General features: G+C 65.4%; 38 protein-coding genes, 2 tRNA genes and 1 pseudogene. 18 read left to right on the forward strand and 23 right to left on the reverse strand.

The window, feature by feature from the left end; translation table 11 throughout:
* From ACCC94_RS08045 to ACCC94_RS08055, 3 genes are all read right to left on the reverse strand, one after another.
* Positions 1-76: transfer RNA gene (locus tag ACCC94_RS08045), tRNA-Ala, on the reverse strand.
* Between the two features lie 281 nt (positions 77-357).
* Positions 358-1,842, reverse strand: coding sequence for a glutamate--tRNA ligase (gene gltX, locus ACCC94_RS08050; RefSeq protein ID WP_045211929.1), 1,485 nt, complete (start codon positions 1,840-1,842; stop codon positions 358-360).
* A gap of 61 nt (positions 1,843-1,903) precedes the next feature.
* The gene (locus tag ACCC94_RS08055) at positions 1,904-2,824 is read right to left on the reverse strand and encodes a LysR family transcriptional regulator (RefSeq protein ID WP_413348784.1); all 921 of its coding nucleotides are present in this window, start codon (positions 2,822-2,824) and stop codon (positions 1,904-1,906) included.
* A gap of 109 nt (positions 2,825-2,933) precedes the next feature.
* On the opposite strand from ACCC94_RS08055, the gene ACCC94_RS08060 reads away from it, so the two are divergent.
* Both ACCC94_RS08060 and ACCC94_RS08065 read left to right on the forward strand, forming a co-directional pair.
* Positions 2,934-3,968 (forward strand): HlyD family secretion protein, encoded by a 1,035-nt coding sequence (locus ACCC94_RS08060; RefSeq protein ID WP_413348785.1) that lies wholly within the window; start codon positions 2,934-2,936, stop codon positions 3,966-3,968.
* Between the two features lie 49 nt (positions 3,969-4,017).
* Complete coding sequence (locus ACCC94_RS08065; RefSeq protein ID WP_413348821.1) at positions 4,018-5,517, forward strand: MDR family MFS transporter; 1,500 nt, start codon at positions 4,018-4,020, stop codon at positions 5,515-5,517.
* A 140-nt stretch (positions 5,518-5,657) separates the two neighbouring features.
* Here ACCC94_RS08065 and uvrB read toward each other — a convergent pair whose 3' ends face one another.
* Entirely contained in the window at positions 5,658-7,673 is a 2,016-nt protein-coding gene (gene uvrB, locus ACCC94_RS08070) for an excinuclease ABC subunit UvrB (RefSeq protein ID WP_413348786.1), read from the reverse strand.
* Positions 7,674-7,857: 184 nt separating this feature from the next.
* On the opposite strand from uvrB, the gene ACCC94_RS08075 reads away from it, so the two are divergent.
* Together ACCC94_RS08075 and ACCC94_RS08080 are read left to right on the forward strand one after the other, a co-directional pair.
* Entirely contained in the window at positions 7,858-9,054 is a 1,197-nt protein-coding gene (locus tag ACCC94_RS08075) for an amino acid aminotransferase (RefSeq protein ID WP_413348787.1), read from the forward strand.
* A 68-nt stretch (positions 9,055-9,122) separates the two neighbouring features.
* Positions 9,123-9,198, forward strand: a tRNA-Asn gene (locus ACCC94_RS08080).
* A gap of 250 nt (positions 9,199-9,448) precedes the next feature.
* On the opposite strand, the gene ACCC94_RS08085 is transcribed toward ACCC94_RS08080, so the two are convergent.
* The 9 genes from ACCC94_RS08085 to ACCC94_RS08125 all read right to left on the reverse strand — a co-directional run bounded on the left by ACCC94_RS08085 (position 9,449) and on the right by ACCC94_RS08125 (position 17,107).
* On the reverse strand, positions 9,449-9,796 hold the full coding sequence (locus tag ACCC94_RS08085) for a ComEA family DNA-binding protein (protein ID WP_413348788.1): 348 nt from the start codon (positions 9,794-9,796) through the stop codon (positions 9,449-9,451).
* Between the two features lie 193 nt (positions 9,797-9,989).
* Complete coding sequence (locus ACCC94_RS08090) at positions 9,990-11,978, reverse strand: polysaccharide biosynthesis protein (protein ID WP_413348789.1); 1,989 nt, start codon at positions 11,976-11,978, stop codon at positions 9,990-9,992.
* Between the two features lie 67 nt (positions 11,979-12,045).
* Positions 12,046-13,071, reverse strand: coding sequence for an MraY family glycosyltransferase (locus ACCC94_RS08095; protein WP_413348790.1), 1,026 nt, complete (start codon positions 13,069-13,071; stop codon positions 12,046-12,048).
* Positions 13,068-14,030, reverse strand: a complete 963-nt coding sequence (locus ACCC94_RS08100) for a UDP-glucose 4-epimerase family protein (RefSeq protein ID WP_413348791.1) — start codon at positions 14,028-14,030, stop codon at positions 13,068-13,070. Before ACCC94_RS08100 ends, ACCC94_RS08095 begins: the two co-directional genes overlap by 4 nt.
* A gap of 56 nt (positions 14,031-14,086) precedes the next feature.
* Positions 14,087-15,238, reverse strand: a complete 1,152-nt coding sequence (locus tag ACCC94_RS08105) for a hypothetical protein (protein ID WP_413348792.1) — start codon at positions 15,236-15,238, stop codon at positions 14,087-14,089.
* On the reverse strand, positions 15,231-15,536 hold the full coding sequence (locus tag ACCC94_RS08110; protein ID WP_413348793.1) for a lipopolysaccharide assembly protein LapA domain-containing protein: 306 nt from the start codon (positions 15,534-15,536) through the stop codon (positions 15,231-15,233). The genes ACCC94_RS08105 and ACCC94_RS08110 overlap by 8 nt, the downstream gene beginning before the upstream one ends.
* A 33-nt stretch (positions 15,537-15,569) precedes the next feature.
* Complete coding sequence (gene ihfB, locus ACCC94_RS08115) at positions 15,570-15,854, reverse strand: integration host factor subunit beta (RefSeq protein WP_015478091.1); 285 nt, start codon at positions 15,852-15,854, stop codon at positions 15,570-15,572.
* 197 nt (positions 15,855-16,051) lie between these two features.
* Entirely contained in the window at positions 16,052-16,651 is a 600-nt protein-coding gene (locus ACCC94_RS08120; RefSeq protein WP_413348794.1) for an FMN-dependent NADH-azoreductase, read from the reverse strand.
* Positions 16,652-16,792: 141 nt separating this feature from the next.
* Entirely contained in the window at positions 16,793-17,107 is a 315-nt protein-coding gene (locus ACCC94_RS08125) for a 3-phosphoglycerate kinase (RefSeq protein WP_413348795.1), read from the reverse strand.
* A 55-nt stretch (positions 17,108-17,162) separates the two neighbouring features.
* Here ACCC94_RS08125 and ACCC94_RS08130 point away from each other — a divergent pair, with 55 nt between their 5' ends.
* The 4 genes from ACCC94_RS08130 to ACCC94_RS08145 all read left to right on the forward strand — a co-directional run bounded on the left by ACCC94_RS08130 (position 17,163) and on the right by ACCC94_RS08145 (position 21,410).
* Positions 17,163-18,089, forward strand: coding sequence for a LysR family transcriptional regulator (locus ACCC94_RS08130; RefSeq protein ID WP_413348796.1), 927 nt, complete (start codon positions 17,163-17,165; stop codon positions 18,087-18,089).
* A 31-nt stretch (positions 18,090-18,120) separates the two neighbouring features.
* Positions 18,121-18,912, forward strand: a complete 792-nt coding sequence (locus ACCC94_RS08135; protein WP_413348797.1) for an alpha/beta fold hydrolase — start codon at positions 18,121-18,123, stop codon at positions 18,910-18,912.
* A gap of 28 nt (positions 18,913-18,940) precedes the next feature.
* The gene (locus tag ACCC94_RS08140; RefSeq protein ID WP_413348822.1) at positions 18,941-19,501 is read left to right on the forward strand and encodes a peptidylprolyl isomerase; all 561 of its coding nucleotides are present in this window, start codon (positions 18,941-18,943) and stop codon (positions 19,499-19,501) included.
* Positions 19,502-19,577: 76 nt separating this feature from the next.
* Positions 19,578-21,410, forward strand: coding sequence for an ABC transporter ATP-binding protein (locus ACCC94_RS08145; RefSeq protein WP_413348798.1), 1,833 nt, complete (start codon positions 19,578-19,580; stop codon positions 21,408-21,410).
* A gap of 167 nt (positions 21,411-21,577) precedes the next feature.
* Here ACCC94_RS08145 and ACCC94_RS08150 read toward each other — a convergent pair whose 3' ends face one another.
* From ACCC94_RS08150 to zwf, 3 genes are read right to left on the reverse strand one after another with little or no spacing between them, the layout of a single operon-like run.
* Complete coding sequence (locus ACCC94_RS08150) at positions 21,578-22,225, reverse strand: bifunctional 4-hydroxy-2-oxoglutarate aldolase/2-dehydro-3-deoxy-phosphogluconate aldolase (RefSeq protein ID WP_413348799.1); 648 nt, start codon at positions 22,223-22,225, stop codon at positions 21,578-21,580.
* A gap of 17 nt (positions 22,226-22,242) precedes the next feature.
* A complete protein-coding gene (pgl, locus tag ACCC94_RS08155) occupies positions 22,243-22,959 on the reverse strand; it encodes a 6-phosphogluconolactonase (protein WP_413348800.1) in 717 nt (238 codons plus the stop codon).
* The gene (gene zwf / locus ACCC94_RS08160) at positions 22,946-24,415 is read right to left on the reverse strand and encodes a glucose-6-phosphate dehydrogenase (protein ID WP_413348801.1); all 1,470 of its coding nucleotides are present in this window, start codon (positions 24,413-24,415) and stop codon (positions 22,946-22,948) included. The genes pgl and zwf overlap by 14 nt, the downstream gene beginning before the upstream one ends.
* Positions 24,416-24,601: 186 nt before the next feature.
* On the opposite strand from zwf, the gene ACCC94_RS08165 reads away from it, so the two are divergent.
* Positions 24,602-25,459 carry a MurR/RpiR family transcriptional regulator gene (locus ACCC94_RS08165; protein ID WP_413348802.1) on the forward strand — a complete coding sequence of 286 codons (858 nt, stop codon included), beginning with the start codon at positions 24,602-24,604 and terminating at the stop codon, positions 25,457-25,459.
* Between the two features lie 363 nt (positions 25,460-25,822).
* Here the strand turns inward: ACCC94_RS08165 and def are convergent, their stop codons facing one another.
* Complete coding sequence (def, locus tag ACCC94_RS08170) at positions 25,823-26,362, reverse strand: peptide deformylase (protein WP_413348803.1); 540 nt, start codon at positions 26,360-26,362, stop codon at positions 25,823-25,825.
* A gap of 238 nt (positions 26,363-26,600) precedes the next feature.
* On the opposite strand from def, the gene ACCC94_RS08175 reads away from it, so the two are divergent.
* The 3 genes from ACCC94_RS08175 to ACCC94_RS08185 all read left to right on the forward strand — a co-directional run bounded on the left by ACCC94_RS08175 (position 26,601) and on the right by ACCC94_RS08185 (position 29,277).
* Entirely contained in the window at positions 26,601-27,155 is a 555-nt protein-coding gene (locus ACCC94_RS08175; protein WP_413348804.1) for a magnesium transporter, read from the forward strand.
* A 220-nt stretch (positions 27,156-27,375) separates the two neighbouring features.
* On the forward strand, positions 27,376-28,806 hold the full coding sequence (gene arcD, locus ACCC94_RS08180; protein WP_413348805.1) for an arginine-ornithine antiporter: 1,431 nt from the start codon (positions 27,376-27,378) through the stop codon (positions 28,804-28,806).
* A 57-nt stretch (positions 28,807-28,863) separates the two neighbouring features.
* Positions 28,864-29,277, forward strand: a complete 414-nt coding sequence (locus tag ACCC94_RS08185) for a DUF5064 family protein (protein ID WP_413348806.1) — start codon at positions 28,864-28,866, stop codon at positions 29,275-29,277.
* Positions 29,278-29,296: 19 nt separating this feature from the next.
* Here the strand turns inward: ACCC94_RS08185 and ACCC94_RS08190 are convergent, their stop codons facing one another.
* Complete coding sequence (locus ACCC94_RS08190) at positions 29,297-30,133, reverse strand: S1 RNA-binding domain-containing protein (protein ID WP_413348807.1); 837 nt, start codon at positions 30,131-30,133, stop codon at positions 29,297-29,299.
* A 253-nt stretch (positions 30,134-30,386) separates the two neighbouring features.
* The gene (locus tag ACCC94_RS08195) at positions 30,387-32,156 is read right to left on the reverse strand and encodes an ABC transporter transmembrane domain-containing protein (RefSeq protein ID WP_413348808.1); all 1,770 of its coding nucleotides are present in this window, start codon (positions 32,154-32,156) and stop codon (positions 30,387-30,389) included.
* A 157-nt stretch (positions 32,157-32,313) separates the two neighbouring features.
* Here ACCC94_RS08195 and ACCC94_RS08200 point away from each other — a divergent pair, with 157 nt between their 5' ends.
* The 3 genes from ACCC94_RS08200 (at position 32,314) to ACCC94_RS08210 (ending at position 34,525) form a co-directional block, all read left to right on the forward strand.
* Entirely contained in the window at positions 32,314-32,514 is a 201-nt protein-coding gene (locus ACCC94_RS08200; protein WP_024765957.1) for a hypothetical protein, read from the forward strand.
* A 238-nt stretch (positions 32,515-32,752) separates the two neighbouring features.
* A complete protein-coding gene (locus ACCC94_RS08205; protein ID WP_413348809.1) occupies positions 32,753-33,862 on the forward strand; it encodes an AI-2E family transporter in 1,110 nt (369 codons plus the stop codon).
* 54 nt (positions 33,863-33,916) lie between these two features.
* Positions 33,917-34,525 (forward strand): DUF4893 domain-containing protein, encoded by a 609-nt coding sequence (locus tag ACCC94_RS08210; RefSeq protein WP_413348811.1) that lies wholly within the window; start codon positions 33,917-33,919, stop codon positions 34,523-34,525.
* A gap of 22 nt (positions 34,526-34,547) precedes the next feature.
* On the opposite strand, the gene ACCC94_RS08215 is transcribed toward ACCC94_RS08210, so the two are convergent.
* Entirely contained in the window at positions 34,548-35,171 is a 624-nt protein-coding gene (locus ACCC94_RS08215; protein WP_413348812.1) for a hypothetical protein, read from the reverse strand.
* A gap of 105 nt (positions 35,172-35,276) precedes the next feature.
* Here ACCC94_RS08215 and ACCC94_RS08220 point away from each other — a divergent pair, with 105 nt between their 5' ends.
* Together ACCC94_RS08220 and ACCC94_RS08225 are read left to right on the forward strand one after the other, a co-directional pair.
* Positions 35,277-35,999, forward strand: a complete 723-nt coding sequence (locus ACCC94_RS08220; RefSeq protein ID WP_239741885.1) for an RNA pseudouridine synthase — start codon at positions 35,277-35,279, stop codon at positions 35,997-35,999.
* 564 nt (positions 36,000-36,563) lie between these two features.
* A complete protein-coding gene (locus tag ACCC94_RS08225) occupies positions 36,564-36,830 on the forward strand; it encodes a hypothetical protein (RefSeq protein WP_413348814.1) in 267 nt (88 codons plus the stop codon).
* A gap of 102 nt (positions 36,831-36,932) precedes the next feature.
* On the opposite strand, the gene ACCC94_RS08230 is transcribed toward ACCC94_RS08225, so the two are convergent.
* Complete coding sequence (locus tag ACCC94_RS08230; protein WP_413348816.1) at positions 36,933-38,747, reverse strand: monovalent cation:proton antiporter-2 (CPA2) family protein; 1,815 nt, start codon at positions 38,745-38,747, stop codon at positions 36,933-36,935.
* A 58-nt stretch (positions 38,748-38,805) separates the two neighbouring features.
* Positions 38,806-39,519: a biotin/lipoate A/B protein ligase family protein gene (locus ACCC94_RS08235; protein ID WP_413348818.1), complete on the reverse strand. Its 714-nt coding sequence runs from the start codon at positions 39,517-39,519 to the stop codon at positions 38,806-38,808.
* Positions 39,520-39,738: 219 nt separating this feature from the next.
* Here ACCC94_RS08235 and ACCC94_RS08240 point away from each other — a divergent pair, with 219 nt between their 5' ends.
* The gene (locus ACCC94_RS08240) at positions 39,739-40,941 is read left to right on the forward strand and encodes a GGDEF domain-containing protein (protein ID WP_413348819.1); all 1,203 of its coding nucleotides are present in this window, start codon (positions 39,739-39,741) and stop codon (positions 40,939-40,941) included.
* 564 nt (positions 40,942-41,505) lie between these two features.
* On the opposite strand, the pseudogene ACCC94_RS08245 reads toward ACCC94_RS08240, so the two are convergent.
* Positions 41,506-41,722, reverse strand: a pseudogene (locus ACCC94_RS08245) (hypothetical protein); the annotation flags it as partial.

Here is a 41,722-nt window from a genome sequence, read left to right on the forward strand (position 1 = left end):
TGGTGGAGCTAGACGGGATCGAACCGTCGACCTCTTGCATGCCATGCAAGCGCTCTCCCAGCTGAGCTATAGCCCCAAAGTACCGCTGGATCTACCGTTCCGCTTCGTTCTGTCAGTTCAGTTCGTCGCTGGAACGGGGCGCATCTTAGGGGTGAGGCGAACCCCTGTCAACAACATTTTTTCAGATTTCTTATTTTTTTCTCCCATAGAACAATCACTTATGTGACCACCCCGGTTTCCGCCCGGCAAAATCCGGGGCTCGCCTGCCTTCCTCCGGCTCGCTCGCAACCGCCGGCGTCGGCATGAAAAAGGCCGGACGCTTCGCAGCGCCCGGCCTTTTTCTGTGTAGGAAAGAACTCAGGAGCCGATGGCGTCGCGAATCTTTTCCCACTCCTTGGCTTCTTTCTTCGACGCGCCACCCAGCAGTTCCAGGGCCTGGCGCAGGCGATAGCGCGACAGGTCGGCGCCGAGGATCTCCATGGCGTCGAGCACCGAGACCGAGCTGGCCTGGCCGGTGATGGCCGGGAACATCAGCGGCATCACGTCACGCAGCTTGAGGCCCAGGTGCTCGGCCACAGCCTGGATGGTCGCGGTGATGCGATCCTTTTCCCACTGGCGCAGCGCTTCAAGCTTCCACAGCACCAGTTGCAACACCTGGCGCACCTGGGTGGCGTCGAGCTTCTTGTGCTCGAACAGCTTGGCGTCCAGTTGCACGCCGCCGCTGAAGAAGAAGCCGGCCAGCGGAGCGATCTGGCTGAAGTTCTCCACGCGGCCTTGCACGTGCGGGGCGATCTTCATCAGGTACTCGGGGTTGAGCGCCCACTTCTGCACTTCCTTGGCGAAGTCTTCGACCGACAGCTCGCGAATCCACTGGCCGTTCAGCCAGGAGAGCTTCTCGATGTCGAAGATCGGGCCGCCCAGCGAAACGCGGGACAGGTCGAAGTGCTCGATCATCTCCGCCAGGCTGAACTTCTCGCGCTCGTCGGGCATGGACCAGCCCATGCGGCCGAGGTAGTTCAGCAGCGCCTGGGGCAGCAGGCCCATGCGCTCGTAGAAGGTGATGGACGTAGGGTTCTTGCGCTTGGACAGCTTGCTCTTGTCCGGGTTGCGCAGCAGCGGCATGTAGCAGAGCACCGGCTGCTCCCAGCCGAAGTACTCGTACAGCTTGATCAGCTTGGGCGCCGAAGGCAGCCACTCTTCGCCACGCAGGACGTGGGTGATGCCCATCAGGTGGTCGTCGACCACGTTGGCGAGGAAGTAGGTGGGCAGGCCGTCGGCCTTCATCAGCACCTGCATGTCCATGCGGTCCCACGGGATTTCCACGTCGCCACGGAGCATGTCCGGCACCACGCAGACGCCCTCGGTCGGCACCTTCATGCGCACCACGTGGGATTCGCCGGCGGCAATACGCTTGGCCGACTCCTCTTTCGGGATGTGCATGCAATGGCCGTCGTAGCGCGGGGTTTCCTTGCGCGCCTGTTGCTCGGCACGCAGCGCGTCGAGTCGCTCGGAAGAGCAGAAGCAGGGGAAGGCATGGCCTTTCTCGACCAGCTCGTCGCTGTACTGCTTATAGATGGCGCCGCGCTCGCTCTGCCGGTACGGGCCATGCGGGCCGCCGACGTCCGGGCCCTCGTCCCACTCGATACCCAGCCAGCGCAGCGCGTCGAAGATCTGCTGTTCCGATTCGCGGGTCGAGCGCACCTGGTCGGTGTCCTCGATGCGCAGAATGAACTGACCGCCGTGCTGGCGGGCGAAGCAGAGGTTGAACAGCGCGATATACGCGGTGCCGACGTGCGGGTCGCCGGTGGGAGACGGCGCGATACGGGTGCGGACTGTGGTCATGAAGGCTCTCGTGTGCAGCAATTCTTCGAGTGAAGCGGACAGCGCGCGACGGCGCGCGCGCTCATGGGTGCGATGGTATCAGGCGGGCCGCCTTCGGCTCCAGCCAGCGACCGGGATCGATGGGCAGGTTATGGATGAGGAAGTCGAGGAATGCCTTCACTTTCATCGCCTGAAAACGCCGCGACGGGTAGACGGCGTACAGCTCGCCGACCGGCAACTGGACCTGCGGCAGCACGCGTACCAGACGGCCGCTGGCCAATTGTTCGTCGACGATCAGTTCCGGCAGCGAGGCGATCCCCACGCCGGCCAGCACGGCTTCGCGGGCGAAGGTGATGTTGTTGCAGGACAGCACCCGATGGCACGGCACGGTTTCCCCGCGCAGCGGCCAGTAACGCTGGGAGTCGGCCTGCAGCAGCACGGCGCGGTGGCCGGCCAGTTCCTCGACGGTTTCCGGGCGGCCGTGCAGCGCCAGGTAATCCGGGCTGGCGCACAGGCAGCGGTTGGTGGTCAGCATGCGCCGGGCGATCAGGGTCGAATCCTCCGGCTGGCCGACCATGATGACGATGTCCACGCCCTCCTCCAGCGGATCGACGGTGCGCGAGGTCAGTTCGACCTCGGCGGTGATCTGGGGATAAAGGTTCATGAAGTCGCCCACCACCTTGGCCAGGTACATCTGGCCGAACTCGATGGGCGCGCTGATGCGCAACAATCCGGACGGCGCCTGCTGCAGTTGCATCACCGCCTGCTCGGCCTCGGCGAAGTCGTGCATGATCTGCCGGCAACGGTCGTAGTAGGCCTGGCCCACTTCGGTCAGGCGCAGCTTGCGCGTGGTGCGATTGATCAGGCGTACGCCCAGCCGCTCTTCCAGCAGCGCGATACGCCGGCTCACCGTGGATTTCTGCATCCCCAGGCTTTGCGCGGCCTGGGTGAAACTGTGCAGTTCCACCACGCGGGTGAAGATCAGCGCATCATCCAGCCCCATGATTGTTCCCTATAAGCAACAAAGTTTCCGAAGTGTAGCGGCTACGTGCCGCCACGGAACACTGTTACATTGGCAAACATTTTTTGGCCAACCAAACGCTCGTTTACCTATGCCCGCACAATTGAAACGCCGCCTGTCCGTGTTCTTCGTCATCCTCGCCGTGGTCGCCCTCGCCTTCCTGGCGCGCTGGTACTTCATCGGCCGCTTCGTCGAGAGCACCGACAACGCCTACGTGCAGGGTGAGATCACCCGCATCGCCAGCCAGCTCGGCGCCCGCGTCGACGAGGTGCTGGTGCAGGACAACCAGCACGTCGAGAAAGGCCAGTTGCTGGTGAAGCTCGAAGCCGCCGACTTCCAGCTCGCGCTGGACCGCGCCAAGGCCACCCTGGCCACCCGCGAGGCGGAACTGGAGCAGGCGCGCAGCAAGCTCAAGGGCCAGACCAGCATGATCGCCGCCAGCGCGGCCGACGTGAACGCCAGCCAGGCCACCCTCGGCCGCACCGAGGTCGACCTAGGCCGCGCCCAGGCGCTGCGCAAGCCCGGCTACGTATCGGAAGAGCGCGTGACCACCCTGGCCGCCGACTCCAATGTCGCCCGCTCGCAAGTGGCCAAGGCCCAGGCTGACCTGCAGGCCCAGCGCGTGCAGCGCGAGACCCTCGCCACGGATGTGCAGCGCCTGCAGGCGCAGATCGAAAGCGCCCGCGCCGACATCGCCCAGGCCGAGATCAACCTCGCCCGCACCGAAATCCACGCGCCAGTCAGCGGCCTGGTCGGCCAGCGCGGCGCCCGCGTCGGCCAGTACGTACAGGTCGGCAGCCAGTTGCTGTCGCTGGTGCCGGACGACGGCATCTGGGTCCAGGCCAACTTCAAGGAAACCCAGATCGGCAGGATGCGCCCCGGCCAGACCGCCAGACTGATGTTCGACTCCTTCCCCCACCAGCCCATCGAAGGCCAGGTGCAGAGCCTGTTCGCCGCTTCCGGTGCGCAGTTCAGCCTGCTGCCGCCGGACAACGCCACCGGCAATTTCACCAAGGTGGTGCAGCGCATTCCTGTCAAGATCACCTTCGCCGACGACAACCCGCTCAAGGGGCTGATCCGCCCGGGCATGTCCGTCGAGGCAGAGGTCGAGCTGAGTGGCCGGTGATCAACTGATCCGGCCGGTCGGCGAACCGACCCGCCGCGACTGGATCGCCGTGTTCAGCGCCATGCTCGGCGCGTTCATGGCGGTGCTCGACATTCAGATCACCAACTCTTCGCTCAAGGACATCCAGGGCGCGCTGGCCGCCACCCTGGAAGAAGGCTCGTGGATCTCCACCTCGTACCTGGTGGCCGAGATCATCATGATCCCGCTCACCGCCTGGCTGGTGCAGCTGCTCTCGGCGCGCCGGCTGGCCTGGATGATCTCGGTCGGCTTCCTGTTCTCGTCGCTGCTCTGCTCGTTCGCCTGGAACCTGGAGAGCATGATCGTGTTCCGCGCCATGCAGGGCTTCACCGGCGGCGCGCTGATTCCCCTGGCCTTCACCCTGGCGCTGATCAAGCTGCCGGAGCACCACCGCCCCAAGGGCATGGCGCTGTTCGCCATCACCGCCACCTTCGCGCCCTCCATCGGCCCGACCCTGGGCGGCTGGCTGACGGAGAACTTCGGCTGGGAATACATCTTCTACATCAACATCCCGCCGGGCCTGCTGATGATCGCCGGCCTGCTCTACGGCCTGGAAAAGAAGGAAGCGCACTGGGAACTGCTGAAGAGCACCGACTACGCCGGCATCGTCACCATGGCCATCGGCCTGGGCTGCCTGCAGGTGTTCCTCGAGGAAGGCCATCGCAAGGACTGGCTGGAATCGAACCTGATCGTCAGCCTGGGCAGCATCGCCCTGGTCAGCCTGATCCTCTTCGTGATCCTGCAGACCTCGCGGCCGAATCCGCTGATCAACCTGGGCATCCTGCGCAACCGCAACTTCGGGCTGTCGAGCATTTCCAGCATCGGCCTGGGGATGGGGCTGTACGGCTCGATCTACGTGCTGCCGCTGTATCTCGCGCAGATCCAGGGCTACAACGCCATGCAGATCGGCGAGGTGATCATGTGGATGGGCGTGCCGCAACTGTTCCTCATCCCGCTGATTCCCAAGCTGATGAAGATCATCGAGCCGCGCCTGCTCTGCGCCATGGGCTTTGGCCTGTTCGGCATGGCGAGCTTCTTCTCCGGCGTGCTCAACCCGGACTTCGCCGGCCCGCAGTTCAACCAGATCCAGCTGTTGCGCGCGCTCGGCCAGCCGATGGTGATGGTCACCATCTCGCTGATCGCCACCGTCTACCTGCAGCCGCAGGACGCGGGCTCGGCTTCCAGCCTGTTCAACATCCTGCGCAACCTGGGCGGCGCCATCGGCATCGCCCTGCTGGCGACCCTGCTGGATAGCCGCGCCAAGGTCTATTACGACTACCTGCGCGAAGCTGTGGTGCCGGTGAACGGCGCGGTGGACGAGCGCCTGGCACAACTGACCTCGCAGCTGGGAACGCAGCAGGCGGCGTTGGGCAAGATCAGCGAGATCGTCCACCAGCAGGCCGCGATCATGGCCTACAACGATGCTTTCCACGCCATCGGCATCGTGCTGGCGGTGAGCATGGTGGCGGTGCTGCTGACCCGTCCGCTACCGGAGGGCATGGGGGCTGGAGCGGGAGCCGGGGCGCACTGACCGCCCCGCGCTACGCGCGCCCTTGTAGGAGCGAGCTTGCTCGCGAATCCGCTTCACGCCGGAGCATGACGGTGCCATGTGGTTCGCGAGCAAGCTCGCTCCTACGAAAAGCCGTCCATGCTCCCGGCTACCCTCCCCGTTCACCCCATCGAAACCATCCGATCCCGCAGCTTGCCGATCTCGTCGCGCACACCCGCCGCGGCTTCGAACTCCAGGTCGCGGGCCAGTTGGTACATGCGCTCTTCCAGCTGCTTGATGCGTTTGCCGATCTCGTCCGGCGTGCGCAGCTCGTTCTCGTACTTGCCGCTCTCCTCCGCCACTTTCGCCAGGCTACGGCGCTTGCCCTTGGCGCCTGGCACCACGGCGCCCTCGAGGATGTCCTTGATGTCCTTCTTCACGCCCTTGGGCACGATGCCGTGCTTGGCGTTGAATTCCAGCTGCTTGGTGCGGCGGCGCTCGGTCTCGTTGATCGCCCGCTGCATCGATCCGGTCATGTTGTCGGCGTAGAGGATCGCCTTGCCGTGCAGGTTCCGCGCGGCGCGGCCGATGGTCTGGATCAGCGAGCGCTCGGAACGCAGGAAGCCTTCCTTGTCCGCATCGAGAATCGCCACCAGCGCCACCTCGGGCATGTCCAGGCCCTCGCGCAGCAGGTTGATGCCCACCAGCACGTCGAACTTGCCCAGGCGCAGGTCGCGGATGATTTCCACCCGCTCCACGGTGTCGATGTCCGAGTGCAGGTAGCGCACGCGCACGTCGTGGTCGCCGAGGTAGTCGGTGAGGTCTTCGGCCATGCGCTTGGTCAGGGTGGTGACCAGCACGCGCTGATCCAGCGCCACGCGCTTGCCGATTTCCGAGAGCAGGTCATCCACCTGGGTGGTCGCCGGGCGGATTTCCACTTCCGGGTCGACCAGCCCGGTGGGCCGCACCACCTGCTCGATCACCCGGCCAGCGTGCTGATCCTCATACGGGCCCGGCGTCGCCGAGACGAAGATGGTCTGCGGGCTGATCGCCTCCCACTCCTCGAAACGCAGCGGCCGGTTGTCCAGCGCCGAGGGCAGGCGGAAGCCGTACTCCACCAGGGTTTCCTTGCGCGAACGGTCGCCCTTGTACATGGCGCCGACCTGGGGAACGCTGACGTGGGATTCGTCGATCACCAGCAGCGCGTTGTCCGGCAGGTAATCATAGAGGGTCGGTGGCGGCTCGCCGGGACCGCGCCCGGAAAGGTAACGCGAGTAGTTCTCGATGCCGTTGCAGTAGCCCAGTTCGAGGATCATCTCCAGGTCGAAGCGGGTGCGCTGCTCCAGGCGCTGGGCTTCCACCAGCTTGTTGTTGGTGCGCAGGTAGTCCAGGCGCTGCTTGAGCTCGGCCTTGATCTGCTCCACCGCTTCGAGCAGCGTCTCCCGTGGGGTGACGTAGTGGCTCTTGGGGTAGAAGGTGAAGCGCGGCAGCTTGGTGAGCACTTCGCCGGTCAACGGGTCGAAGGCGGCGATGTTCTCCACTTCGTCGTCGAACAGCTCGACGCGGATGGCTTCCAGGTCCGATTCCGCCGGGAAGATATCGATCACGTCGCCGCGCACGCGGAAGGTCGCGCGGGCGAAGTCCATGTCGTTGCGGGTGTATTGCAGGCTGGTCAGGCGGCGCAGCAGTTCGCGCTGGTCCATCTTGTCGCCGCGGTCCAGGTGCAGGACCATCTTGAGGTAGGACGCCGGGTCGCCCAGGCCGTAGATCGACGACACGGTGCAGACGATGATGGCGTCCTTGCGCTCCAGCAGCGCCTTGGTCGCCGACAGCCGCATCTGCTCGATGTGGTCGTTGATCGAGGAATCCTTCTCGATGTAGGTGTCCGAGGACGGTACGTAGGCCTCGGGCTGGTAGTAGTCGTAGTAGGAGACGAAGTACTCCACGGCGTTGTTCGGGAAGAAGGTCTTGAACTCGCCATAGAGCTGCGCGGCCAGCGTCTTGTTCGGCGCCAGCACCATGGTCGGGCGCTGCACCTGGGAAATGACGTTGGCGATGCTGAAGGTCTTGCCGGAGCCGGTCACCCCCAACAGCGTCTGGTGCGACAGGCCCGCCTCCAGGCCTTCCACCATCTGTCGGATGGCCTCGGGCTGGTCGCCAGCAGGCTGGAATCGCGAATCCAGTTGAAAAATCGACATGGGAACCTCGCTTTGGCGTGTGACGCTTCGGTCGCCAAAGCGTCATACCAGTCGAAAAGCATGCGCGACAACTCGCCGCCTGCCGTAGAGGCCTATATAATACCGGCCCGTCGACGCAACCCCCAGCGCCGTGAGCGGGTGGGTTGCAATTGCACTTCACTCCCGCCTTAGAGCTGCTGCCAACATGAGTCTGTTCTCCGCTGTCGAAATGGCCCCCCGCGACCCGATCCTGGGCCTGAACGAAGCTTTCAACGCCGATACCCGCCCGGGCAAGATCAACCTGGGCGTGGGCGTGTACTACAACGAGGAAGGCCGTCTCCCGTTGCTGCGCGCCGTCCAGGCCGCGGAGAAGGCCCGCATCGAGGCCCACGCTCCGCGCGGCTACCTGCCGATCGAAGGCATCGCCGCCTACGACTCCGGCGTGCAGAAGCTGCTGTTCGGCGCTGATTCCGAGCTGCTGGCCGAAGGCCGTGTGGTCACCACCCAGGCCGTTGGCGGTACCGGCGCGCTGAAGACCGGCGCCGACTTCCTCAAGCGCCTGTTGCCCAACGCCACCGTCGCCATCAGCGACCCGAGCTGGGAAAACCACCGCGCGCTGTTCGAATCCGCCGGCTTCCCGGTGCAGAACTACCGTTACTACGACGCCGCCACCAATGGCGTGAACCGTGCCGGCCTGCTCGAAGACCTGAACGCCCTGCCTTCCCAATCGATCGTGGTTCTGCACGCTTGTTGCCACAACCCGACGGGCGTCGACCTGACCATGGACGACTGGAAGCAGGTGCTGGACGTGCTCAAGGCCAAGGGCCACGTGCCCTTCCTCGACATCGCCTACCAGGGCTTCGGTGACGGCATCGACGAAGACGCCGCCGCGGTGCGCCTGTTCGCCAAGTCGGGCCTGAACTTCTTCGTTTCCAGCTCGTTCTCCAAGTCGTTCTCGCTGTACGGCGAGCGCGTCGGCGCCCTGTCGGTGGTGACCGACAGCCGCGAGGAATCCGCCCGCGTCCTGTCCCAGGTCAAGCGCGTGATCCGCACCAACTATTCCAACCCGCCGACCCACGGCGCCAGCGTCGTCGCCGCCGTGCTGAACAGCCCGGAACTGCGTGCGGTCTGGGAAGACGAGCTGGGCGAAATGCGCACCCGCATCCGCGCCATGCGCATCGCCATGGTCGAGCAACTGGCCGCCCTCGGCGCCAAGCGTGACTTCGGCTTCGTTGCCCAGCAGCGCGGCATGTTCTCCTACTCCGGCCTGACCGCCGAGCAGGTCGAGCGCCTGAAGAATGAGTTCGGCATCTACGCCGTCGGCACCGGTCGCATCTGCGTCGCCGCGCTGAACAACGGCAACCTGGACACCGTCACCCGCGCCATCGTCCAGGTGCTGTAAAAAAGTCGGGGAAGTCGTCGGCTGAATATTGACTTCCCCTTCTTTATCAGTAAGATACGCACCGTTGTTCCGCGATAGCTCAGTCGGTAGAGCAAATGACTGTTAATCATTGGGTCCCTGGTTCGAGTCCAGGTCGCGGAGCCAAATTCAAAGCCCTCGGCACATGCCGGGGGCTTTTTTATTGGGCGCTGGACTCTCGCCAGGGACTGCGTCCCAGGTGATTCCCCCTTCGGGGCCGCGCTGAAGCGCGTTCGGCTGACGCCGTCGAGTCCAGGTCGCGGAGCCAAATTCAAAGCCCTCGGCACACGCCGGGGGCTTTTTTATTGGGTCAGAGAAAATGCGCTCCAAAGAAAAGCCGGTCATCGACCGGCTTTTCGTTGCATCAGGCAAAGTCTCAGAGGGAAATCCTGTCGCGGTTCTTGTCCAGCGTGCCCTTGCCGATGCCCTTTACTTCCAGAAGTTGATCAACCGTGGTGAACGGGCCGTTGCTCGTGCGGTATTCGACGATGGCCTGGGCCTTCACCTTGCCGATGCCCTTCAGGGACTTCTGCAGCTCTTCGGCAGACGCCGTGTTGATGTTCACCGCCTCTACCTGGGAGACAGGCGCCTTGGCGGCCGGTGCTGGCGCTTCGGCTGGCGGTTTGGCCGCCGGCTGCGCAGCGGTGGCTGCCTGGGCGAAACCGCCGAAAGTGAGGCTGGCAAACAGGATCAGACTGAAGACGGAAAGCAGGTTCTTCTTCATGGATCATTCCTTGGCGTAAGGGATTTCAAGGCAAGCGCAAACGCGCCGCCCAGTGAACATATCGCCAGGAATACGGTGGAAAACTTCGGTTTAGAGAGTCGGCGGCAATTTCCGGCGCCGCCGACAGATCGCCAGGAAAGAACTGACGATGTTCGCAGACGCGACGATCACCGCGTCTGCTAGGGGCCCGGGATCAGGGCTCCATCCGCCGCTGCTGGTGAATCAGGTCGACGATCTCGCCCTCGGGGCAATAGCCGCTGACGGTTTCCCGCAGCAGTTGCCGCACTCGCGCGTAATTACCCTGGTCCACCGCCTTCAGCAGGTCGGCCAGCACCAGCTTGAAGCCCTCCCAGGGCATCAGCTCCTCGTTGGCCTTCATGATCATCGGGTGCTCGGTGGCGCTGACGTTGTCACCGATCAGCAGCTCCTCATAGAGTTTCTCGCCGGGCCGCAGGCCGCTGAACTCGATGGAAATGTCGCCATGGGGCACGCGCTCCGAGCGCACGCTCAGGCCGGACAGGTGGATCATCCGCTCGGCCAGTTCGAGGATCTTCACCGGCTGCCCCATGTCCAGCACGAAGACGTCGCCGCCTCGGCCCATGGAGCCGGCCTGGATCACCAGCTGGGCGGCCTCGGGGATGGTCATGAAATAGCGGGTGATGCCCGGATGGGTGACGGTGACCGGCCCGCCTCGCTTGATCTGCTCACGGAACAGCGGGATGACCGAGCCGGAGGACCCCAGCACGTTGCCAAAGCGAACCATGGTGAACCGGGTCTTGTTGACCTGGTGCACACCGGACTTGTCGCCGAACAGCACCGGAGCCGACTCCTGGCTCAGCGCCTGCAGGATCATTTCCGCGAGGCGCTTGGTGCTGCCCATCACATTGGTCGGGCGCACTGCCTTGTCCGTGGAAATCAGCACGAAGTGCTCGACGCCGGCCTGCACCGCCACCTGCGCCGTATGCAGCGTGCCCATCACATTGTTCAGCACGCCTTCGGAGATGTTGTGCTCGACGATGGGCACGTGCTTGTAAGCGGCGGCGTGGTAGACGGTGGCGACCTTCCAGGTACGCATGACGTCCAGCAGGCGCTCGGCACTGCGCACGGAGCCCAGGATCGGCACCAGCTGCACCGCCAGGGACTCGCGCTTGACGCGATTTTCCAGCTCCTGGTGCACGCGGTAGAGGTTGTATTCGCTGTGTTCGAACAACACCAGCACGGTGGGGCCGGAGCCGAGTATCTGCCGACAGAGCTCGGAACCGATGGAGCCGCCGGCCCCGGTGACCATCACCACTTCGCCACGGATGCAGTGCTCGAACAGCTCCTTGCGCGGCTCGACCGGGTCACGCCCAAGCAGGTCGGCGATGTCGACCTCCTGAATGTCGTCCACCCGTACGCGGCCGTTGGCCAGGTCGATGAATCCCGGAACGCTGCGCACATGGACCGGATAGGGCTCGAGCAGGCCGAGGATTTCACGGCGACGAGCACGGGTCGCGGACGGGATGGCCAGCAGCACTTCCTGCACGCCGGTCTCGTCGATCATCTGCTGGATGTGCTTGGGCTTGTAGACGCGCAGGCCAGCGATGATGCGGTTGGCGATCTCGTCATCGTCATCGATGAAGGCTACCGGACGCATCGCACGCCCCAGGCGCAGCGCCGCCACCAGCTGGTTGCCGGCAGACCCGGCGCCATAGACGGCAACCTTGGGCAGCCCGTCCTGCTGCTTGAGGAAGGGCACCGCCTGGACCGTGCTGTACCAATCGCCCATGAAATACTGACGCATGGCCAGGCGCAGGCCGCCGATCATCAGCAGGCTGAGCCACCAGTAGTTCAGCACGAGCGACCGGGGAACCGCCTCGGTCACCGAGCGATTCCAGTAGACCACCAGCGAGAGCAGCAACGCCGAGATGGTCACTGCCTTCCAGATCGCGATCAAAGCGTCATTGCCCAGATAACGCATCACCGCCCGGTACATGCCGAAGCGAATGAACAGCGGAATCGCTACCGCAGGCGCCGCCACGAACAGCCAGCCATGGACGCGGAACGGGTACTCCAGATCGTCGGCTCCCAGCCGCACGATGAATGCGAGCCACAGCGCGAACCACACCAGACAGATGTCGGTGAGGACCTGCAGCAAACGTTTGTTTCGTCTCGGAAGCCTCAGCAGGCGTTCTCGAAGCATCAGCGCTTGTCCTTAATCCCGAGCGGAGGAATGTCCACCCGCTATTGACCGCCAGATCCGGCGGAGTTCAGCTCACTTCCTGTTCATCCGGACGACCTGCGCCCAGATGAGCTACGACAAGCACCAGAGGAGCATAGGCCACAATCAGCGCCAGCAATCCTGAAACATGCCCCAGTGCTACCAGCAATGCCAGGGGCGTGAGCCACAGCAGGTTGATGGCAGTGACCGCCAGCGAGACGCGCAGGTGACTGCCATAGCGCCGCGAAGCGCGCTGGTAGGCGTGACTGCGATGCGCCTCGTAGACGCGTTCGCCGCGCATCAGGCGATGAATCAGGGTGAAGGTGGCATCCACCACGAACACGCCGAGCAGGACCAGCCAGCTCCAGACGAGCGGCGGCACGAGCGAGCCCGCCTGTAACGCCAGTCCACCGAGGATCAGCCCGAGGAAACCGCTGCCCGCATCCCCCATGAAGATCCGCGCCGGCGGGAAGTTCCAGACCAGGAAGCCCGCCGCGGCCATTCCCAGGATCAAGGGCAGCCATGCCAGCTGCGAACCGCCAGCGAGCCAGCCGCAGAGCGCACCGCCCAGGCAAACACTGATGGCCTCCAGGCCGGCGATCCCGTCGATGCCATCCATGAAGTTGTACAGGTTGAGCAGCCAGACCAGGAACACCAGCCCGAGGATATCGCCGACCAACCCCAGATCCAGAACACCCCATGGCATCGGCAATGGGGGTACCCCGCCCAGCCAGCCAAGCAGCCAGAGCGCGGCGACGAAATGCCCCAGCAGACGCCAGCGCGCCGGAATATGGCGGTGATCGTCAAGGAAACCTATGGCCGCGACCAGCGCACCAGCCGGCAACAGGGCCAACAGGCTGTTCCCGTCCACTGCGCCGAACGCAGCAGCCAGCGGCAGGCAGCCCAGGAAGCCCAGCACAATGGCCACACCGCCGCCGCGCGGCGTCGGAATCCGGTGGGAGCTGCGGGCATTGGGAATATCCATGATGCTGCGCGCCAACGCGTAGCGACGCACGCCAGCAGTCATCGCGCAGGACGCGACGAACACGCCCGCCAGCAGAATGGCCATGTTCATCGCCCCTGCTCCCGCCCGAAATCCTTCGCCGCTTCGCGCAGTCCCTGCTCGACGCTGACAGGGGGAGTCCAGCCCAATCGGCTGCGTGTAGCAGTGATATCCACCTGCAGAGATCCCAGCAGACGCTGGACCTGCTGGCGCCGCCCGCTCAGCACCCCCAGCAGGCGCAGCAGCGCAGCCGGAACAGGCAGCAGACGCGGGCGGACGCCCAGGGCCCGGCTCAGGCCACGGCACAGCTGTGCCGTCGACAAATCCTCACCATCGCTCACCAGGAACACCTGGCCGGCCGCCGCGGGATGGCGGGAGCAAAGCAGCAGCAGGTCGACCAGGTTGTCCCGCGCGACCAGGCTGCGGCGATTGTCGATGGAGCCGAACGGCAATGGCAGGCGACGCTGCAGGGCGCGCATCAGGCTGGCGAAATTGGCCTTCACCCCCGGCCCGTAGACCAGCGGCGGACGCACCACGACGATTTCCAGCCCGGTCTGCCGGGCAATCTCGAACAAAGCCTGTTCGGCTTCGAGCTTGGACTGCCCGTAGGGGTCCTGCGGTTGCGGCTCGGCGTCGGCGGTAAAAGGCCGCCCCGGCACGGTTTCCTCGCCATTGACCTTGATCGAGCTGACGAAAACGAAGCGCCGCACTCCGGCCGCCGCAGCCTGTCGCGCCAGATGCCGGGTCGCCTCGACGTTCACCGCGCGAAACTCCGCGAGCGGGTCGCACGCCTGCTCGTCCATGACGTGAACGCGCGCAGCGCAATGAATTACTACATCGATCCCTTGCAGCGCCTGCGTCCAGGATTGAGCCACGCTCAACCCATCGATGAGCGCAACGTCGACGCCTGTGGGGTATTGAGCCAGAGCGCCGCGCTGGGCGACGCGAACCTGCACGTCATCTTCCTGGCACAAGCGCGCCAGCACGCCTCGGCCGACAAAACCGCTTGCGCCCGTGAGTAGAACCTTCAATCCAGCACCTGCAGAACCTGACGCCCATGGCGTCTTCCATGTTTCGAGCGGACACTTCAAAGCGGCGAGATGATCGGCCGCAGAGCATTCCAAGCGTGGCAGCTGGGGCATTGCCAGTGCAGTTCGCGACCGGCGAAGCCGCACTTGCCGCAGCGATAGCGCGGCATTGTCTTATACAACCCGGTGATTATTGGAGCGATTTTTCCCGTCGCCGAATCTTTTTCAGCTTCGCTTCCCACCACTTCCAGGTATTCGCCCACCCCTTGCCAGGAAGGATGGCGCTCCACCCGCTCCAGCAGGCTTGTCCGCCAGGTGAGGGAATTCTCCGGCGGCTCGCTTTCGGCAAGCAACGCGAGGATCGCCGGCGGGACCTCCTCGCCCGCTGCTAGCTCTCGCAGGCAGGCCAATAACTCAGGCCGCGCGAGACCATCATGGCGCCGCAGCAGCGCCACGATCTCGCCCAGGAAAGGCCTGGCGTCGCGCGCCAGTTCGCTGATCGTGGCGATGGCCGCCGTCGAGTCCTGGCGCCACAGTTCGCAGTCCAGGCGCATCAGCAGAGCACGCACGCAGCCCTTGTCGACGCGCCGCGCTTCGCGCAGCAGCTCCTGCATGGCGCTGCGATCGCCGCTCCTGCCTTTTTCCTGGGCCAGCTCGCAGTAATAGTTGGCCAGCGCAGCGCTCAGTTCCGGCCGGCTCGGCACCAGCCGGGCGGCCAGCTCGATGGCTCGCGACCAGTTCTTCTCTCGCTCGCAGATCAGCCGCTGCTCATCCAGCGCCTCGAGGGAAATGGGCTCGTCGCGCTGCTGCGTCAGCTCGTCCAGCAACTCCTCGGCGCTGCCCAGCAGGCCGCCGGCGATATAGTCGCGCGCCAGCTCCAGACGTACCTGGGCGACCAGCGCGCCATCTTCGCCGGCACGGCTGAGCAGATCCCGATGGATGTGGATGGCTTTCTCGATATCGCCACGGCGGCGGAACAGGTTGCCGACATGCAGGTGGCTTTCGAGCGTTTCGGGGCTGACGACCAGGCCCTGGGAAAGGCTCTCCAGCGCATCGTCGGAGTGCCGTTCCAGCAAGTTGTGCATGCTGTGGACGCGGGCTCGAAGATCGTCTCGTGCCGGTACAGCCTGACCGGAAAGCGAGCGACGCCCCATCCACCAGCCGATGGCCAGGGCGCAGAAGAAGAACAGCGTGGCGATGACGCTAGGCATGGTCCGTCAGCGACTTCTCACGCAACACGTCATTCTCCTTGCGGAAACGGGTGACTTCGGAGCGCAGGCCGCTCATGCGGGCGTGCGCCCTGGCACGGAAGGGAAGGCTCAGCAGCAGGCCGATCAGACCGCCAACGATGAAAGCCAGGGAGATGAAGACCACCAGCGGCCACTGCGGCGACTGCCAGCCAAGGAAGGTCAGCTGAGTGGACTGCAGGTTTTCCAGGACGAAAACCACGACGGCGACGGCCAGGATGACCAGCGCGAGAATCAGCAGGAAACGTTTTGCCCGAAGCATGGACACTCCTTCTTGAAGACGGATATCCCGGGGTCACTCGGGTTCGTTGACGCGGTCGCGCAACTCCTTGCCGGGCTTGAAGTGCGGGACGAACTTGCCGTCCAGGCGCACGGACTCGCCGGTTTTCGGGTTGCGGCCGGTGCGCGGTGCACGGTAATGCAGCGAGAAGCTGCCGAACCCCCGGATTTCGATGCGATCCCCAGTGGCCAGGGCCTGGGACATTTGCTCAAGCATGGTCTTGATCGCCAGCTCCACATCCTTTGCGGAAAGCTGCCCCTGATGGGTGACGATTCTCTCGATCAACTCCGACTTGGTCATGGTTTTCCCTTCTTTTTCAAGCGGCTAGATCAGCTCAAGGTTCTTTTAGCATGCTGATCATGCTTTGAACAGCCCGAACGGAAAGGATGTGTTTTCACCCGGTCAAGTCTTTGGCAGATAAAAAATGGCCGACCCCCGGGGAAAGGGATCGGCCACGGTCGCGCCCAGGAGCGGAAGGACGCGCAAGGGAAAACGGATCAGGCGATGGCGGCGAGCTGTGCCTTGGCCTTGGCCAGGCCTTTCTCGGCGAATTCACCGCCCATGTTCAGGCCTTCGGCGTGGATGAAGGTCACGTCGTGGATGCCGACGAAACCCAGCGCCTGGCGCAGGTAGGGTTCCTGGTGATCCAGCGCACCGCCGGCATAGACGCCGCCACGGCTGGTCAGCACGAAGGCGCGCTTGCCGGTGAGCAGGCCCTGCGGGCCGGTCTCGGTGTACTTGAAGGTGACTCCGGCGCGCAGCACGTGGTCCAGCCACGACTTCAGCGTGCTGGGGATGGCGAAGTTGTACATGGGCGCGGCCAGCACCAGCACATCGGCGGCCTGCAGTTCGGCGGTCAGCAGGTTGGAGCGTTCCAGCGCAGCGCGTTCGATCTCGCTGTGCTCCTGGGCCGGCTTCATCCAGCCGCCGAGCAGGTTGGCATCCAGGTGCGGCACCTGTTCCACGGCCAGGTCGCGGACCGTGACTTCGTCGGCCGGATGGGCGGCCTGCCACTGGGCGATGAAATCGCGGGTCAGTTGGCGGGAAACGGAACCTTCCTGACGGGCACTGCTTTCGATTACCAGAACGCGGGACATGGACTGGACCTCCATCGGTCATTGAATGTGTCGATGGAGATCATGCTAGAGATGAACAAATCGATAAAAAAGCGCAAATATTCGCTTCCAATTATCGATTAAGTTGATTTATCCCCGAAGTGCCCCTAGTCTTGCAAGGGCTCAGGAAGGGTTGCAGGTCAGCTTGATGCGCAACTTGATCACCGCGCGACTGAAGCTGGAAGTCAGGTTGGCCTCCTTGCCCGGGGCGAGGGTGGCCTTGCGTACGTGCGGAGTCTCGGGCCCGTTGACGAAGACCGCGGTGCAGGTCACCGGCTGCTGGCCGCCGTTGCGCAGGATGATCGCGCCCATCTGGTCGCCGATGTCCTGGGTCTCGATATCCACCTCGGCGCCATTGAGGCTCTTCTGTACCTCAATGGGGTAGGCCAGGGCGGTCAGCGGCAGCAGTGCCAGAACGGCACAACAGATTTTTTTCATGGCGGTCTCTTGTTGGTCTTCTGCGGACCGCCAGATTAGACAAGAGGAAGCGAGGATGAAAGCGCCCCGCGTTACCCTGGATCAGTGGAGAACCCTGCAGGCCGTGGTCGACCACGGAGGCTTCGCCCAGGCGGCGGAAGCCCTGCACCGTTCGCAGTCGTCGATCAGCTACACCGTGGCGCGCATGCAGGAGCAGCTCGGCGTGCCGCTGCTGCGTATCGACGGGCGCAAGGCCGTGCTCACCGAGGCCGGCGAGGTGCTGCTGCGCCGCTCCCGGCAACTGGTGAAGTCCGCAGGACAGCTGGAAGAGCTGGCGCATCACATGGAACAGGGCTGGGAGCCGGAAGTGCGCCTGGTCGTCGACGCCGCCTACCCCACCGTGCGCCTGGTGCGCTCGCTGTCGGCCTTCATGCCGCAGAGCCGCGGGTGTCGCGTCCTGCTGCGCGAAGAAGTGCTGTCGGGCGTCGAGGAAGCACTGGTGCAGGGCCATGCGGACCTCGCCATCAGCGGCCTGAACATTCCCGGCCATCTGGGCGCGGACCTGTCCATCGTCGACTTCGTCGCCGTCGCCCATCCGGATCATCCGCTGCATCGCCTGCAGCGCGAGGTCACCCACCAGGACCTGGAAACCCAGATGCAGGTGGTGATCCGCGACTCGGGCCGCCTGCAGCCGCGCGACGTCGGCTGGCTCGGCGCCGAACAGCGCTGGACGGTCGGCAGCCTCGCCACCGCCGCCACCTTCGTCAGCAACGGTCTGGGCTTCGCCTGGCTGCCACGCCACATGATCGAGCGCGAACTGCGCGACGGCCAGCTCAAACCGCTGCCGATGAAACAGGGCGGCGTGCGCGAAAGCCGCTTCTATCTTTACCCGAACAAGGAAAAGCCCCTGGGCCCGGCCACGCAGATTCTCGTCGAACTGCTGACCGCCTACGCCAACGTGCCGCTGGATGCCCACTTCGCTGCACCCGAGAGCCCGGTCTGATCAGACAGGGCGCACGCCAAAGGAGCCCGTCATGCCGTTCTTCGACCACGCCGGACACCGCCTGCACTATGAGGAAAGCGGATTCGGCACGCCGGTGCTGCTGGTACACGGGCTCGGCTCCAGCACCCGCGACTGGGAGTTCCAGATACCGGAGCTGGAAAAACGCCACCGGGTGATCGCCCTCGACGTACGCGGCCACGGCCAGTCGGACAAACCGCGCCAGCGCTACAGCATCGCCGCCTTTGCCGAGGACGTGACCGCCCTGCTCGACCATCTCGGCCTGGACCGGGTGCACCTGGTGGGCATCAGCATGGGCGGCATGATCGGCTTCGAACTGGCTACTCGCTGGCCGGAGCGGCTGAACAGCCTGACCATCGTCAACAGTGCCCCGGAAGTGAAGCCACGCACACCGCGCGAGTACCTGGAGGTCGCACGCCGGCTGTTCCTGGCCCACGTGCTGGGCCTGGATACGGTGGGCAGGGCGCTGGGCAAGCTGCTGTTTCCCAAGCCCGAGCAGAGCGACCTGCGCCGCAAGATCCAGCAGCGCTGGCCGCAGAACGACAAGCGTGCCTACCTCTCCAGCCTGCACGCCATCATCGGCTGGGGTGTGCAGGAACGCCTCGCGCGCATAACCTGTCCAACCCTGGTGATCAGCGCCGACCGAGATTACACCCCCGTCTCGCTCAAGCAGGCCTATGTCGGGCGCATGCCCAACGCACGCCTGGTGGTGATCGAGGATTCGCGCCATGCGACGCCGCTGGACCAGCCGGAAAGATTCAATACCACCCTGCTCGACTTCCTCGAGCAGGTCGACCATCCCTAGAACCTCAGGAAACATCCGCCAAATGACCCTGTTCAAACGCTTCCTGCTCGCTGCCTGCTCCCTGGTCCTGGCCGGCTCGGCATTCGCCGCCGACGCCAACAAGCCGCACGTGCTGCTGTCCACCACCTCCGGTGAAATCGAAATCGAGCTGTACGCCGACAAGGCGCCGATTTCCGTGAAGAACTACCTGTCCTACGTCGACAGCGGCTTCTACAACGGAACCATCTTCCACCGCGTGATTCCCAACTTCATGATCCAGGGCGGCGGTTTCACCGAAGCCATGAAGGAAAAGGACACCCAGGCGCCGATCAAGAACGAGGCCGACAATGGCCTGCTCAACGAACGCGGCACCCTGGCCATGGCACGCACCAGCGACGTGAACTCCGCCACCAGCCAGTTCTTCATCAACCTGACCGGCAACGACTTCCTCAACCACGGCGCCCGCGATTTCGGCTACGCCGTATTCGGCAAGGTCGTGCGCGGCATGGGCGTAGTCGACCAGATTGCCGGCGTGAAGACCGGCAACCGTGGCATGTTCCAGGACGTACCGCAGACTCCGGTCGTCATCCTCTCCGCCAAGCGTCTGTAAGCTTCACGAGGACGGCTGACGGAGGCCATTCGAGGCGAGCCCAGGACGGGCTCGCCGACACAACCCGAGAGGCATCATGCTTTACCGTCGTTTCGAACGCCTGATCGATCCCTTCCGCGACGTCCCCGAGCGCATGCCGCCCACCGACGTCATCCGCTTCTACGTCTACTACCTGCGCCAGGTCTGGCCGGTGTTCCTCGCCCTGCTCCTCGTCGGCCTGGTCGCCGCGCTGATCGAAGTGGCACTGTTCAGCTACCTCGGGCGTATCGTCGACCTCGCGCAAGGCACCGCCCCTGCCGACTTCTTTACCCAGCACGGCCGCGAATTGATCTGGATGGCCGTGGTGGCGCTGATCCTGCGCCCGGTGTTCTTCGGCCTGCACGACATGCTGGTGCACCAGAGCATCAACCCCAGCATGACCAACCTGATCCGCTGGCAGAACCACCGTTACGTGCTCAAGCAGAGCCTGGGCTTCTTCCAGAACGACTTCGCCGGCCGCATCGCCCAGCGCATCATGCAGACCGGCAACTCCCTGCGCGACTCGGCCGTGCAAGCGGTCGACGCCATCTGGCACGTACTCATCTACATCGTCAGTTCCCTGGTGCTGTTCGCCGAGGCCGACTGGCGACTGATGATCCCCCTGCTGCTGTGGATGATCGGCTACGTCGGCGCGCTGGGCTACTTCATTCCGCAGGTGAAGCACCGCTCGGTGGTCGCTTCGGATTCGCGCTCGAAACTCATGGGCCGGATCGTCGACGGCTACACCAACATCACCACCCTCAAGCTGTTCGCCCATACGCGCCAGGAAGAGGACTACGCCCGCGACGCCATCGACGACCAGACGCGCAAGGCCCAGCGCGCCGGGCGCGTGGTCACCTCGATGGACGTTACCATCACCGTGTTCAACGGCCTGCTGATCGCCGGTACCACCGGGCTGGCCCTGTGGCTGTGGACCCAGTCGCTGATCTCGGTGGGCGCCATCGCCCTGGCCACCGGCCTGGTCATCCGCATCGTCAACATGTCCGGCTGGATCATGTGGGTGGTCGGCGGCATCTTCGAGAACGTCGGCCAGGTGCAGGACGGCATGCAGACCATCGCCCTGCCCCGCCAGGTGATCGACGCGCCCGACGCCAAGCCGCTGGTGGTGACACGCGGCGAAGTACGTTTCGACCAGGTGAACTTCAGTTATGGCAAGGGCGGCGGCCTGATCAGCGGCCTCGACCTGACCGTGCGCCCCGGCGAGAAGATCGGCCTGGTCGGCCCGTCCGGCGCCGGCAAGTCGACCCTGGTGAACCTGCTGCTACGCCTGTACGACCTGGAGGGCGGACGCATCCTGATCGACGGCCAGGACATCGCCCACGTCACCCAGGAAAGCCTGCGCGCGCAGATCGGCATGGTCACCCAGGACACCTCGCTGCTGCACCGATCGATCCGCTCCAACCTGCTCTACGGCCGCCCGGACGCCGGCGAGGCCGAGCTGCAGGACGCGATCCAGAAGGCCCGTGCCTCGGAGTTCATCCCGCAGTTGAGCGACGCCGAAGGCCGCTTCGGCCTCGACGCCCATGTCGGCGAACGCGGCGTGAAACTCTCCGGCGGCCAGCGCCAGCGCATCGCAATCACCCGCGTGCTGCTCAAGGACGCGCCGATCCTGATCCTCGACGAAGCGACTTCCGCCCTGGATTCGGAAGTGGAAGCGGCGATCCAGGAGAGCCTGGAGACCCTGATGCAGGGCAAGACGGTGATCGCAATCGCCCACCGCCTGTCCACCATCGCGCGCATGGATCGCCTGGTGGTGCTGGAGCACGGCCGCGTGGTCGAGAGCGGCAGCCATGCCGAGCTGCTCGCCCATGGCGGGCTGTATGCGCGGCTGTGGCGTCACCAGACCGGCGGGTTCGTCGGGGTGGATTGATCCCCGCGGCGCTCGCATTACCTGTAGGAGCGAGCTTGCTCGCGAACGGATTTCCCGGCAGCTCAGAGGCCGGGGCTGTTCGCGAGCAAGCTCGCTCCTACGAAGAGCACCTCACGCGCGCATAAAAAAGCCCGGCACAAGGCCGGGCATGTCCAGATCAGGACAGCTCAGTGTGTGTCCAACAGCGCCAGCGCCTCGCGGCTCAGGCGTTCGATCGTGGCCCAGTCGCCGCTGTCGATGGCGGCCTTGGGCAGCATCCAGCTGCCGCCCACGCACATCACGTTGGCCAGCCGGTAATAGTCGCTGAGATTGTCCGGGCCGACGCCGCCGGTGGGACAGAAACGCACCTCCGGGAAGGGTCCGCCGAAGGCCTTCAGCGCTTCCACGCCACCAGCGACCTTGGCCGGGAACAGCTTGAAGCGGCGCAGGCCATGGCGGTACGCCGCCATGATTTCCGATGCGGTCGCGACGCCCGGCAACAGCGGCACCGGGCGGGTCACGGCGTACTCCAGCAGCTCATCGGTGCAACCCGGTGTGACGATGAACTGCGCCCCCGCCTCTTCCGCCTGACTGAAGGTCTGCGGATCGAGCACGGTGCCGGCACCGATGACCAGCTCAGGGAGCTGCTCGCTCAACTGGCGGATCGCAGTGAGGCCCAGCGAAGTCCGCAAGGTCACTTCCAGAACGGTGATGCCGCCGGCTGCCAGAGCATCCGCCATGGGCAGGATGTCCGCCTCGCGGTCGATGGTGATCACCGGCAGGATGCGGGCACGCTGTGCGAGGGCATCGATCTGCTGGATGTGTTGTTCAGACATTGCGGTAACTCCGGGCCTCAGGGGCACCAGTGGATCGAAAGAGGTGAACGCAGGAACGCATTGACCGGCATGCGCTGGTCGTCGTTGTCGCTGAGCGCCTGGCTCAGGGTGGCCAGCTTGGACTCGCCCTGGATGGCCAGTATCTGCACCCGCGCGCCCTGCAGCACGGCGCGGGTCAGGGTCAGGCGCTGATGCGGCACGGTAGGCGCCCACATCGGCAGGCAACGGCGCGTGCCGGCCGGATCGAGCGCCTCCACCAGGTTGGCGCTGCCGGGGAACAGCGAGGCCGTGTGGCCATCGTCGCCCATGCCCAGCACCAGTACGTCGATGGGCAGCATCAGCTCGTGGAGGTAGCGATCGGCCTTGGCCGCCGCTTCTTCCAGGCTCGCCGCCGGCTGGTAGAGGCCGATGAAGTGGGCCTTGGCCGCCGCGCCCTTGAACAGATGACGGCGCAGCAGACCGGCGTTGCTGTCCGGGTGCGACTCGGGCACCCAGCGCTCATCCGCGAGGCTGACAGCCACCTTCGACCAGTCCAGCACCGCCCCGCTCAAGGATTCGAGGAAAGCCACCGGGCTGCGCCCACCGGAGACCACCAGCAGCGCGCGGCCGCGTTCGATCAGCGCCTCGCGCAGCGCATCGGCTACCGCTTCGGCCAGGCCGCGAGCCTGCTCGGCGGCACTGTTCCAGGTCTTCCAGGCCATACCCTCAGCCAGTTTCGGTTCAGAGATCGCCATACCAGTCCCTCCCGTCGCGTGCGATCAGCGCAACCGATGCCTGCGGTCCCCAGCTTCCGGCCGGATAGGGCTTGGGCTCCTCGCCCAGGCGCCCCCAGCCGTCGATCAGGCCGTCGCACCATGTCCAGGCGGCCTCGATCTCATCCTTGCGGACGAACAGGTTCTGGTTGCCTTGCGTGACTTCCAGCAAAAGCCGCTCGTAGGCGTCCGGCGTCCGGGCGGTCTGGAAGGTTTCGGAGAAATTCAGTTGCAGCGGGCCGGTGCGCAGCTGCATGCCCTTGCCCAGGCCCTGGTCCTTGGTCATCACCTGCAGGGAAATGCCCTCGTCCGGCTGCAGGCGGATGATCAGCCGGTTGCTGATCAGCGATCGCTGCTCCGGGGCGAAGATGTAGTGCGGCGGTTCCTTGAAGTGGATGACGATCTGCGAATGCTTCTGCGGCATGCGCTTGCCGGTGCGCAGGTAGAACGGCACGCCGGACCAGCGCCAGTTGCGGATATCCACACGCAGCGCGACGAAGGTCTCGGCATCGCTGTTGGGGTTGGCGTTTTCCTCGGCGAGGTAACCGGGCACCGGCTTGCCGTCGATGTAACCGGCGGTGTATTGGCCGCGCACCACACGGGTCGCCAACTGCTCCGGCGCGATGGGTTCCAGCGCGCGCAGCACCTTGACCTTCTCGTCGCGGATGCTGTCGGCGGTAAGGTTCGCCGGCGGGTCCATGGCGATCAGGCAGAGCAGCTGCAGCAGGTGGTTCTGCACCATGTCGCGCAACTGGCCGGCCTTGTCGAAGTAGCCCCAGCGGCCTTCGATACCGACCTTCTCCGCGACGGTGATCTCCACGTGGGAGATATGGTTCTGGTTCCACTGGGTCTCGAACAGGCTGTTGGCAAAGCGCAGCGCAATGAGGTTCTGCACCGTTTCCTTGCCCAGATAGTGGTCGATCCGGTAGATGCGGTTTTCCGGGAAGAAGCGCGCCACGGCATCATTCACCGCGCGGGACGATTCCAGGTCATGGCCGATGGGTTTTTCCAGCACCACACGGGTGCGCTCGGCAAGGCCGACCGCCGCCAGGTTCTCGCAGATGCCACCGAACACCGAGGCGGCGGTGGCGAAGTAGGCCACCAGGGTCTGCTCGTCCCCCACCAGCTCGGCCAAAGCCTGGTAGGAACCGGCATCGAGGAAATCCATGCTCAGGTGATGCAGGCGGGCCTGGAAGCGCGCCCAGACGCTTTCGTCCCACTCCTTCGCCGGCACGGCCTGGCGCAGACGGCGCTCGATGGTGCTCAGCGGGTCTTCGCTGGCGCCGTCGTCGCGGGCCAGGGCAAGAATGCGGGTGTCGCGGTGCAGCAGGTCTTCGCGGTCGAGCTGGTAGAGCGCCGGCAGCAGTTTGCGCAAGGCGAGATCGCCCAGGGCGCCAAACAGCGCGAGGGTACACGGAAGAACGCGGACTTCAGGCATTTGTTGTTACCAACCAAATTTTGAACGATAGTTAGCCTTCCACGCCGGCATTAAGACAAATATGTAGTAATTAAACAACATATTTTTGCCGCTGCGCGCCGTTGTTGGTCGCCGCCGGCCTGAAAGTTAGGATAGCGCCGCTGACCGGCTCTACCCGGTCAACCGTCGATTACCCAAGGAGCACGGATGAAAAACCTGCTGGAGCAGATCCAGAGCCGTCTGGAAGAGCTGAACAAGGCCGAGCGCAAGGTCGCCGAGATCATCCTGCGCGACCCGCAGCAGGCCACGCGCTTCAGCATTGCCGCGCTGGCGCAGGCGTCCAGCGTCAGCGAGCCGACGGTGAACCGCTTCTGCCGCTCCTTCGGCATGAGCGGCTATCCGGAGCTGAAGATCCAGTTGGCCCAGAGCCTGGCCAGCGGCGCGGCCTTCGTGACCCAGGCGGTGGCTGCCGACGACGGCCCCGAGGCCTACACCCGCAAGATATTCAGCAGCACCATCGCCTCGCTGGACAGCGCCCACAAGCTGCTCGACCCGAAACTGATCGACCGCGCCGTGGACCTGCTGATCCAGGCCCGGCAGATCCACTTCTTCGGCCTCGGCGCCTCCAGCTCCGTGGCGCTCGATGCGCAGCACAAGTTCTTCCGCTTCAACCTGGCGGTGTCGGCCCACAGTGATGTACTGATGCAGCGAATGATCGCCTCGGTGGCGCATACCGGTGACCTGTTCGTGGTGATTTCCTACACCGGGCGTACTCGCGAGCTGGTGGACGTGGCGCACCTGGCGCGACAGAACGGCGCCTCGGTGCTGGGCCTGACCGCCGCCGACTCTCCGCTGGCCCGCGCCAGCACGCTGAGCCTGGACATCCCGCTGCCCGAGGACACCGACATCTATATGCCGATGACCTCGCGCATCATCCAGCTGACCGTACTCGACGTACTCGCCACCGGCGTGACCCTGCGCCGCGGCGTGGACTTCCAGCCGCACCTGCGCAAGATCAAGGAAAGCCTGGTGCCGACGCGCTACCAGCTCGACGAGGAAGATTGAGGGAAGTGCGGCTTTCGTAGGAGCGGAGCTTCTCCGCGATGCCTTCGTGCAGGGCTGAAGCTTCGCGGACAGGGTCCGCTCCTAGAGGTTCAGCGCGTAGGGCGCATAACCCGGAACGGGTTATCCGCCGTTTGCGCCGCGGCGGATAACGCTGGCGCGTTATGCGACCTGAGCTACCAGCTCGACGAGGAAGGCTGAGGGGAAGTGCAGCTTTCGTAGGAGCGGAGCTTCTCCGCGATGCCATTGCGCACGGCTGAGACTTCGCGGACAAGGTCCGCTCCTACAGGTTCAGCCCACAGTGCCGGCTGGCGCAGGACGTAGGGCGGATAACCCGGAACGGGTTATCCGCCGTTTGCCTTGAGGTCAGTCGTCCGCCTGGGGATCGAGGCCTGGAAAAAGCACCTCGGTAAAACCGAACTTGCTGAAATCGGTGATGCGCGACGGGTACAGCCGGCCGATCAGGTGGTCGCACTCGTGCTGCACCACACGGGCATGGAAGCCGTCTACGGTGCGATCGATGGGCTGGCCCTGCGGGTCGATGCCCTGGTAACGGATGCGCTGGTAGCGATTCACCGCACCGCGCAGGCCCGGCACCGACAGGCAGCCTTCCCAGCCCTCCTCCAGCTCATCGCCGATGGGCGTGATCAGCGGGTTGAGCAGGATGGTCGGCGGTACCGCCGGCGCGTCCGGATAGCGCTCGCTACGCTCGAAGCCGAAGATCACCAGCTGCAGGTCGACGCCGATCTGCGGCGCGGCCAGGCCGACGCCGCCGACGTGGTGCATGGTCTCGAACATGTCGTCGATCAATTGCTGCAGCTCGGCGCTGCCGATCATCGACTCGGGCACCGGCGGGGCGATGCGCAGCAGGCGCTCGTCGCCCATCTTGAGAATCTCGCGGATCATCTCGGCCTCTTTCCCCGTTGAGTGAAAGCGACATGCTTCCAATGAGAGCTGCATCCTCGGCCCCCGCAGCCGGTCTGGCAAGCCCGTGACCGCCGGGCAGCGCCCCGCAGCCCGCAGGGCCACGGTGTTAGACTGACTTGCGACGACAACCATCTAACGACGGATATTTGCCGGTCTTCACGGCAGATGGCGGTCGAACCCTGGGGGATCATTCATCCGAGGGGGCGGGAGGTCCGTCATGAACAGGCATTACTACATCAGCGACAACCTGGACGACCTGGAGCAGGTCGAGCAGGAGCTTTCCGAAAGCGGTATCGGCATCGAGCAGATGCACGTGCTCAGCGACAGCGACGCGGAGCTGGAAGAACATCGCCTCCACGAAGTGCCCTCGGTGATGAAGAAGGACGTGGTGCACTGGGGCAGGATCGGCCTGATGATCGGCGCCGCGCTGGCCGTGCTGGTACTGGTGGTCGGCTACCTGAGCGGCTGGACGCAGACGGCGGCCGGCTGGGTTCCCGTGGTCTTCCTGGCCGCGGTTCTGCTGGGTTTCAGCCTGTGGGAAAGCAGCTTCTTCGGGCTGCAGCGCCCCAGCGGCGACGTACTCCGCTTCCAGGACAACCTGCAGGAAGGCCGCCACGTGTTCTTCGTCGATGTGAAGCCCGACCAGGAGCCGGTGCTGGACATGGTGGTGCGCCACCATCCGCGCCTGGAGATCGCCGGTTTCGGCAGCGCCGCACCGGCCTGGTGGCTGTCCCTGGAGCACGCCTGGAACCGCTTCCGCCACATGATGTGATGCGCCCCGGCCCGTCGCCGGTGTCCGTGCTTCCCTTCTCCGCGCCCCTGCGGCCCGCGGCCTGCCCACTGCGCGCCGTGCAAAGACCTGTCGGCAGGATGGGAACGGCTGCCGTTCAGGAATCATTCAGAAACCATTAGCTTGCTATTGATTCATGTCAGCCGAGCGCCTCCGATCGGACTCGAAACTATTCGAGTCTTAACTTTCAGGAGGCTGGGAAATGTCCACATCGCCCAACCAGAAACTCGGCCTGGCCGCGCTCACCGCCCTGGTGGTCGGCTCCATGATCGGCGGCGGCATCTTCTCGCTGCCGCAGAACGTCGCGAAAAGCGCCAGCCCCGGTGCAGTGCTGATCGGCTGGGCCATCAGCGGCATCGGCATGCTGATGCTCGCCTTCGTCTTCCAGAGCCTGTCCAACCGCAAGCCGGAACTGGACGCCGGCGTCTACGCCTACGCCAAGGCAGGCTTCGGCGATTACATCGGCTTCAATTCGGCCTGGGGCTACTGGATCAGCTCCATGCTCGGCAACGTCAGCTACTTCGTGCTGATCTTCAGCGCGCTGGGCTACTTCTTCCCGGTCTTCGGCGAGGGCAACACAGTAATCGCCTTCGCCTGCTCGTCGCTGCTGCTGTGGAGCCTGCATTTCCTGATCCTGCGCGGCATCAGGCAGGCGGCCTTCATCAACCAGGTCACCACGGTCGCCAAGATCGTGCCCATCGTGCTGTTCATCCTGATCGGCCTGGTAGCGTTCGACATGGACCTGTTCACCGCCGACTTCTGGGGCCACGGCCACGTCGATTTCGACAGCGTGATGAGCCAGGTGCGCAACATGATGCTGATCACCGTCTGGGTGTTCATCGGCATCGAAGGCGCCAACCTGTACTCGGGCCACGCGAAGAAGCGCTCGGACGTCGGCACCGCGACGGTGATCGGCTTCGTCTCGGTGATGGCGCTGCTGGTGCTGGTGAACGTGCTGTCCATGGGCATGATGAACCAGGCGCAGCTGGCCGGCCTGCCCAACCCGTCCATGGCCTATGTGCTGGAGCACGTGGTCGGCCATTGGGGCGCGGTGCTGATCATCGCCGGGCTGGTCGTCTCGCTGTTCGGCGCGCTGCTCGCCTGGATCCTGCTGAGTGCGGAGATCATGTTCGCCGCCGCCCACGACCACACCATGCCGAAGTTCCTCGCCCGCGAGAACGACAAGGACGTGCCGGTGAACGCGCTGTGGATGAGCAACGCCACGGTTCAAGTGTTCCTGCTGGTCACCCTGTTCGCCGCCAGCACCTACACCAGCCTGGTGTACCTGGCTGCATCCATGGCGCTGCTGCCGTACCTGTTCTCGGCCGGCTACGCCGTGTTGCTGTGCCTGCGCGGTGAAAGCTACGAGGGACTGTTCCGCGAGCGGAGCAAGGACCTGTTCATCGGCGCCATCGCCCTCCTCTACAGCCTGTGGCTGGTGTACGCCGGCGGCATGGATCACCTGCTGCTCTCGGCGCTGCTCTATACCCCGGGCGTGGTGCTGTTCATCATGGCCAAGCGCGAACGTGGCGAGCGGGTGTTCAGCAAGGCGGAGTGGCTGATCTTCGCCCTCCTGCTGGCCGCGACCCTGGCCGCCGGCTACGGTCTGTATGCGGGTCAGCTGAGCCTCTGAGTTCGCCCGCGCCGCCCGCGGTGCAAACCGCGGGCCTTGCTGTTCAAGGAGAAAAGAATGACCACGCCCACCGAGGTCACCATCCACTCCACCGCCGGCCTCGACCGCCAGCAGTACCGCATCCGCCTGAGCTACAGGGTGGAAAACGCCAATAGCCGGGATGCCTTGGTGAAGTTCGAACTGGACGGCGAGATCGACGGCCAGCCGTTCAGGGACGGTTTCGATCTGCCCGGCGACCTCGCCTTCAATTTCGCCGGCAGCGCCACGCGCGTCCTGCGCCGCCATGGGCTGCGGGTCTGCCACGGGCCGGTGCTGCGCTTTCGCAAGGAACATGACCGGGTGTTCGACGACCTGCGCCGTCGGTTGAAGGCCGAGCCCGGCACGCCGGTCGACCTGCAGCGCATGGGCTCGCTGGCCCCGGCCGAACCGCGCTGCGCAGTGGCCGAATCCATCGTCCGCGGGCGCGGCTGAACCGGCAGCAGCTGAAGCGTCAGGCGAGTTCGATACGGTCGTCGTGGATGACGATCAGACCCTGCTTGAACAGGCCGCCGATGGCCTTCTTGAAGTTGCCCTTGCTGACGCCGAACTGCTGCGCGATCAGCTCCGGCGGGCTCTTGTCGCTCAGCGCCAGGGTGCCGCCGGCTTCGCGCAGGGCGGTGAGAATCTGCTCGCTGAGCGCGTCGGAGAGGCCGGCGCCGGCCGGTTGCAGGCTCAGGCTGATCTTGCCGTCGGCGCGGATTTCCTTGATGTAGCCGGTCTCGCGCAGGCCGTTGCGCATGAACTTGAAGACTTCGTTCTTGTGGATCAGGCCCCAGTGCTTGCCGTCGATGATGGCCTTGTAGCCAAGGTCGGTGCGCTCGACCACGAGCAGGTCCACCTGCTGGCCGACCTTGTAGTTGGCCGGGACGTTGTCCAGGTAGCGGTCCAGGCGCGCGGTAGCGGTGATGCGGCGGCTGCGCTCGTCGAGGTAGACGTAGACCACGCAGTAGTCGCCGACCTGCAGCGGGCGCTTCTCTTCCGAGTGCGGCAGCAGCAGGTCCTTGGGCAGGCCCCAATCGAGGAACAGGCCGACGCGGTTGACCTCGACCACCTTCAGGCTGGCGAAGCCGCCGACCTGTACCTTGGGCTTCTGGGTCGTGGCGATCAGGCGGTCTTCGCTGTCCAGGTAGATGAACACGTTGAGCCAGTCGCCCACTTCGGTGGGTTCGTTCTTCGGCACGTAGCGCTTGGGTAGCAGGATTTCGCCGTGGCTCTCGCCATCCAGGTAGAGACCGAAATCGGTGTGCTTGGCCACCTGCAACGAATTGAACCGACCTATGACTGCCATGACGCTTACCTCGTGAACGGGGCGGGCATTCTACGCGCATTGGCGCCCGATGGCTGCCGCCGGTTGCCGGATGACGCCGGGTATGAACCTGTAGGAGCGGACTTCGTCCGCGATAGGGCTCGGTGTTGTGCGGTTCGCGAGCAAGCTCGCTCCTACCAAAAGCGCGCCGGAGTCATACGTGTAGGAGCGAGCTTGCTCGCGAACCCAAGCCGCGCAGGGATCGCCCGCGGGCAAGGCACGGACGCTCTCGGCCCTAGTTATTCTCCACCTGACCAAATTGCAGTTCGGCCAGACGCGCATACAGCGGATTGCTGACTACCAACTCGGCGTGCCGCCCCAGCGCCACCAGGCGACCGTGGTCGATCACCGCGATGCGGTCGGCGTTGAGCACGGTAGCCAGGCGGTGGGCGATCACCAGCGTGGTGCGGTCGCGCATCAGCCCCGGCAGCGCCTGCTGGATCAGGTGTTCGCTCTCGGCATCCAGCGCGCTGGTGGCTTCATCGAGCAACAGGACAGGCGCGTCCACCAGCAGCGCGCGGGCAATCGCCAGGCGCTGGCGCTGGCCGCCGGACAACCCCAGGCCGCTCTCGCCCAGGTGCGTCCGGTAGCCCTGCGGCAGGCGCAGGATGAATTCGTGGGCATGGGCGGCGCGGGCGGCGGCTTCGACTTCCGCGTCGCTGGCACCGGGGCGGCCGTAGCGGATGTTCTCCTCCACCGTACCGAAGAACAGCGCCGGGCTCTGCGACACCAGCGCGAAGCTGCGGCGCAGGTCCGCCGGGTCGAGCTGGGCAATGGGCTGGCCGTCGACCAGGATGCGCCCCTGCTGCGGGTCGTAGAAGCGCAGCAGCAGGTCGAACAGGGTGGACTTGCCAGCGCCCGAGGGGCCGACCAGCGCCAGGGTCTCGCCCGGCTCGACGCGCAAATCGATGCCGTCGATGGCCCACTGCTCCGGGCGCGACGGATAGGCAAAGCGCACGCCCTGCAGGTCGATGCTGCCGACGATGCGTTCGGGCAGGCGCAGCAGATCGCTGGCCGGGGCATGGATTTCGCTGCGCGCGCGCAGCAGTTCGGCGATGCGCTCGGCGGCGCCGGCGGCGCGCTGCAACTCCCCGATCACTTCGCTCAGCGTGCCGAAGGCCATGCCGACGATCAGGCTGTAGAACACGAAGGCCGCCAGGTCGCCAGGGCTGATGCGCCCGGCGATCACGTCCATGCCGCCGACCCAGAGCATCACCCCGACCGCGCCGAGCACCAGCAGGATCACCACGCTGACCAGCCAGGAGCGCTGAGTGATGCGCTTGCGCGCGGTATCGAAGGCGTCCTCCACCGTGCGACCAAAGCGCGCACGGTCCTGCGCCTGATGGTTGTAGGCCTGCACCGTCTTGATCTGGCCGAGGGACTCGCCCACGTAGCTGCCGACGTCCGCCACGCGGTCCTGGCTGAGCCGCGACAGGCTGCGCACGCGGCGGCCGAACAGCAGGATGGGCGCGATCACCAGCGGCAGCGAAGCGACCACGATGCTGGTCAGCTTGGCGTTGGTGAAGAACATCAGGATCACCCCGCCCAGCAGCATCAGCACGTTGCGCAGCGCCATGGACAGCGAGGAGCCGATCACCGACTGCAGCAGCGTGGTGTCGGCGGTCAGGCGCGACTGGATTTCCGAGGCGCGGTTGTTCTCGTAGAAGCCGGGGTGCAGCTCGATCAGGTGGTCGAACACCCGCTGGCGGATGTCGGCGACGAAACGCTCGCCGATCCACGACACCAGGTAGAAGCGCACGAAGGTGCCCACCGCCAGGCACAGCACCAGGGCGAAGAAGATGCCGATGGCGCGGGTCAGCAGTTGTTCGGACTGGGTGATGAAGCCCTGGTCGACCAGCAGGCGGATGCCCTGCCCCAAAGACAGGGTGATGGCGGCGGTGAACAGCAGCGCCAGCAGGGCGCCGAGAGCGCGCCAGCGGTACGGGCCGAGGAACGAGCGAGCCAGGCGCAGGGCATTGCGCTGGCGGGACGACAACAGGGACATGGCGGGCTCTGAACGGCCGGAATGGGCAGAGGGTAGCACCGCCGGTACGCAGCGCGCGAAGGACGATTCAGGCAGGGCAATGGGACCGTTCGTTCCATAACCGCCCCGAAAGCTGCTCGTTTGATGTACAATGGGCGGCCAATTTGCGCAGACAGGTATGGCAGATATGACTACCAAGCCCTCCACCCGCCAGAAAGCCGCTCCCAAGGCTCCCGCCGCTACCGCGACCAGCGAAGCCCTGGAAGCCCAGATCGCCGCCTTCCTGAACTCCGGCGGTGAGATCCAGCAGATCGCCAAGGGCGTGACCGGTCAGAACTACGGCGCACCGAGCCGCCACATCAGCCTCGGCAAGAAGTAATACTTCGCAGGCAAGCCTGCCGGCTCCCGGCAGGCTGCCCGCCTTCTCCGCGTCACACATCTTCGCGCCACCTCGCTCGCTTTACACCCTCGCTTTACACCCTCGCTTTACACCCTCGCTTTACACCAAAGCCTCCGCAATTCCGCTGTTCTCGTGTTGCCTGCACGCCTTGCACTCGGGCAGAGTCCTCCCATCGTCAGGACTTGGCCAATCCCCGGCCACTCGCAAGGAGCACCCCATGCTGCCCTCTCCGGAAAAGCTGCTGTCGCGCAATCTGCTCGATGTGCTGATCCGCGCCGGCCTGATCCTGTTGCTGGCCGTCTTCTGCTTCCGCATCTTCCATCCCTTCCTCGACCTGATGCTCTGGTCGGTGATCCTCGCCATCACCCTCTACCCCCTGCACCAGTTGCTCAGCGGCTGGCTGGGCGAGCGGCCGAACAGCGCAGCGAGCCTGATCGTGGTGCTGGGGCTGGTGATATTGCTGGTGCCGGTGGTGGTGATCGGCTTGTCCATGGCCGATTCGGTGCGCGACCTGGTGCACGCAATCCAGAACCGCACCCTGCAGATTCCGCTGCCGCCGGACTCGGTGCAGAACTGGCCGGTGATCGGGCAGTACGTCTATCCCTTCTGGCACCGCGTCGCCACCGACTTCATGGGCGTCGCGCACCAACTGGCGCCGCACCTGCAGGGCGTGGCGAAGAAGGTCGCCGGGCAGGCGGCGGGCGTCGGCATGGGACTGATGCAGTTCCTCGCCGCCTTCGTCATTGCCGGGGTGATCATGGCCTACGGCAAGCTGGGCAGCCGTACCGCCTGCGACATCGCCATCCGCATCTCCGGCCCCGACCGTGGCCCGGGCCTGGCCGAGCTGTGCACCGGCACCATTCGCGCGGTGGCCCAGGGTGTGGTTGGCGTGGCCTTCATCCAGACGCTGATCCTCGGCCTGGGCTTCATCGTCATGGGCATCCCCGGTGCCGGCCTGCTGGCCCTGGGCGTATTGCTGCTGGGGATCACCCAGCTGCCGGTGGTGCTGATCACCCTGCCGGCGATCGCCTATGTGTTCATGACCAGCGATTCGTTGCTGGTGTCCATCCTGTTCACCGTCTGGACGGTGGCCGGCGGCCTCTCCGACAACGTGCTCAAGCCGCTGATGTTCGGCCGTGGCAGCAAGGTGCCGATGGCGGTGATCCTGATCGGCGCCCTGGGCGGCATGCTCAGCAACGGCATCATCGGGCTGTTCGTCGGGCCGGTGGTGCTGGCCCTGGGCTACGAACTGTTCATGTCCTGGGTCCACGAGCGCGAGGCACCCGTTGCACCGCCGGTCGAACCAGCTGAGCAGACCACACCCTGATCCCTTCGCCCGCAGCATGAACGCGGGCCGTCCTCCTGCAATGGAATGCATACCATGTCCCAACGCCGCTCCCTGACCGCCGCCCTGCTCGCCGCCGGGCTACTGCTCTCCCCGCTGGCCTTCGCCGACGAGCCCGCCGTCGTCTGGCCCGCCGTGGTCAATGCCACCGACCAGCAGCGCCTGACCACCCTCGATGCGCAGGTCAGGCAACTGCTCGACCAGCTCCAGCAGAGCGAGGACGAGACCACCCGCAACGAGGCGCTGAATCTCTACCGCATCGTGCTGGAAGACCCGGAACCGCTCACCGATGCCGCCCTCACCGGCAACTGGAAGTGCCGCTCGGTGCAGCTCGAGGCCGAGGCACTGTATGGCTACCCGAACTTCAAGTGCTCTGTGCGGCAGACGCCCGAGGGCCTGTTCCTGGAGAAGACCAGCGGTTCGCAGCGCATCAGCGGCTACCTGCAGCGCCTGGACGACAAGCAATTGGTCTTCGTCGGCGGCGCCTCGGTGAACGACGACCCGCAGGTCGGCTACAGCGGGCTGGAGCAAACGGCAGCGCGCGAAAGCGACGTGGTCGGCGTGGTGCGCAACTCCTACGATGGCTTCGTACTGCTGGTGCCCGAGCAGCTGGGCGGCTACAACCTGTTCCGCTTCACCCGCTGAACCTCGCCGCGACAGCCAGCGCTCAAAGCAGCGCCACCATCTCCTTGAGCGTCACCGCCCAGGTGCCCTTCGCGTTGAGGTAGCGATAGCCGAAGCGCGAGCCATTGGCCTGGGTGGTGAGCACCGCGTTCCACGCCAGCCCGCGTTGCAGGTCGTGCGCCGGGTCGAGCAGGAAGAAAGCGTCGTCGCTCATCCCCACCGCCAGGCACCAATGGCGGATGTCGCTGTCCTTGCGGCCGTGGAAACCCAGCACCACCGGAATGTTGTCCTCCAGATGACGACGGGTCAGCTCCACCATGCGCACCCCGTCGCCGCGCTCGACGCGGTACTCCTTGTCGCTGATGACCTTGAGCAGCTCCAGCAGGTCGGCGCCCGTGGTGCCCACGCGCACCAGCGTCTCGTGCTGGTTCAGCGCCTCCATCAGCCGTCCGTAGCGGGTGCGCGAATCCGCCGGCGCCAGCCCCTTGGCCTGGCGGCGTCCCAACTGGTTGCGGGCGAGCATGGCCATCACCAGGCAGTAGGGGCCGCAGGCGCCATCCATGTCGCCCTGGCGCAGGTGCACCTTCTCGCCGCGCCGGTTGATCAGGCCGCCGGTGCCGTGTTCGTCCAGGTCCCAGCCCAGGCCGTCGATCAGGGTGATTCGCATCGTGCTTCCTCGTTGCTCGCCCAGAGGTTGTGACCGGCCAAGGCGCGGATCATTCCGCCGGCTTGCGGTTACAATGGGAACCTTTCCCTTGCCTGGTTACCCGAAATGTCCGAAGCCATCCGCCTGTCCAAGCGCCTCGCCGAGCTGCTGCCCTGTTCGCGCCGCGAAGCCGAGCTGTACATCGAGGGTGGCTGGGTCACGGTGGACGGCCAGCGCGTGGAGGAACCGCAGTTCAAGGTCGACACCCAGCGCATCGAACTGCTGCCCGGCGCCTCCGCCGATCCGATTCCGCCAGTGACCATCCTCGTGCACAAGCCGGTCGGCCTGGGCAGCGGCAACGGCGCCAACTCCGCCCAGCAACTGCTGACGCCGGATAAGCGCTGGGCCGAGGACAACCTGCAGCAACGCCTGCTGCGCAAGCATTTCGGCCACCAGTTCAACACTACCGTGCTCGAGACCGACGCCAGCGGCCTGCTCGTCTACACCCAGAGCCGCGGCGTGCAGCGCCGGCTGGTGGATGAGGCGGACAACATCGAGCACGAGTACGTGGTCGAGGTCAGCGGGCAGATCGCCGACAACGGCCTCAAGCGCCTGTGCCGTGGCCTGGTGATCGACGGCCGCGAGCTGCCCCCGCTGAAGGTCAGCTGGCAGAGCGAGAACCGCCTGCGCTTCGCCGGCAAGCAGTTCCGCCCCGGGCAGATCGCCGCCATGTGCCGCGCGGTCGGCCTGCAGGCCCTCTCCATCCGCCGCCTGCGCCTGGGCGGCGTGGCCATGGGCAAGCTGCCCGTCGGCCAGTGGCGGTTCCTGCAGCCGGGCGAGAAGTTCTGATCCGGCTTCTGCAACACGAGCAAGTACCACCGTTCTCTGATAGTTCGTGCCTGGGCTCCTCTCCCCCGCCCTGGCTACGCGCCCCGCTCCGAAGGGAGAGGGAGCAGATCGTACCGGCTGACGCCATAGTTTCATCCTGTTCCGAACGGTCCCCTCTCCCTTCAGGGAGAGGGTTAGGGGAGAAGCTCTGCCCTCGCGCAGTACTCTCCCTGCAGGGGCGGCCCGCGGTCGCTTTCGCGGACAAGGTCCGCTCCTACGCCTTCGGACGGTACTGGGGCCCCCTGTAGGAGCGAGCTTGCTCGCGAACAAGCCCCTGCTCCGATGCCAGCTCGCGAGCAAGCTCGCTTCTACGGAAGCCCGACCGCTCTGCCACACGGCTTTGCACCTCTATCGATAACGTCGATAGTCACCAGTCGACGCATTCAGTTCTCTTGATGGTCCGCGCGCGGCATCTTTGCCCCATCAACTCGCTGGCAGGAAATTCGCCGGCCCGGCAGTCGGGCCGCAGGGGCGAAGCAGCTACCCGCGACAGTCGCCCCAACGGATCGTCAAGAGGACACCACCATGCAAGTCATTCTCGATTTCCTGCTGCTCGTCGGCTCCCTGGTGGAGCTGCTGCTGTACGTCGCCCTGGCCAGCATCGTGCTCGCCACCGTCGTGGTGGTCAGCGTCATCGCCGTGCTGACCCTGCGCTCGCCGGGCTCGGCCGTGGTCATCCCCGACCGCCGCCCCTCGGTCAGCCGCCAGCCGCGTCCGGCGGTGAAGCATCAGCTGGCCCGGCCGGTACTGGTTGCGGTGGCGAACGAACCGATCCTCGCCAGAACCGCCTGACACTCGCCTCGACAACGATCCGATCCCGCTATACCAGCACCCGAGCGCGTCGTCCCCGCCGCGCTCGCGTGTCCTCTCCCCTACCGAAGCAACGCAGCCCCGTCAGTGGTGACCGATGCCCTGGTCTTCCAGGTGGTCCGCCTCGAACAGGGTTTCCAGTTCCTTGCGCGCCTCGCGGGCGGTCTGGATCACCGCGGTCTCATCGTCGTAGACGCGGTACTGGGCCATCAGCACCGCTTCGTCGTGACGCTGGAAGCGCCGGATGCGCGCGGCGACCTGCTCCTCGTTGAGCCCCAGGCCGGTCAGCAGCAGGCGGCTCATCTCCAGGCTGGAGTGGAAGGTCTCGCGCACCGGCGTCGCGTCGGCATCCAGCAGGTGGTAGACGTGCTGGCGGTTACGCGCCCGGCCGATGACTTTCAGGTGCGGATAGAGCTTGCGCACCAGCCGCGCGGTCTCGATGTTGGTCTGCGGATCGTCGGTGGCGACGACGAAGAACTCGGCCTTCTCCACCTGGGCGGCGCGCAGGATCTCCGGACGCAGCGGGTCGCCGTAGAAGATCGGGATATTGCCGTAGCTGCGGGTCAGCTCGATGGTGTCCACCGACGTATCCAGCGCCACGAAAGGCACGCCCTGGGCGCGCATGATACGGGCGACCACCTGGCCCATCCGGCCCATGCCGGCGATTACCACGCGCGGCGCGTCGTCCGGCAGCTGGCGGTATTCGGGCGGCGGCTCGCGCAACACGGCGGGCTTGGGCTTGATGCTGCGCGCCAGGGCCAGCACCAGCAGCGGCGTCATCGCCATGGACAGGGTGATGCACAGCACCAGCAGCGAGTGCAGCTTGCCATCCATCAGCCCCTGGGCCAGGGCCAGCTTGAACACCACGAAGGCGAACTCGCCGCCGGCGCCCAGCAGCACGCCCAGGCGGATCGCCGAGACCTTGTCCAGCCCGCCGGCCAGGCGGCCGATGAGGAACAGCAGCGGCAGCTTGATACCCACCAGCAGCAGGGTCAGGCCGAGCACCACCAGCGGCTCGCTCTTGAGCAGGCCGAGGTCGGCGCTCATGCCCACGCTGATGAAGAACAGGCCCAGCAGCAGGCCTTTGAAGGGCTCGATCTGCGCTTCCAGTTCGTGGCGGTATTCCGAGTCCGCCAGCAACAGGCCGGCGAGGAAGGCGCCCAGGCCCATGGACACACCGGCCCACTCCATCAGCCAGGCGGTGCCGACCACCACCAGCAGCGCGGTGGCGGTGGACAGGTCGGCCTGGCCGGTGCGGGCCACCGAGCGGAACACCGGGCGCAGCAGGAACCGGCCACCGATGACCACCACGGCGATGCTGCCGACCACTTCCAGCACGTGCGCCAGGTCGCCGCCCGGTGCCGCCGAATCGGCGCGTGCGCCCAGCAGCGGGATCATGGCGATCAGCGGGATCGCGGCGATATCCTGGAACAGCAGGATGGCAAAGCCGAGGCGGCCGTAGGGGCTGTTCAGCTCCTTGCGCTCGGCGAGGATCTGCAGGCCGAAGGCGGTGGACGACAGCGCCAGGCCGCCGCCAAGCACCACGGAGGTATTCACCGGCATATCGAAGGCCAGCACCGCGACGCTGCCGATGGCAAGGCCAGTGAGCAGCACCTGCGCCAGACCGACGCCGAATACCTGCTTGCGCATCACCCACAGGCGCTTGGGCGAAAGCTCAAGACCAATGATGAACAGCAGCAGCACCACGCCCAGTTCGGAAAGGCTGGCGACGCTCTCGGGGTTGTCGATCAGCCCCAGCAGCGACGGGCCGATGAACACCCCGGCGAGCAGGTAGCCGAGCACCGCGCCCAGCTGCAGGCGCTTGGCCAGCGGCACCATGAACACCGCCGCGAGCAGGAACACCACTGCCGACTGCAGGTAATTCGTCCCATGTTCCATCGATCAAGACTCCTTGGAAGGGTTGGGGCGAAGCGAAGATCCACCCACGTCGTTCATCTCACACATCCAGCGCTACACCCTCGGCCAGCAGGTGCCGCTGGAATTGCCCGGCCAGGGCATCCACCTGGTCCCAGGGCTGCTTGTAGCGTTCGTCCAGCGCCACATGGCTGCTGGCGCGCACGCGGGCTTCGAGCCCGCAGTGCTCGTAGAAGGCGTTCACCGCCGCGACCATCGGTTCGCGCTGGTTTTCCATCAGGATGGCGCCGTGGGCCAGCACCACGTAGCGCCCGTCGCTGGGCCGGCGGCGCCAGCGCTGGGCGGTGCCCACCAGCTTGCGACCGCCCAGGTTGACGTTGTAGCGGCCATCGCAGAACGCGCCTTCCACTTCCCCCAGGCCCGGATCGAGACCGAGGGCCGCCAGCCAGTCGCACAGCGGTTGGCACAGGCGCAGGTAGGCGGTTTCGATACGCGTCTGCTCGTTGTCGCCCGGCGGGATCGCATAGACCAGCGCGACGTTGAGAACCGCCGGGGATTGCGGTACGGGCTCGCCACCGGTGTCGCGCAGGGCGATCGGCCAGCCAAGCCCGGCGCAGGCGGCCTCGGCGGCAGCAAAGCCCTCCAGGCGGCTCAGCCGGCGCGGCATCACCAGGGATTGCTCCTGCGGGCTCCAGAACAGCAGGCCGCTGTCGCGTTCGCCGGCGAAGGTGGCGTCGAGCAGCGCCCGCTCGGCGTCCAGCCCTTGCTGCGCCGACAGTCGTTTCACTCTGTTCATGACAGCGTCCTTGAATTAACCGGGTGCGGACTATGCCCGCCGAGGGCTTATCCGACAATGTTCCAGGCCAATTTGTTGCCTGGCTCGGAAATTTCAGCGTAGCGGCCTGTGACTGCCGTGATGTCGTGTCGAGTCACCTCGACCTGATTCTGCGCCGCAGCGAAGCGGCGCTGCGTCTATCCTGCTACTGGCCAGCACACGCGCAGGAGGCCAGAGCCCGTGTCCAGGACCTTGCTTCAGCGTCTGCACCACGCCATTGCGGTCAACGACGCGCTGGCGCTGCCCATTGCGCGGGAAAACCTGCGACGCCTGTACTTCTCCGCCCTGCTGGCGGTGCCCTTCGACCTCATCCACATCCTGGTATTCCGCCTCAACCTGCAGGGCTCGAGCCCCGAGTACGATGGTTGGCGGCTGGACATCATCCGCGTTCACGCCGTGGTCGCCGTGCTTTTCACTCTCCTGGGCCTGCTCGCCTGGCTGGCCTCCCCGCCGCGCCGCAGCGCGCCTCTGTGGTACATGCAGTTGCTCACCATCCTGGGCAGTGCCCTGGTGCTGGGTTTCGGCATCGCCATCACCGGTGCCGACCAGCAGGTCACCAGCAGCATCACCCCCTTCCTCATGGCGGCGGTGGCGACCGCCCTGATCATCCTGTTGCGACCGAGCCTGGCCGTTGCCCTCTATATCCTTGCCCTGGCGACATTCGAGCTGACCATGGCGCTGACCCAGGACAGCCCGCAACTGCGCCTGTCGAACCAGATGGGCGGGCTGACCATCTGCGGAATCGGCCTGGTGCTGTCGTTCATCCTCTGGCACGGCCACGTGCGCAACCTGCGCCAGCGCGAGTTCCTCCGCCAGCAGCGGCTGGAGCTCGAAGAAAAGAACCGCCAGTTGGAATACCTCGCCGGCCACGACCCCCTGACCGGGCTGTTCAACCGCCGCCAGTTCGACCAGATGGTGGGCATGGAACTCTCCCGCGCCGCCCGCCAGCCGGCGCCGATCAGCCTGCTCATGGTGGACCTGGACCATTTCAAGTTCATCAACGACCGCTATGGCCACCCGCTGGGCGACGAGGTCATCCGCCACACGGCCAGCCTGCTGAGGAACTACACCCGTACCGGCGACAGCGTGGCGCGCCTGGGCGGCGAGGAATTCCTGCTGCTGTTGCCCGAGACCTCCCAGCCCCAGGCGCGAGTGATCGCCGAGAAAGTGCGCCGCCTGCTGGAGGAAACCCCGCTGCCGATGAAGGACGGCCTGCTCTACCTCACCGCGAGCTTCGGCATCGCCTGCCTGGAGGCCGGCGTGCCCGGCACCTACGAGGGACTCTACGCCGCGGCGGACAAGGCCCTGTACAAGGCCAAGGCGAGCGGGCGCAATCGGGTGGAAGTGATCGAGCTGGGGGCGGAGATGGGGACGTTCGATTGAGGGTCCGAATTCGCGACCATCAGGGTGCGTAGGAGCGGACTCCGTCCACGATGGGCCGAACCGCGCTTCCTGATTTGCCGGAGCGGCGCTAAATCATCGCGGATGAATCCGCTCCTACGAAAAGCTCATTACTGCGCGGACCTGCGAGTCAGCTCGTCGGGCGCATAACGCGCCAGCGTTATCCGCCGCGAGGTAATCGGCGGATAACCCGCTCCGGGGTATGCGCCCTACGCGCTACATGGAATCTCTGTGCTCAGGATGCCCCTCTCCCCCCGCCCTCTCCCTGAAGGGAGAGGGAGCCGTTCGGCATACTTCGGTGGTTAAAGAGTTAGCCGACGGGCGCTGAGATGTCAGTTCGCGCCGATCAGTCCCCGCTCCCTTCGGAGCGGGGCGCGCAGCCAGGGTTAGGGAGAGGGAGGCGGGCACAGCATAAGAATGGAGCGGAATCGACGCTAACAGGAGGCGTAGGAGAGAACTCCGTCCGCGATGGGCCGGCCCGCGCTTCCTGATTGGCCGGAGCGGCGCCAAGTCATCGCGGACAAGGTCCGCTCCTACGAAAGCGCGTTACTGCGCGTATTTACGCGTCAGCCCCGGCGGCACGCCGCTGCTGTCGGTTTCCGTCCAGGGGCCCTGCGGGCCGACACCCCAGTACCAGCCGTTGTCCCAGTGGTAGTAGGTACGCTGGCGGTAGAAAAGGTCTTTCTGGCCCTGGATCACGTAGACGCCCAGGCTGGCATCCCAGCGGCCCTTGCCGCCGGGCGGCGGGGCGAACTGGGTCGGG

The sequence above is a fragment of the Pseudomonas sp. Pseusp97 genome, assembly GCF_047304025.1.
In the GTDB taxonomy this organism is placed as follows: Bacteria; Pseudomonadota; Gammaproteobacteria; order Pseudomonadales; family Pseudomonadaceae; genus Pseudomonas.

Excerpts from the sequence above, each read along its gene's own strand:
- ACCC94_RS08060 (WP_413348785.1), top strand. The coding sequence starts at position 2,934 with ATGCCCGCACAATTGAAACGCCGCCTGTCCGTGTTCTTCGTCATCCTC.
- ACCC94_RS08095 (WP_413348790.1), bottom strand. The coding sequence starts at position 13,071 with ATGAACATGGCCATTCTGCTGGCGGGCGTGTTCGTCGCGTCCTGCGCG.
- ACCC94_RS08145 (WP_413348798.1), top strand. The coding sequence starts at position 19,578 with ATGCTTTACCGTCGTTTCGAACGCCTGATCGATCCCTTCCGCGACGTC.
- ACCC94_RS08055 (WP_413348784.1), bottom strand. The coding sequence starts at position 2,824 with ATGGGGCTGGATGATGCGCTGATCTTCACCCGCGTGGTGGAACTGCAC.
- gltX (WP_045211929.1), bottom strand. The coding sequence starts at position 1,842 with ATGACCACAGTCCGCACCCGTATCGCGCCGTCTCCCACCGGCGACCCG.
- ACCC94_RS08105 (WP_413348792.1), bottom strand. The coding sequence starts at position 15,238 with ATGCCTAGCGTCATCGCCACGCTGTTCTTCTTCTGCGCCCTGGCCATC.
- ACCC94_RS08205 (WP_413348809.1), top strand. The coding sequence starts at position 32,753 with ATGCTGCCCTCTCCGGAAAAGCTGCTGTCGCGCAATCTGCTCGATGTG.
- ACCC94_RS08090 (WP_413348789.1), bottom strand. The coding sequence starts at position 11,978 with ATGCTTCGAGAACGCCTGCTGAGGCTTCCGAGACGAAACAAACGTTTG.
- ACCC94_RS08210 (WP_413348811.1), top strand. The coding sequence starts at position 33,917 with ATGTCCCAACGCCGCTCCCTGACCGCCGCCCTGCTCGCCGCCGGGCTA.
- ACCC94_RS08075 (WP_413348787.1), top strand. The coding sequence starts at position 7,858 with ATGAGTCTGTTCTCCGCTGTCGAAATGGCCCCCCGCGACCCGATCCTG.
- ACCC94_RS08215 (WP_413348812.1), bottom strand. The coding sequence starts at position 35,171 with ATGCGAATCACCCTGATCGACGGCCTGGGCTGGGACCTGGACGAACAC.
- pgl (WP_413348800.1), bottom strand. The coding sequence starts at position 22,959 with ATGGCGATCTCTGAACCGAAACTGGCTGAGGGTATGGCCTGGAAGACC.
- ACCC94_RS08195 (WP_413348808.1), bottom strand. The coding sequence starts at position 32,156 with ATGTCCCTGTTGTCGTCCCGCCAGCGCAATGCCCTGCGCCTGGCTCGC.
- ACCC94_RS08185 (WP_413348806.1), top strand. The coding sequence starts at position 28,864 with ATGACCACGCCCACCGAGGTCACCATCCACTCCACCGCCGGCCTCGAC.
- ACCC94_RS08085 (WP_413348788.1), bottom strand. The coding sequence starts at position 9,796 with ATGAAGAAGAACCTGCTTTCCGTCTTCAGTCTGATCCTGTTTGCCAGC.
- ACCC94_RS08150 (WP_413348799.1), bottom strand. The coding sequence starts at position 22,225 with ATGTCTGAACAACACATCCAGCAGATCGATGCCCTCGCACAGCGTGCC.
- uvrB (WP_413348786.1), bottom strand. The coding sequence starts at position 7,673 with ATGTCGATTTTTCAACTGGATTCGCGATTCCAGCCTGCTGGCGACCAG.
- ACCC94_RS08190 (WP_413348807.1), bottom strand. The coding sequence starts at position 30,133 with ATGGCAGTCATAGGTCGGTTCAATTCGTTGCAGGTGGCCAAGCACACC.
- ihfB (WP_015478091.1), bottom strand. The coding sequence starts at position 15,854 with ATGACCAAGTCGGAGTTGATCGAGAGAATCGTCACCCATCAGGGGCAG.
- ACCC94_RS08165 (WP_413348802.1), top strand. The coding sequence starts at position 24,602 with ATGAAAAACCTGCTGGAGCAGATCCAGAGCCGTCTGGAAGAGCTGAAC.
- ACCC94_RS08135 (WP_413348797.1), top strand. The coding sequence starts at position 18,121 with ATGCCGTTCTTCGACCACGCCGGACACCGCCTGCACTATGAGGAAAGC.
- ACCC94_RS08225 (WP_413348814.1), top strand. The coding sequence starts at position 36,564 with ATGCAAGTCATTCTCGATTTCCTGCTGCTCGTCGGCTCCCTGGTGGAG.
- ACCC94_RS08235 (WP_413348818.1), bottom strand. The coding sequence starts at position 39,519 with ATGAACAGAGTGAAACGACTGTCGGCGCAGCAAGGGCTGGACGCCGAG.
- def (WP_413348803.1), bottom strand. The coding sequence starts at position 26,362 with ATGATCCGCGAGATTCTCAAGATGGGCGACGAGCGCCTGCTGCGCATC.
- ACCC94_RS08220 (WP_239741885.1), top strand. The coding sequence starts at position 35,277 with ATGTCCGAAGCCATCCGCCTGTCCAAGCGCCTCGCCGAGCTGCTGCCC.
- ACCC94_RS08120 (WP_413348794.1), bottom strand. The coding sequence starts at position 16,651 with ATGTCCCGCGTTCTGGTAATCGAAAGCAGTGCCCGTCAGGAAGGTTCC.
- ACCC94_RS08110 (WP_413348793.1), bottom strand. The coding sequence starts at position 15,536 with ATGCTTCGGGCAAAACGTTTCCTGCTGATTCTCGCGCTGGTCATCCTG.
- ACCC94_RS08200 (WP_024765957.1), top strand. The coding sequence starts at position 32,314 with ATGGCAGATATGACTACCAAGCCCTCCACCCGCCAGAAAGCCGCTCCC.
- ACCC94_RS08125 (WP_413348795.1), bottom strand. The coding sequence starts at position 17,107 with ATGAAAAAAATCTGTTGTGCCGTTCTGGCACTGCTGCCGCTGACCGCC.
- ACCC94_RS08130 (WP_413348796.1), top strand. The coding sequence starts at position 17,163 with ATGAAAGCGCCCCGCGTTACCCTGGATCAGTGGAGAACCCTGCAGGCC.
- zwf (WP_413348801.1), bottom strand. The coding sequence starts at position 24,415 with ATGCCTGAAGTCCGCGTTCTTCCGTGTACCCTCGCGCTGTTTGGCGCC.
- arcD (WP_413348805.1), top strand. The coding sequence starts at position 27,376 with ATGTCCACATCGCCCAACCAGAAACTCGGCCTGGCCGCGCTCACCGCC.
- ACCC94_RS08230 (WP_413348816.1), bottom strand. The coding sequence starts at position 38,747 with ATGGAACATGGGACGAATTACCTGCAGTCGGCAGTGGTGTTCCTGCTC.
- ACCC94_RS08175 (WP_413348804.1), top strand. The coding sequence starts at position 26,601 with ATGAACAGGCATTACTACATCAGCGACAACCTGGACGACCTGGAGCAG.